54 protein-coding genes, 3 tRNA genes and 2 pseudogenes (2 of these 59 only partly in view) are annotated in these 55,932 nt (G+C 56.9%); 21 read left to right on the top strand and 38 right to left on the bottom strand.

What is annotated here, in order from left to right; genetic code table 11:
- The 5 genes from hisP to argT all read right to left on the bottom strand — a co-directional run.
- A protein-coding gene (gene hisP, locus LPQ25_RS07370; protein ID WP_002913206.1) for a histidine ABC transporter ATP-binding protein HisP crosses the window boundary here: on the bottom strand, nt 1-766 show its 5' portion. Its footprint begins 8 nt before the window's first position; 766 of the gene's 774 nt are visible here — the first part of the coding sequence; it begins with the start codon at nt 764-766; its stop codon lies beyond the left edge, outside the window.
- Nucleotides 767-773: 7 nt separating this feature from the next.
- Complete coding sequence (gene hisM, locus LPQ25_RS07365) at nt 774-1,490, bottom strand: histidine ABC transporter permease HisM (RefSeq protein WP_002913207.1); 717 nt, start codon at nt 1,488-1,490, stop codon at nt 774-776.
- Entirely contained in the window at nt 1,487-2,173 is a 687-nt protein-coding gene (locus LPQ25_RS07360; RefSeq protein ID WP_002913208.1) for a histidine ABC transporter permease HisQ, read from the bottom strand. Before LPQ25_RS07360 ends, hisM begins: the two co-directional genes overlap by 4 nt.
- A gap of 64 nt (nt 2,174-2,237) precedes the next feature.
- Complete coding sequence (hisJ, locus tag LPQ25_RS07355; protein ID WP_002913209.1) at nt 2,238-3,020, bottom strand: histidine ABC transporter substrate-binding protein HisJ; 783 nt, start codon at nt 3,018-3,020, stop codon at nt 2,238-2,240.
- Nucleotides 3,021-3,285: 265 nt separating this feature from the next.
- Nucleotides 3,286-4,068 (bottom strand): lysine/arginine/ornithine ABC transporter substrate-binding protein ArgT, encoded by a 783-nt coding sequence (gene argT, locus LPQ25_RS07350; protein ID WP_002913210.1) that lies wholly within the window; start codon nt 4,066-4,068, stop codon nt 3,286-3,288.
- 40 nt (nt 4,069-4,108) lie between these two features.
- Between argT and LPQ25_RS07345 the strand changes: the two genes are divergently transcribed.
- Nucleotides 4,109-4,270 (top strand): hypothetical protein, encoded by a 162-nt coding sequence (locus LPQ25_RS07345; RefSeq protein ID WP_004140952.1) that lies wholly within the window; start codon nt 4,109-4,111, stop codon nt 4,268-4,270.
- A gap of 80 nt (nt 4,271-4,350) precedes the next feature.
- Here LPQ25_RS07345 and LPQ25_RS07340 read toward each other — a convergent pair whose 3' ends face one another.
- The 10 genes and pseudogenes from LPQ25_RS07340 to pdxB all read right to left on the bottom strand — a co-directional run bounded on the left by LPQ25_RS07340 (nt 4,351) and on the right by pdxB (nt 14,150).
- Entirely contained in the window at nt 4,351-4,920 is a 570-nt protein-coding gene (locus LPQ25_RS07340) for a UbiX family flavin prenyltransferase (protein ID WP_014907154.1), read from the bottom strand.
- A 135-nt stretch (nt 4,921-5,055) separates the two neighbouring features.
- Entirely contained in the window at nt 5,056-6,573 is a 1,518-nt protein-coding gene (gene purF / locus LPQ25_RS07335) for an amidophosphoribosyltransferase (RefSeq protein WP_002913213.1), read from the bottom strand.
- 33 nt (nt 6,574-6,606) lie between these two features.
- The gene (gene cvpA, locus LPQ25_RS07330) at nt 6,607-7,095 is read right to left on the bottom strand and encodes a colicin V production protein (RefSeq protein ID WP_002913214.1); all 489 of its coding nucleotides are present in this window, start codon (nt 7,093-7,095) and stop codon (nt 6,607-6,609) included.
- A gap of 216 nt (nt 7,096-7,311) precedes the next feature.
- A complete protein-coding gene (gene dedD / locus LPQ25_RS07325; protein WP_004140953.1) occupies nt 7,312-8,001 on the bottom strand; it encodes a cell division protein DedD in 690 nt (229 codons plus the stop codon).
- A pseudogene (gene folC / locus LPQ25_RS07320) lies at nt 7,991-9,222 on the bottom strand (bifunctional tetrahydrofolate synthase/dihydrofolate synthase). Before folC ends, dedD begins: the two are co-directional and overlap by 11 nt.
- Before the next feature lie 110 nt (nt 9,223-9,332).
- On the bottom strand, nt 9,333-10,253 hold the full coding sequence (gene accD / locus LPQ25_RS07315) for an acetyl-CoA carboxylase, carboxyltransferase subunit beta (protein WP_002913220.1): 921 nt from the start codon (nt 10,251-10,253) through the stop codon (nt 9,333-9,335).
- Between the two features lie 185 nt (nt 10,254-10,438).
- Nucleotides 10,439-11,098: a DedA family protein gene (locus tag LPQ25_RS07310; RefSeq protein WP_008803926.1), complete on the bottom strand. Its 660-nt coding sequence runs from the start codon at nt 11,096-11,098 to the stop codon at nt 10,439-10,441.
- Between the two features lie 26 nt (nt 11,099-11,124).
- Complete coding sequence (gene truA / locus LPQ25_RS07305; protein WP_002913226.1) at nt 11,125-11,937, bottom strand: tRNA pseudouridine(38-40) synthase TruA; 813 nt, start codon at nt 11,935-11,937, stop codon at nt 11,125-11,127.
- Nucleotides 11,937-12,950, bottom strand: a complete 1,014-nt coding sequence (locus LPQ25_RS07300) for an aspartate-semialdehyde dehydrogenase (protein WP_002913227.1) — start codon at nt 12,948-12,950, stop codon at nt 11,937-11,939. The genes truA and LPQ25_RS07300 overlap by 1 nt, the downstream gene beginning before the upstream one ends.
- Nucleotides 12,951-13,013: 63 nt before the next feature.
- The gene (pdxB, locus tag LPQ25_RS07295) at nt 13,014-14,150 is read right to left on the bottom strand and encodes a 4-phosphoerythronate dehydrogenase PdxB (protein ID WP_002913228.1); all 1,137 of its coding nucleotides are present in this window, start codon (nt 14,148-14,150) and stop codon (nt 13,014-13,016) included.
- 110 nt (nt 14,151-14,260) lie between these two features.
- On the opposite strand from pdxB, the gene flk reads away from it, so the two are divergent.
- Nucleotides 14,261-15,238 carry a flagella biosynthesis regulator Flk gene (gene flk / locus LPQ25_RS07290; RefSeq protein ID WP_015875071.1) on the top strand — a complete coding sequence of 326 codons (978 nt, stop codon included), beginning with the start codon at nt 14,261-14,263 and terminating at the stop codon, nt 15,236-15,238.
- Between the two features lie 86 nt (nt 15,239-15,324).
- On the opposite strand, the gene LPQ25_RS07285 is transcribed toward flk, so the two are convergent.
- Both LPQ25_RS07285 and fabB read right to left on the bottom strand, forming a co-directional pair.
- Nucleotides 15,325-16,500 (bottom strand): MFS transporter, encoded by a 1,176-nt coding sequence (locus LPQ25_RS07285; RefSeq protein WP_004149211.1) that lies wholly within the window; start codon nt 16,498-16,500, stop codon nt 15,325-15,327.
- 209 nt (nt 16,501-16,709) lie between these two features.
- Nucleotides 16,710-17,930, bottom strand: a complete 1,221-nt coding sequence (fabB, locus tag LPQ25_RS07280; protein WP_002913291.1) for a beta-ketoacyl-ACP synthase I — start codon at nt 17,928-17,930, stop codon at nt 16,710-16,712.
- A 158-nt stretch (nt 17,931-18,088) separates the two neighbouring features.
- Between fabB and mnmC the strand changes: the two genes are divergently transcribed.
- Nucleotides 18,089-20,077, top strand: coding sequence for a bifunctional tRNA (5-methylaminomethyl-2-thiouridine)(34)-methyltransferase MnmC2/FAD-dependent 5-carboxymethylaminomethyl-2-thiouridine(34) oxidoreductase MnmC1 (gene mnmC, locus LPQ25_RS07275; protein ID WP_014907150.1), 1,989 nt, complete (start codon nt 18,089-18,091; stop codon nt 20,075-20,077).
- A 61-nt stretch (nt 20,078-20,138) separates the two neighbouring features.
- On the opposite strand, the gene LPQ25_RS07270 is transcribed toward mnmC, so the two are convergent.
- The 6 genes from LPQ25_RS07270 to prmB are packed head-to-tail and all read right to left on the bottom strand — an operon-like array spanning nt 20,139 to nt 24,695.
- A complete protein-coding gene (locus LPQ25_RS07270) occupies nt 20,139-20,420 on the bottom strand; it encodes a YfcL family protein (RefSeq protein WP_002913338.1) in 282 nt (93 codons plus the stop codon).
- 31 nt (nt 20,421-20,451) lie between these two features.
- Nucleotides 20,452-21,000, bottom strand: a complete 549-nt coding sequence (locus tag LPQ25_RS07265; protein WP_002913339.1) for an elongation factor P hydroxylase — start codon at nt 20,998-21,000, stop codon at nt 20,452-20,454.
- On the bottom strand, nt 21,000-21,809 hold the full coding sequence (locus tag LPQ25_RS07260) for a sulfite exporter TauE/SafE family protein (RefSeq protein WP_002913340.1): 810 nt from the start codon (nt 21,807-21,809) through the stop codon (nt 21,000-21,002). The genes LPQ25_RS07265 and LPQ25_RS07260 overlap by 1 nt, the downstream gene beginning before the upstream one ends.
- Nucleotides 21,809-22,633: a penicillin-insensitive murein endopeptidase gene (gene mepA / locus LPQ25_RS07255; protein WP_014907149.1), complete on the bottom strand. Its 825-nt coding sequence runs from the start codon at nt 22,631-22,633 to the stop codon at nt 21,809-21,811. The genes LPQ25_RS07260 and mepA overlap by 1 nt, the downstream gene beginning before the upstream one ends.
- 2 nt (nt 22,634-22,635) lie before the next feature.
- On the bottom strand, nt 22,636-23,721 hold the full coding sequence (gene aroC, locus LPQ25_RS07250; protein WP_002913342.1) for a chorismate synthase: 1,086 nt from the start codon (nt 23,719-23,721) through the stop codon (nt 22,636-22,638).
- Nucleotides 23,722-23,762: 41 nt separating this feature from the next.
- Nucleotides 23,763-24,695 carry a 50S ribosomal protein L3 N(5)-glutamine methyltransferase gene (gene prmB, locus LPQ25_RS07245; RefSeq protein ID WP_002913346.1) on the bottom strand — a complete coding sequence of 311 codons (933 nt, stop codon included), beginning with the start codon at nt 24,693-24,695 and terminating at the stop codon, nt 23,763-23,765.
- 167 nt (nt 24,696-24,862) lie between these two features.
- Here prmB and smrB point away from each other — a divergent pair, with 167 nt between their 5' ends.
- Nucleotides 24,863-25,414, top strand: a complete 552-nt coding sequence (gene smrB / locus LPQ25_RS07240) for an endonuclease SmrB (protein ID WP_002913348.1) — start codon at nt 24,863-24,865, stop codon at nt 25,412-25,414.
- Between the two features lie 20 nt (nt 25,415-25,434).
- Here smrB and sixA read toward each other — a convergent pair whose 3' ends face one another.
- The 4 genes from sixA to LPQ25_RS07220 form a co-directional block, all read right to left on the bottom strand.
- Nucleotides 25,435-25,920, bottom strand: coding sequence for a phosphohistidine phosphatase SixA (sixA, locus tag LPQ25_RS07235; protein ID WP_002913355.1), 486 nt, complete (start codon nt 25,918-25,920; stop codon nt 25,435-25,437).
- A gap of 209 nt (nt 25,921-26,129) precedes the next feature.
- Nucleotides 26,130-28,274 carry a fatty acid oxidation complex subunit alpha FadJ gene (gene fadJ / locus LPQ25_RS07230; protein ID WP_014907148.1) on the bottom strand — a complete coding sequence of 715 codons (2,145 nt, stop codon included), beginning with the start codon at nt 28,272-28,274 and terminating at the stop codon, nt 26,130-26,132.
- Nucleotides 28,274-29,584, bottom strand: a complete 1,311-nt coding sequence (fadI, locus tag LPQ25_RS07225; RefSeq protein ID WP_002913358.1) for an acetyl-CoA C-acyltransferase FadI — start codon at nt 29,582-29,584, stop codon at nt 28,274-28,276. The genes fadJ and fadI overlap by 1 nt, the downstream gene beginning before the upstream one ends.
- A 159-nt stretch (nt 29,585-29,743) precedes the next feature.
- The gene (locus LPQ25_RS07220) at nt 29,744-30,028 is read right to left on the bottom strand and encodes a YfcZ/YiiS family protein (RefSeq protein ID WP_002913359.1); all 285 of its coding nucleotides are present in this window, start codon (nt 30,026-30,028) and stop codon (nt 29,744-29,746) included.
- Between the two features lie 373 nt (nt 30,029-30,401).
- Between LPQ25_RS07220 and fadL the strand changes: the two genes are divergently transcribed.
- Nucleotides 30,402-31,724 carry a long-chain fatty acid transporter FadL gene (gene fadL, locus LPQ25_RS07215; protein ID WP_002913360.1) on the top strand — a complete coding sequence of 441 codons (1,323 nt, stop codon included), beginning with the start codon at nt 30,402-30,404 and terminating at the stop codon, nt 31,722-31,724.
- Nucleotides 31,725-31,785: 61 nt separating this feature from the next.
- On the opposite strand, the gene mlaA is transcribed toward fadL, so the two are convergent.
- On the bottom strand, nt 31,786-32,547 hold the full coding sequence (gene mlaA, locus LPQ25_RS07210) for a phospholipid-binding lipoprotein MlaA (protein ID WP_002913362.1): 762 nt from the start codon (nt 32,545-32,547) through the stop codon (nt 31,786-31,788).
- A 289-nt stretch (nt 32,548-32,836) separates the two neighbouring features.
- Between mlaA and LPQ25_RS07205 the strand changes: the two genes are divergently transcribed.
- The 4 genes from LPQ25_RS07205 to LPQ25_RS07190 all read left to right on the top strand — a co-directional run bounded on the left by LPQ25_RS07205 (nt 32,837) and on the right by LPQ25_RS07190 (nt 35,909).
- Nucleotides 32,837-33,766 (top strand): formate/nitrite transporter family protein, encoded by a 930-nt coding sequence (locus tag LPQ25_RS07205; RefSeq protein ID WP_004149224.1) that lies wholly within the window; start codon nt 32,837-32,839, stop codon nt 33,764-33,766.
- An 88-nt stretch (nt 33,767-33,854) separates the two neighbouring features.
- Nucleotides 33,855-33,929 (top strand) — tRNA-Arg (locus LPQ25_RS07200).
- 248 nt (nt 33,930-34,177) lie between these two features.
- Nucleotides 34,178-34,660 (top strand): WbuC family cupin fold metalloprotein, encoded by a 483-nt coding sequence (locus tag LPQ25_RS07195; RefSeq protein WP_234599507.1) that lies wholly within the window; start codon nt 34,178-34,180, stop codon nt 34,658-34,660.
- Between the two features lie 367 nt (nt 34,661-35,027).
- Complete coding sequence (locus LPQ25_RS07190; RefSeq protein ID WP_004149226.1) at nt 35,028-35,909, top strand: hypothetical protein; 882 nt, start codon at nt 35,028-35,030, stop codon at nt 35,907-35,909.
- Between the two features lie 9 nt (nt 35,910-35,918).
- Here LPQ25_RS07190 and cynR read toward each other — a convergent pair whose 3' ends face one another.
- Nucleotides 35,919-36,827 (bottom strand): transcriptional regulator CynR, encoded by a 909-nt coding sequence (cynR, locus tag LPQ25_RS07185; RefSeq protein ID WP_048336780.1) that lies wholly within the window; start codon nt 36,825-36,827, stop codon nt 35,919-35,921.
- Between the two features lie 132 nt (nt 36,828-36,959).
- Here cynR and LPQ25_RS07180 point away from each other — a divergent pair, with 132 nt between their 5' ends.
- The 3 genes from LPQ25_RS07180 (at nt 36,960) to ypdK (ending at nt 39,021) form a co-directional block, all read left to right on the top strand.
- The gene (locus LPQ25_RS07180) at nt 36,960-37,418 is read left to right on the top strand and encodes a nucleoside deaminase (protein ID WP_009486224.1); all 459 of its coding nucleotides are present in this window, start codon (nt 36,960-36,962) and stop codon (nt 37,416-37,418) included.
- On the top strand, nt 37,415-38,611 hold the full coding sequence (locus LPQ25_RS07175; protein WP_014907146.1) for a CynX/NimT family MFS transporter: 1,197 nt from the start codon (nt 37,415-37,417) through the stop codon (nt 38,609-38,611). The genes LPQ25_RS07180 and LPQ25_RS07175 overlap by 4 nt, the downstream gene beginning before the upstream one ends.
- A gap of 338 nt (nt 38,612-38,949) precedes the next feature.
- Nucleotides 38,950-39,021 (top strand): membrane protein YpdK, encoded by a 72-nt coding sequence (gene ypdK, locus LPQ25_RS07170; RefSeq protein WP_099119320.1) that lies wholly within the window; start codon nt 38,950-38,952, stop codon nt 39,019-39,021.
- A 70-nt stretch (nt 39,022-39,091) separates the two neighbouring features.
- Here ypdK and alaC read toward each other — a convergent pair whose 3' ends face one another.
- On the bottom strand, nt 39,092-40,306 hold the full coding sequence (alaC, locus tag LPQ25_RS07165; RefSeq protein WP_015875075.1) for an alanine transaminase: 1,215 nt from the start codon (nt 40,304-40,306) through the stop codon (nt 39,092-39,094).
- Between the two features lie 88 nt (nt 40,307-40,394).
- On the opposite strand from alaC, the pseudogene LPQ25_RS07160 reads away from it, so the two are divergent.
- Nucleotides 40,395-40,577 (top strand): annotated as a pseudogene (locus LPQ25_RS07160) (hypothetical protein); the annotation flags it as partial.
- Here the strand turns inward: LPQ25_RS07160 and LPQ25_RS07155 are convergent.
- Entirely contained in the window at nt 40,577-40,690 is a 114-nt protein-coding gene (locus LPQ25_RS07155) for a hypothetical protein (protein ID WP_032428038.1), read from the bottom strand. The pseudogene LPQ25_RS07160 and the gene LPQ25_RS07155 overlap by 1 nt on opposite strands.
- Between LPQ25_RS07155 and LPQ25_RS07150 the strand changes: the two genes are divergently transcribed.
- Entirely contained in the window at nt 40,689-42,386 is a 1,698-nt protein-coding gene (locus tag LPQ25_RS07150; RefSeq protein WP_004149230.1) for a sensor histidine kinase, read from the top strand. The two genes, LPQ25_RS07155 and LPQ25_RS07150, sit on opposite strands and share 2 nt — an antisense overlap.
- Nucleotides 42,387-42,397: 11 nt before the next feature.
- Nucleotides 42,398-43,135, top strand: a complete 738-nt coding sequence (locus tag LPQ25_RS07145; protein ID WP_002913374.1) for a LytR/AlgR family response regulator transcription factor — start codon at nt 42,398-42,400, stop codon at nt 43,133-43,135.
- Nucleotides 43,136-43,188: 53 nt separating this feature from the next.
- Here LPQ25_RS07145 and glk read toward each other — a convergent pair whose 3' ends face one another.
- Entirely contained in the window at nt 43,189-44,154 is a 966-nt protein-coding gene (gene glk, locus LPQ25_RS07140) for a glucokinase (RefSeq protein ID WP_002913377.1), read from the bottom strand.
- Between the two features lie 263 nt (nt 44,155-44,417).
- Between glk and LPQ25_RS07135 the strand changes: the two genes are divergently transcribed.
- Nucleotides 44,418-45,653: an ion channel protein gene (locus LPQ25_RS07135; protein ID WP_234599506.1), complete on the top strand. Its 1,236-nt coding sequence runs from the start codon at nt 44,418-44,420 to the stop codon at nt 45,651-45,653.
- On the opposite strand, the gene LPQ25_RS07130 is transcribed toward LPQ25_RS07135, so the two are convergent.
- Nucleotides 45,650-47,311: an alpha-keto acid decarboxylase family protein gene (locus LPQ25_RS07130; protein WP_004159719.1), complete on the bottom strand. Its 1,662-nt coding sequence runs from the start codon at nt 47,309-47,311 to the stop codon at nt 45,650-45,652. The genes LPQ25_RS07135 and LPQ25_RS07130 overlap by 4 nt on opposite strands.
- A gap of 180 nt (nt 47,312-47,491) precedes the next feature.
- Between LPQ25_RS07130 and mgrA the strand changes: the two genes are divergently transcribed.
- Nucleotides 47,492-48,484 carry an L-glyceraldehyde 3-phosphate reductase gene (gene mgrA / locus LPQ25_RS07125; protein ID WP_004174934.1) on the top strand — a complete coding sequence of 331 codons (993 nt, stop codon included), beginning with the start codon at nt 47,492-47,494 and terminating at the stop codon, nt 48,482-48,484.
- Nucleotides 48,485-48,614: 130 nt separating this feature from the next.
- Nucleotides 48,615-48,974 (top strand): DUF2502 domain-containing protein, encoded by a 360-nt coding sequence (locus LPQ25_RS07120; RefSeq protein ID WP_002913419.1) that lies wholly within the window; start codon nt 48,615-48,617, stop codon nt 48,972-48,974.
- Nucleotides 48,975-49,031: 57 nt separating this feature from the next.
- Here LPQ25_RS07120 and LPQ25_RS07115 read toward each other — a convergent pair whose 3' ends face one another.
- Nucleotides 49,032-50,273, bottom strand: a complete 1,242-nt coding sequence (locus tag LPQ25_RS07115; RefSeq protein ID WP_002913421.1) for an Nramp family divalent metal transporter — start codon at nt 50,271-50,273, stop codon at nt 49,032-49,034.
- A gap of 346 nt (nt 50,274-50,619) precedes the next feature.
- Between LPQ25_RS07115 and nupC the strand changes: the two genes are divergently transcribed.
- Nucleotides 50,620-51,822 (top strand): nucleoside permease NupC, encoded by a 1,203-nt coding sequence (nupC, locus tag LPQ25_RS07110; protein WP_002913423.1) that lies wholly within the window; start codon nt 50,620-50,622, stop codon nt 51,820-51,822.
- A 48-nt stretch (nt 51,823-51,870) separates the two neighbouring features.
- Here the strand turns inward: nupC and LPQ25_RS07105 are convergent, their stop codons facing one another.
- The 3 genes from LPQ25_RS07105 to LPQ25_RS07095 all read right to left on the bottom strand — a co-directional run bounded on the left by LPQ25_RS07105 (nt 51,871) and on the right by LPQ25_RS07095 (nt 54,444).
- Complete coding sequence (locus tag LPQ25_RS07105) at nt 51,871-54,042, bottom strand: EAL domain-containing protein (RefSeq protein WP_004174930.1); 2,172 nt, start codon at nt 54,040-54,042, stop codon at nt 51,871-51,873.
- 209 nt (nt 54,043-54,251) lie between these two features.
- Nucleotides 54,252-54,327, bottom strand: a tRNA-Ala gene (locus LPQ25_RS07100).
- Nucleotides 54,328-54,368: 41 nt separating this feature from the next.
- Nucleotides 54,369-54,444: transfer RNA gene (locus LPQ25_RS07095), tRNA-Ala, on the bottom strand.
- A gap of 219 nt (nt 54,445-54,663) precedes the next feature.
- Here LPQ25_RS07095 and LPQ25_RS07090 point away from each other — a divergent pair.
- On the top strand, nt 54,664-55,017 hold the full coding sequence (locus LPQ25_RS07090; protein WP_002913434.1) for a MerR family transcriptional regulator: 354 nt from the start codon (nt 54,664-54,666) through the stop codon (nt 55,015-55,017).
- A gap of 3 nt (nt 55,018-55,020) precedes the next feature.
- Nucleotides 55,021-55,413 (top strand): MerR family transcriptional regulator, encoded by a 393-nt coding sequence (locus tag LPQ25_RS07085; protein ID WP_002913435.1) that lies wholly within the window; start codon nt 55,021-55,023, stop codon nt 55,411-55,413.
- A gap of 51 nt (nt 55,414-55,464) precedes the next feature.
- On the opposite strand, the gene gltX is transcribed toward LPQ25_RS07085, so the two are convergent.
- A protein-coding gene (gene gltX, locus LPQ25_RS07080; protein ID WP_004145598.1) for a glutamate--tRNA ligase crosses the window boundary here: on the bottom strand, nt 55,465-55,932 show its 3' end. The gene runs 951 nt beyond the window's last position; only the last 468 of its 1,419 coding nucleotides appear in the window; its start codon lies beyond the right edge, outside the window; it ends in the stop codon at nt 55,465-55,467.

The raw sequence follows: 55,932 nt of genomic DNA, 5'->3' as shown, positions 1-55,932 counted from the left end.
GCGAACCTTTCAGAAACTGCTGCAGGCGCGGGCTTTTCGGCGCGCCAAACAGCGCATCCGGATGCCCTTCTTCTTCAATTTTACCCTGATGCAGAAAAATGACATGTGAAGAGACGTGGCGGGCAAAGCCCATTTCATGGGTCACCACCACCATGGTTTTTCCCTCTTCCGCCAGCTGCTGCATAATGCGTAACACTTCGCCCACCAGTTCCGGATCCAGCGCGGAGGTCGGCTCATCAAACAGCAGCACTTCCGGTTCCATCGCCAGCGCGCGGGCAATAGAGACACGCTGCTGCTGGCCACCGGAAAGATGCACCGGATATTTCGCCTGCTGACGTTCGTCTATCCCGACCTTGGCCAGGTATTTCACCGCCCGTTCGCGCGCTTCCTGTTTGCTTAAGCCCAGCACCTGAATCGGCGCCTCCATGACGTTCTCCAGCACCGTCATGTGGCTCCACAGATTGAAATGCTGAAACACCATGGTCAACCGGGTGCGCAGCAGGCGCAACTGGTTCTTGTCGGCCACCTTCAGCTGGCCGTCTTTATCCCGTACCAGACCAATATTTTGGCCGCTGACGACGATCGTGCCTTCGCTCGGTTTTTCAAGGAAGTTAATACAGCGCAAAAAGGTACTTTTTCCGGAACCCGATGAACCGATGATGCTGATAACGTCCCCGGCTTTCGCCTGCAGCGAGACGCCCTTCAGCACCTCGTGTTCCCCATAGCGTTTATGCAGATCGATAACGTTTAATTTATTGTCGGACATGGCGTTCTCAATGCGTCGAAGAAGGTTTGATATGCTGCAACCAGCGCTTTTCCGCTTTACGGAACAAGCTAATCAGCACATACGAGATAATTAAATAGAGCACCGCGGCGATGCCAAACGCGGTGAACGGCTGATAGGTGGCCGAGTTGATATCGCGGGCGATTTTCAGCAGATCCGGTACCGTAGCGGTAAACGCCAGCGCGGTAGAGTGCAGCATGAGGATCACTTCGTTACTGTAGGCCGGCAGTGCAATCCGCAGCGCGGAAGGCAGAATAATGCAGCGATACAGTTTGACTGACGAGAAGCCGTAGGCCCGCGCTGCTTCAATTTCTCCGGCGGGTACTGAACGGATCGCGCCGGCGAAAATTTCAGTGGTATAGGCGCAAGTATTCAGGGTTAACGCCAGAACCGTGCAGTTTAGCCCGCTGCGGAAAAAAGCGTTCAACAGCTCCGTGCCTTTGACGATTTCCAGGGTATACATGCCGGAGTAAAAAACCAGCAGTTGCACATACAGCGGCGTACCGCGAAATATGTAAGTGAACAGCCAGATGGGGAACTGGATAAACTTATTGCTCGAGACGCGGCCGATGGCCAGAAACACCGCCAGGATGCCCCCCATTACCACTGAAGAGATCAGCAACCATAAGGTAATTGCCACACCGGTAAAGCGATAGCCGTCGGTCCACAGTAGTGATTTCCAGTACTCCTGAATAATTTCAATCACAGGTCAGCCCTCTTCACGCCAACGGTATAGCGGCGTTCGAGCAGCAGCAGTACGCCATTAGAAACGGTGGTAAACACCAGATAAATCAGGCCGCAGACGATGGCGAAGTAGAACGGCTGCCAGGTGCTTTTCCCGGCCAGCTGCGTGGCTTTGACCACATCCTCCAGCCCCAGCAACGAGACCAGCGCCGTCGCCTTGAGGATAACCTGCCAGTTGTTGCCTATCCCCGGCAGCGCGTAGCGCATCATCGCCGGGAAGAGAATACGCCGGAACGTCTGCCCGCCGCTAAAGCCAAAGGCGGTAGCCGCTTCGATATGCCCCTTCGGCACCGCCAGGTAGGCGCCGCGGAAGGTTTCCGTAAAATAGGCGCCATAGATAAAGCCAAGGGTAATAATCCCGGCGATCATCGGATCGATATCAAACTGGGCCATACCCAGCGCGTCGGTAACGCTGTTTAGCGCAATCTGCAGGCCGTAGAAAATCAGCAGCATCAGCACCAGATCGGGCACGCCGCGGATAAGAGTGGTATAGCCTTCAAACACCAGCGCCAGTGGACGGTTGCTCGATAACTTTGCGCCAGCGCCCGCCAGCCCAATCAGGACGGCGAGAACGACCGAGCTGAGCGCAAGCTCCAGGGTGACGAGCGCACCCTGCAAAATAACCTGTGAAAACCCATACAGCATGCTGCCTACCCTGTCTGTCATTCACCATTGCGCGCGAAACGCACGCAATGGCGAGGCGTGAGAATTATTCGCCGTATACGTTAAAATCGAAATATTTTTTCGCCAGCTTGTCGTAGGTGCCGTCCTTACGCATCTCTGCAAACGCCTTATTCAGCGCTTCACGCAGTTCGTTGTCTTCCTTACGCAGCCCCATACCGGTGCCAACACCAAACAGTTTCTCGTCTTTGATTGACGGGCCACCAAACTGGTAATCTTTACCAATAGGCTGTTTCAGGAACCCTTCGCTGGCCGCGACCTCATCCTGGAACGCGGCGTCGATCCGGCCAGCGGTCAGGTCGGAATAGATATTGTCCTGCCCCTGATAGGAGACAATTTCGATACCTTTCGGCGCCCAGTGCTCATTGCCATAGGTTTCCTGAGTCGTCCCCTGCAGCACGCCCACGCGCTTACCCTTGAGGGTGGCGAGATCCGGCGTTACCGGGCTGCCCTTTTTCACCACCAGACGCGAATCTGCCGCATACAGCTTGTCAGTGAAGGCAATTTCCTGCTGGCGCTTTTCAGTAATCGACAGCGAAGACATAATCGCGTCGATTTTCTTCGCTTTTAAGGAGGGGATCAGCGCATCCAGCGGGTTTTCAACAAAGGTACATTGCGTATTAATACGCTTACACAGCTCTTTTGCCAGATCGATATCAAAACCGACCAATTCTCCCTGCGCATTCTTCGATTCGAAGGGAGCATAAGTCGGATCGGTACCGATACGAATTTTTTGCGGGATGGCGGCAAAGACCGTGGAAACGCTGGAAAGGGCCAGCGCTAAAGAGAGAGACAACGCCAGTTTTTTCATAACTATCCTCGACAGACTGTCATTCTAACGGGTTTATTAGAACTATTTACGCCAGTTATCGTGCCATTATTCGCCCTTAAGGGCAAAGATTTATGCACCAGAAAGGCCGATTTTTTGCATCAGAAACGCTTAACTATGCATTTTTTAGCCAAAAAACTGGCTGCTTTTGCACTGAAATGATCCACAGCGCGTTTAGATGCACCCTTTTGGGCATGGATACGAACCTGGCGGCAGGCCCACCCCATTGTGCGGGCCTGCAGCAGTCTTAGTCGCCGTACACGTTAAAATCGAAGTATTTCTTCGCCATTTTGTCGTAGGTGCCGTCTTTACGCATTTCGCCCAGCGCTTTATCAAACGCGGCTTTCAGCTCGGCGTCGTCCTTACGCAGGCCGATACCGGTGCCGTCGCCAAAGTACTTTTTGTCTTTAACGGACGGGCCGGCGAAGGCGAAATCTTTCCCGGCAGGCTGTTTCAGGAAGCCTTCGCTGGCGGCGACTTCATCCTGCAGCGCCGCATCCAGACGGCCAGCTGCGAGGTCTGAATAGATCAGATCCTGGTTCTGGTAAGCCACCACGTCAACGCCCTGGCTGCGCCAGCGGTCGTTAGCATAGGCTTCCTGAGTAGAACCCTGCAGCACGCCGACGTGCTTGCCTTTCAGCGCCTCCAGCGTCGGCTGGATCGGCGACCCTTTGGCGGCGATCAGACGCGAGTCAGCGGCATATAGCTTGTCAGAGAAGGCGATCTCTTGCTGGCGCTTCTCGGTAATAGAGAGGGAAGAGATGATGGCGTCAATCTTCTTCGCCTTCAGGGAGGGGATCAGGGAGTCAAAATCGCTGCCGACCCAGGTACATTTCACCTTAATTCGGGAGCACAACTCATTGCCTAAATCGATATCAAAGCCAACAAAGTCCCCTTTCGCGTCTTTCGACGAAAATGGCGCATAGGTCGCGTCAGTGCCAATGCGAATGCTCTGCGGCAGAGCAGCAAACACGCTGGCCGTGCTGCTCATTCCCACGAGTAAAGAGAGAGCCAGAATCGTCTTCTTCATACAGTACCCTTAAGTGTCGTGATGTGGTGCGTTGCTTGTTATGGTGATTGCCGATCAATCCTGCAGTTTTTGTGCCATCTTCCCGGTGCGTGCCGGGAACAGGGTTAAATTTGTTAAAATAAAGTTGCAGGATTGTCTTAAAAGGGAAGATACCAGCATTACTGGCGAAACCGCAGCGCCTGAGCGCAAAAAGACGAAATAAATGTCGAGGATTTGATCGCGGCAACAAATTTGCACCACCGCAGCGCAAGCGTACATTTCATGCACCACTATAGTGCGACACTAGGCCCCCTGCCAGCGGGTAAACAAGTCGTGCTCCAGACTAATATCAAATTGATCGAGTACCCGATTGACGGTCTGGTTGATGACATCGTCCAGGCTCTGTGGCCGGTGGTAAAAAGCCGGTACCGGCGGCATTATCACCGCCCCCAGATCTGCGGCCTGAACCAGCAGACGCAGATGGCCCAAATGGAACGGCGTTTCCCGCACGCAGAGCACCAGCGGACGACGCTCTTTCAGCACGACATCCGCCGCCCGGGTCAGCAGGCCATCCGTATAGCTATGGACAATGCCCGAGAGCGTCTTCATTGAGCAGGGTAAAATCACCATCCCGGCGGTTTTAAACGAACCGGAAGAGATACTGGCGGCGATATCGCGGGCGTCATGCACCACATCGGCTAGCGCCTGCACCTCACGTACGGAGTAGTCGGTCTCCATGGCCAACGTCTGGCGCGCCGCCTGGCTGAGGATGAGATGAGTTTCAATATCCGGCACATCTCTTAGCACCTGCAGCATCCGCACGCCGTAAATGGCGCCGCTGGCGCCGGAAATGCCAATAATCAGTCGTTTCACGTTCTGTTACCCCTTGCGCGTGTGCCGCAGACTTTGCCGGATTATAGCCTCTGGCGCAACTATTGACGCACAGTTGAGGGGCGAAAAAAAGCCCGCCGTCCTTTCGGTACGGCAGGCCCGCGACGCGTGAACGGCTTAACCCTCGTTGTGCATCTCGAGGTTTTCGACTTCGTTCTGCAGCTGGACCGCTTTGGCATCATCGTTACGCAGGGAGTCAAGATAGTCGAGGTACTGCTGGTCGACATCCCGGGTCACATATACGCCGTTGAACACCGAGCATTCAAACTGCTGAATATCCGGGTTCTCCGCGCGCACCGCGTCGATCAGATCGTTGAGATCCTGGAAAATCAGGCCGTCGGCGCCAATGATCTGGCGGATCTCATCCACTTCGCGGCCATGGGCGATCAGTTCGTTGGCGGTCGGCATATCGATACCGTACACGTTCGGGAAACGAATTTCCGGCGCAGCGGAGGCGAGATACACTTTTTTCGCCCCTGCTTCACGCGCCATCTCAATGATCTGCTCCGAGGTGGTGCCGCGTACAATGGAATCATCGACCAGCAGCACGTTCTTATCGCGGAATTCCGCACGGTTGGCGTTGAGCTTACGGCGAACAGATTTACGACGCAGCTGCTGACCGGGCATGATAAACGTCCGGCCGACGTAGCGGTTCTTCACGAAGCCCTGACGATAAGGTTTGTCGAGAATGCGGGCGATTTCCAGCGCGATGTCGCAGGAGGTCTCCGGGATCGGAATAACGACGTCAATATCCAGATCTTCCCACTCGCGGGCAATCTTTTCGCCCAGCTTAGTCCCCATGTTGACGCGGGCGCTGTAGACGGAAATTTTGTCAATAAACGAGTCCGGACGGGCAAAATAGACATACTCGAACAGGCACGGGTTGCTGACCGGATTATCGGCACACTGACGGGTATAGAGCTGGCCCTTCTCGGTAATATAGACCGCTTCGCCCGGCGCGACATCGCGCAGGAATTCAAAACCAAGCGTATCAAGGGCCACGCTCTCCGAGGCCACCATATACTCGGTGCGACCGTCGCCAACGTCACGTTTACCCAGCACCAGCGGACGAATGCCGTTAGGGTCGCGGAAGGCCACCATGCCATGCCCGATGATCATCGCCACGCACGCGTACGCGCCGCGGATCAGGCGGTTGGTCGCCGCAATCGCCGCGAAGATGTTGTCCGCTTCCAGCGGGTAGTGACGGAAGTTATCCAGCTCACTGGCGAAAATATTGAGGAGGATTTCGGAATCAGAGGTGGTATTGATATGGCGGCGTTTTTCTTCAAACAGCTTTTTACGCAGCTCGTGCGCATTGGTCAGGTTGCCGTTATGCGCCAATGTGATGCCATACGGCGAGTTAACGTAAAACGGCTGCGCCTCGGAGGCGCTGGAGCTGCCCGCCGTAGGATAACGCACGTGGCCAATACCCATATTGCCCTGCATACGCTGCATGTGGCGGGCCTCGAATACGTCGCTTACCAGCCCGTTAGCCTTACGCAACCGGAAGCAGTTGTTGGCATCAATGGTGATGATGCCAGCGGCATCCTGTCCACGGTGCTGGAGCACCGTTAGCGCATCATAAATCGACTGGTTAACCGGCATAACACCGGCGATACCGACAATACCGCACATACGTCTTTTCCTCGTTCAGCAACGACCCAAAGTCTATACTTTAGGCAAGAAACTTGACGAGCTTTGCAGGTATTCAAAAAACCATCTGATGACGGGGGTAAAATAGGGAATAAACTGCGACTGATGCCAGTCATCGCTCTTCGCCATCCCGGTAAAGGTGTCCAGGAAGAACAGGATAGCGGCGATGATCAGCACCCCACGTAGCGCGCCGAAGCAGATCCCCAATACCCTGTCGGTTCCTGACAAACCGGTCTTCTCCACCAGCTGGCCTATCACATAGTTCACGATAGCGCCAACGATGAGCGTCACGATAAACAGCGCCGCAATAGCAATCCCATTTCGAACCCGTTCATCCTCAAAGCCCGTAAACCAGACAGACAGGTCAGCGTAGTAATGGCTGGCGACATAAAACGCGCAACCCCACGTGACTAACGATAAAGCTTCGCGAACAAAGCCGCGGATCAGGCTGACCAGGCAAGAAAGACCCAGCACCGCCATAATGGCGTAATCAATCCAGACCATATACGTCCCACGATTTACGCCCTGTCGTCCAGTTCGGGGCGCATTCTAACAGAAAAAGAAAACGTTTGCGTAGGGATTTCCATGCCCTACAGAAATAAAAATGGCGCTGAAAAAACATTCAACGCCAGACTGCCTTTCGCCTCTTCAGGGCGGCTGAGACAGGGTTTGCGGGGCGTTTCTCCCCGCCACGTTCTCTCCGCATGGCGGAAAAAACAATCAGTTCGGGGTGAAGCCCATCACCACCCCGCTAAGCCCGGAGATCTGCTGCAGATCGCCCAGCTGGCCTTTCAGCTTGTCTTTTGACGCATCCGGGCCGACGAGGATGCGGGTAATTTTACCCTGTACCGGCGTCGAAGGCGACGTATAGACTTTGAAACCCGAGGCCCGCAGTTTACCGACAATCTCATTCACCTTATCGGCGTTCTTCAACGCGCCCAGCTGAACCACATAGGCTTTGCCGGTCGGCGCCGGCAGGGCCGCCTGCTGCTGCGGTGGCTGTTGCTGCTGTGGCTTAGCCGGCGGCGGCGTTGGCGTCGAGGCCTGCTGTTGCGGCTGCGGTTTCGGCTGCGGCTTGGGCTGCGGTTTCGCGGCCACCACCGGCTCCTGAACGTCATCGAAGCTGTTGCTGTTCACCGGAATACGCGATGGATCTAACGATGGCGCGGCGGCATCGCCCGCCCGCACCTCTTCCGCCGCCCCTTCCGGCGGTTGCGAAGGCAACGCCTGGGTTGCCGCCGGCAACATATCCGGTTCATCGCGATCGCCTGGTTTCGGTACCAGCGGGATCGCGGCAAACTCATCCTGGTAATGCTTTTTCTGCCCGTCCAGCAGCCCTGGCAGGATAATCACCCCCAGCGCCACCAGCACGATTGTCCCGACTAAACGGTTCTGAAACTTACTCGCCACCGATTCTCCCCGCGTCTATCTCTTCCATAACCTGCGCTACGGTGTGAAACGAACCACACACCAGCACGGTATCTTCCACTTTAGCGTCAGCCATGGCCGCACGCCACGCCTGCGCCACGCTGCTATAGACTGTACCGCAGCGCAAATGTTCCACCAGCTGCTCTGCCGTCGCGCCGCGCGGGCCTTCCAGCGGCGCGCAGTACCAGGCATCGACTTCCGGGGCCAGATTGGCCAACGTGCCGGCGATATCCTTATCATGCAGCATACCAATAACCGCCAGCACGCGTCCCGTTTTCGCTAACGTTTTGAGACGCCCGGCGAGATAGGCCGCCGCGTGCGGGTTGTGCGCCACATCGAGGATCACTCGCGGGGCGTCGCTGATTATCTGAAAGCGTCCCGGGAGCATCGCATCGCGGATCCCTGCGCGCAGGATAGCGTCATCCACGGCAAGCCCGCTGGCGCGCAGCGCCGCCACGGCCGTCGCCGCATTCGGCAACGGCACCTGAGGCAGAGGCAGGCGGCTTAACGCCCCTGCCGTATCGCGGAAGGACCATGTTTCGCCTTCCACCTCATAGCGCCAGTCGACGCCGCGGCGCTGGAGCAGCGCGCCCTTCTCGCTAGCCACTTCCGCGATGGTGAGCGGCATATCCGGCTCCCCCACCACCGCCGGTTTACCGGCGCGAAAGATACCCGCTTTTTCCCGGCCGATACTTTCGCGATCCGGCCCCAGCCAGTCGGTATGATCGAGGGCGATGCTGGTGACCACCGCGACGTCGGCATCCACGATGTTGGTGGCGTCGAGACGCCCGCCGAGCCCGACCTCAAGGATCACCACATCCAGCTGCGCCTGCTTAAACAGCCACAGCGCCGAGAGCGTGCCGTATTCAAAATAGGTCAGCGAGATGTCACCCCGCGCCGCTTCGATTTCAGCAAACGAAGCCGTATGCGCCGCCTCCGGCAGTTCAGCCCCCTGAATGCGCACGCGTTCGGTGTAGCGCACCAGATGCGGAGAACTGTAGACCCCCACTTTATAACCGGCCGCCATCAGGATGGTTTCCAGCGTGCGGCAGGTGGTGCCTTTGCCATTGGTGCCCGCGACGGTAAAAACGAACGGCGCCGGTTTAACGATATCCATCTGCCGGCGACCTCGCTGACGCGCGCCAGCCCAAGGTCGATGGTTTTACTGTGCAGATGTTCCAGATAAGAAAGCCACGTAGCCAGGGCGACGTGGCCTGAGGAATAGGATCTTTTTCCATGATGCCCGTAAGAATTGACGGTTAACGCGTATGAATAAAAAAGGGCAGCGCCGCCAGGCCCTGCCCTCTGCTTTATCAGGCCTCAGGTTCCTGATCCGGTGCCGGCGGCACCACCACGCCTTCATGAGGCGCTTCCGAAACGGCAACCGGCGCCGGCAGGTTCATCAGCTTCGCCAGAATGCTGGCCAGCTTGAGACGCATTTCCGGACGGCGAACGATCATATCGATCGCCCCTTTTTCAATCAGAAACTCACTGCGCTGGAATCCCGGCGGCAGCTTCTCGCGTACGGTCTGCTCGATAACGCGAGGACCGGCAAAGCCGATCAGCGCTTTCGGCTCGGCAATGTTCAGATCGCCCAGCATCGCAAAGCTCGCCGATACGCCGCCCATGGTCGGGTCGGTCAGCACGGAGATGTACGGCAGTCCGCGCTCCTGCATTTTCGCCAGCGCCGCGGAGGTTTTCGCCATCTGCATCAGCGACATCAGCGCTTCCTGCATACGGGCGCCACCGGAGGCGGAGAAGCAGATCAGCGGGCAGTTATCTTCCAGCGCCTGCTCCACCGCGCGTACAAAGCGTGCGCCGACGACGGAACCCATCGATCCCCCCATAAAGGAGAATTCAAAGGCGGCGGCAACCACCGGCATCGCGTAGAGCGTACCTTTCATCACCACCAGCGCGTCTTTCTCGCCCGTCTCTTTCTGAGCGGACGCCAGGCGGTCTTTGTATTTTTTTGAATCGCGGAACTTCAGCACATCTTTTGGCTCAAGTTCGCTACCCAGTTCTACCAGAGAACCTTCATCCAACAGGCTATGCAGGCGATTACGCGCCGACATGCGCATATGGTGATCGCACTTAGGACAAACCTCCAGGTTGCGCTCCAGCTCGGCGCGGTAGAGTACCTGACCGCAGCTGTCGCACTTGGTCCATACACCCTCAGGAATGCTCGCCTTGCGGGTGGGAGTGATGTTGCTTTTAATTCGTTCAATCCAGCTCATTGATAACCTTTCTGCCTGAACCTGGTCGATGCCAGTTTTGTCGTAAGGGGCGCATAATGCCATTTTTGCCTCTTACAGACCATGAATGTTGCACATTAAATCATATCATCCCGGAACATGGGATAAAAAAGTGGTCAAACCGCTGCGCGTGACGCTCTGCACCGTCACGCGCAACACAGGCTAAACTACTTCGCCTGCTTTGACGCAGCCCGCTTATGGCGGATGATCTCAATCACACCCGGCAGGACGGAGAGGACGATGATCGCCACGATCAGCAGCTTCAGATTCTCCTGCACCACCGGCAAATCGCCAAACAGATAGCCGGCATAGGTGAACAGCAGCACCCACAGCAGCGCCCCAACCACGTTATAGGCTGCAAAATGACGATAGGACATATGCCCCATTCCCGCCACAAACGGCGCGAAGGTTCGGACTATCGGCACAAAGCGCGCCAGGATAATGGTTTTCCCGCCGTGACGTTCGTAAAAGCTGTGGGTTTTATCCAGATAGCTGCGACGGAATATCTTTGAGTTCGGATTGCTGAACAGCTTTTCGCCGAACAGCCGGCCAATGGTGTAGTTGACCGCATCGCCGACGATGGCCGCGATGACCATCAGCAGTACCATCAGGTGGACATTGAGATCGTTGGTTGGCAAGGCCGAGAGCGCGCCCGCGACGAACAGCAGGGAATCGCCCGGCAGGAATGGCGTCACCACCAGCCCGGTTTCGCAGAACAGAATCAAAAACAGAATGGCATAAACCCAGACGCCATACTGGGCAACCAGTTCGGCAAGGTGCACATCAATATGCAGGATGAAATCAATTAAAAAGTGAATCAAGTCCATGTTTGTCTTTACCCTTAATGACCCTATTAGTCCGCCAGAAACAGCGGGCCCATTGGCAGCACCGGTAAATCATAGTGGGCCGGGTAATCCACCGACACCAGATACAACCCTTCCGCTTTTGCCGTTGCCGCAGCGAGCGTCCTGTCTTTTGCTGCCAGCAGTTCTGCCATCCAGCTCTCCGGCTGGTTTCCGGCCCCGACCTCCATCAGGCTGCCTACAATATTCCTGACCATATGATGTACAAAGGCATTCGCTTTGATATCCACCACCACATACGCGCCGTAGCGGGTAACGTTAATATGCATCACGTTGCGCCACGGGGTACGCGACTGGCACTGTACCGCGCGAAACGAGGTAAAGTCATTCTCTCCCAGCAGACACTGCGCGGCGCGCTGCATACGCTCGGCGTCGAGCGGCTGGTGAAAATGCGTCACGCCATGACTTAATACCGCCGGGCGCAGGCGATGATTATAGATGACGTAGCGATAGCGGCGCGCCGTGGCGCTGAACCGGGCGTGAAAATCCGCCGGTACATGTTTGACCCAACGCACCGCGATGTCACCAGGTAAATTCGCATTTACCCCCAGCGTCCAGGCGGCATCTTTCCGCTGCGCCCGGGTTTCGAAATGCACCACCTGGCCGGTGCCATGGACGCCGGCGTCGGTGCGGCCGGCGCAAAAGACGGTAATCGGTTCGTTCGCCACCTGCGAGAGCGCCTTTTCCAGCTTCTCCTGCACGCTGCGCACTTCGTTTTGCCGCTGCCAGCCGTAATATTTGCTGCCGTCGTACTCGATGCCCAGCGCGATTTTACAGATCGGCTGTTGCTCCATCTCAGACATCAGTACAGGTACTCCTCAATCAGCTTCTCGGCGATCTTCACCGCCATCAGCGCGCCGCCGAAGCGCACGTTATCCGCTACCGACCAGAACTGGATCTGCTCCGGCATACCGTAATCGTTATGCACGCAGCCGATGGAGAGGCGGGCATTGCCTGAGGCATCACCAACCTGAGTCGGGAATTCGCCCTCTTCAGAAAGTTCGATATCCTCGCCGCGGGTAAAAGCGTCGCGCGCCTCCTCCGCCGCCAGCGGGCGCATCGCTTCGAAGCTCACCATCTGCGCATGGCCGTAGAAGACCGGCGACTGAACGACGCTGGCGGAGATCATCAGCCCGTCATCCTGAAGAATTTTGCGCGCTTCATCGACGATCCGGCGCTCTTCGCGCACGCTACCTTCACGATCCGGCAGCAGCGGCAGCATGTTGAACGCCAGCTGGCGACCAAAGAAATCGTCTTCATCGATAGGGATGCCGTTCAGCAGCTTAGCGCTCTGCCCCGCCAGCGCATCCACCGCTTTTTTCCCCTGCCCCGAGGCGGAGAGCAGGTTAGTGACGCTAATGCGCGACAACCCGCCCTGATCGATCAGCGGTTTGAGCGCCGTCAACAGCTGACTGGTCAGGCTATTAGGCACCGCAATCAGGTTGCGGTTGCGGTAATCGCCTAATACGAACGGGTTCACGTCCGGCACCACCAGCGGTACGTCCGGCTCCAGCGCAAACAGGCCGCTGAGATCGATAACCAGACACCCGGCGTTGGTCGCTTCTTCGACATACGCTGCACTGGCTTCGACGCCGGCGGCGAAGAAAGCCAGCTGGGCCTGGGTCCAGTCAAATTCGGCGGCGTCTTTGACGATCACCGACTTGCCACCAAAACGCAGATGTTCGCCCGCGCTGTCGTTGCGCGCCAGAGCAAAAATCTCTCCTACCGGGAACTGGCGTTCAGCAAGAGTTTCGAGCAGGGCTTCGCCTACGGCGCCCGTTGCGCCCAGTACGGCAATATTCCAGCCTTCAGACATGGTGGTTAACTCCAGAAATAAAGCGGCCCCGCCGGAGTATCCGGCAGGGGCATTAAGAAGACATTAACGAACAGGATGATGCACGGCGTTAAAACCGAGCTGGCGCAACAGCGTCGCCGCCTGCTCATCGCTGCACTGCACATACAGCGAAGACCATTCGCGACGTTCCTGATAATTTTTACGCAGCTTGTCGAATTCACCGGCGACGCCGGCCACCTTCCGCAGCGGCGCATCATCGCGGCGCACATCATACACCAAGTGGACCAGTCTTTTCAGCGTCGGCTGATCGAGCGGTCCATGCAGGGTAATGCGGCCAAATTCCGGCGCCGGCAGCAGAGTGTCCAGCGCTACCTGCTGCGGATGGCCGATAAAGGCGCTGTAGGCTTCAAAAACCTGCGTCGTCCCGCGCGCTTTCCCTTCGAGAGTGTAGCCGGCGATATGCGCGGTACCGATATCCACTCGCTTGAGAAGTTCAACGTTTAGATCCGGCTCCGGCTCCCAGACGTCCAATACCACACTCAGCGGCTGACCAGCTTCCAGCCGCTTTAGCAGTGCGGCGTTATCGACCACCGGCCCGCGGCAGGCGTTGATCAAAATCGTTCCAGGCTTCAGGCGGCTTATCAGCGCTTCATCCGCCAGATGCAGGGTTTTATATTGCCCTTCTTTATACAGCGGCGTATGGAAGGTGATGACATCGGCTTCCTGGACCAGCGCCTCGAGGGAGCGGAAGTCACCTTCGTCGCCGCGATCGGCGCGCGGTGGGTCGCAGAGCAGAGTTTTGATCCCCAACGCTTCCAGGCGCTTTTGCAGTCGCCCGCCAACGTTACCGACGCCGACGATCCCGACGGTGCGATCGCGCAGTGCAAAGCCGTCGCGTTCGGCCAGCATCAGCAGCGATGAAAAGACGTACTCTACCACCGCAATGGCGTTACAGCCGGGCGCCGCAGAGAAACCAATCCCCGCCTGCTGCAGCCACGCCTGATCGACGTGATCGGTGCCGGCGGTAGCGGTGCCGACGAACTTAATGGCCTTGCCGGCGAGCAATGCTTCATTGACCCGGGTGACCGAGCGCACCATTAGGGCATCCGCATCGGTCAGGGCATCGGCCGGGACCGGACGGCCTGGGATCGCCTGCACGTCGCCTAAACGGCTAAAAAGCTCACGGGCATAGGGCATATTTTCATCAACGAGGATTTTCACAGTTCAGTACCTGTCTGAGAACGAGAGTTAACTGGGGAAGTGTGCCATAATCTGGCCGCCAGGCATACTCATCACCTGGTTCCAGCACCGCGATATCGAAAGGATGAATCATGACGCACCCCCTTGCTGATATGCCAGACCGTCCTCCAGGGCGAGGCCCATCAGGCACTGCCGCCACCGGCGAACCTTCGCTTTCCATGCAGCAACGCACCGTTCTGGAGCGACTGATCACGCGCCTGGTGGCGCTGACCTCGCAGCAGAACGCGGAAGTGTGGGCCTGCGTCAAACATGACCTCGGACTGAAAGGCGACTCGCCCCTGCTGGCCTGCCATTTCAACGCCGCGGAGGCCAGTCTCAACCAGCGCTTAGCCGCCGCTCAGGATAATCATCATCATCGCCAGACCTTAGCGCAGCTCAGCGATCTGCTCGGTCAGGGCAATAACCGCCAGGCGGTGAGCGATTATATTCGTCAGCATTATGGGCAAACGGCGCTGCATGCCCTTAGCCAGACGCAGCTGGAGACCATTCTGCATCTGCTGCAGCATGGCCAGCTGTCGATCCCGCAGCCGCAGCAGCGCCCGCCGACCCTGCGCCCGCTGTTGCCAGCCGAGCATAATACGCTCAATCAGCTGGTGACTAAGCTGGCGGCCGCCACCGGCGAACCAAGCAAGCTGATTTGGCAATCCATGCTGGAGCTTTGCGGCGTCAAGTCCGGGGAGCTGATCCCGGCGACGCACTTCCTGCCGCTTTCGTACTGGCTGCAGGCGCGGCAAACGCTGAGTGCGCAAAGCGCGCCGACGCTCACCTCGCTGCAGGGAGCGCTCAAGCAGCCGCTGGAGGCCGCGGAGTGGCAGAAAATTGTCGACTTTGCCCGTCGCAGCTGGCAGGTCACGCCGCAGACCACGCTGAGCCCGGCGCAGATCCTGGCGCTGCTGAACAAGGTGTTTGTGCTGCGGGTGGCCCGCGCCCAGGAGACGCTGGCCATCCCGCAGGAGGAGCCAGTCGCCAGGCGGACGTGGAGCGCTAAGCCGTGGCAGCTGGCGCTGGGCGCGGTTGTCCTGCTCCTTGTGCTGTGGCTCCTGCTGTAGCCCAGCAGCCACCAGCGGCGTTTACGGCTCCCTTTCATGCCAAACGCCGCGGTGTTTCCTACAGCGATTTCAGACCGGACAATAACCTAGCGGCGAAATGAGATAAGGGTGACGAGGATCCCCAGCGCCGCGCAGAGGGCGCCGGCAAGGAACACCGACGAGTAGCCCAGCGAGGTCGCCAGCAGGCCGGTCAGCGGCCCGGTCAGGCCATAGGAGATGTCCTGAAAGGCCGCATAGCCGCCGAGCGCGGTGCCGCGCACCTGCGCCGGGACGCGCTTCACTACTTCCACGCCAAGTGAGGGGAAAATAAGCGAACAGCCGCACCCGGTCAGCGCTGCACCGGCCAGCGCCAGCCAGGCATTCGGCGCCAGTCCCAGCAGCGTCAGACCAACCGCCTCTATCAGCAGCGAGACCATCGCCACCTTAACGCCGCCAAACCGATCCGGCATCCAGCCGAACAGCACTCGCATCAGCACAAAGGCGCCACCAAACGCCGTCAGGGTAAAGCCGGCCATTGGCCAGCTATGGCTGGCGAAATAGAGGGAGACGAAGGTGCCGATCACCGCAAAGCCGACACCCTGCAGGCCCAGGCCAATACCCGGCCGCCAGATCATGCCGATGACGCTCCAGAGTGAAGGCCGCTCGCCTCCGTGGGCCGCCACTTTGCGCACGGTACCGTTAATAAGCCAGGCGACGAGCGGTAGTCCCATGGTGACACAGGCCAGCACCGCCACGCCAAAATGGCTATAGATCAATAATCCCAGCGGGGCGCCCACCGCCAGCGAGCCGTACATCGCCATGCCGTTCCATGACATCACTTTGCCGGAACGGGCCGGTCCCACCAGGCCCATCCCCCAGCTCAGGTTTCCGGTCAGCAGCTGGCTTTCGCCAAACCCGAGGATCAAGCGGCCCAGCAGCAGCAGGCCGAGCCTGGCGAGCACCGGCAGCGGCAGCAGCGCAGCGGCCAGCCATGCCGCGCCCGCCAGGGCGCAGGCCAGCATCCCCTGCAGGACGGAACGTTTAGCGCCGTACTGGTCTGCCAGACGTCCGGCGTACCCCCGGGTCAGAACGGTGGCGAGGAACTGGATCCCTACCGCCACGCCAACCACGGTGTTGCCAAACCCCAGCTCCTGATGGACAAAGAGCGGGATCACCGGCAGCGGCAAACCAACGGTCATATAGGTCAAAAAGACGGCAAACGTAATACGGAAAAGCGAAAAATTCGCCGAAGAATTGGATGTTGTTTCAGTAACTGCGGACATGCATTACTCCAGATTCGCAGAGTAAGGCGAGCAAAACGACACGCCCCCTCCACCTGATTATCAGGGTTAAGGCGCGTTGGTTGACGTTAAACGCTTACGCATTAGTGGAGAGACTAATGGATCCGCGAGCAGTGTGCCTGCGGGCTCTTACCCTGTCAAGATGACAAAAAAGGGGAGCCGGTGGCTCCCCTTTGCGCATCACATGGTGATTAGGCGTTGTATTTACGCATCACCAGCGTGGCGTTGGTGCCGCCGAAGCCGAAGCTGTTGGACATTACGGTGGTCAGCTTAGCGTCCGTCGGTTTGGTGACGATGTTCAGGCCGGCAGCCTGCTCGTCGAGCTCTTCAACGTTGATGCTCGGCGCGATAAAGCCGTGCTCCAGCATCAGCAGGGAGTAAATGGCTTCCTGTACGCCCGCCGCGCCCAGCGAGTGGCCGGTCATCGCTTTAGTTGCCGAAATAGCCGGGCTGTTGTCGCCGAATACTTCGCGGATGGCGCCCAGCTCTTTCACGTCGCCGACCGGAGTGGAGGTACCGTGGGAGTTCAGATAGTCGATCGGCGTATCAACGCCATGCATCGCCATCTGCATGCAGCGCACTGCGCCTTCACCAGACGGGGCGACCATGTCCGCGCCATCGGAGGTCGCGCCATAGCCGACGATTTCGGCATAGATGTGCGCGCCACGCGCCAGGGCGTGTTCCAGCTCTTCCACCACGACCATACCGCCGCCGCCGGCGATAACGAAGCCGTCACGGTTAGCATCATAGGTACGGGACGCTTTTTCCGGGGTGTCATTGTATTTAGTGGACAGCGCGCCCATGGCGTCGAATTCGCAGGCCATTTCCCAGCACAGCTCTTCGCCGCCGCCGGCAAAGACGATGTCCTGTTTGCCCAGCTGGATCTGCTCTACCGCGTTACCAATACAGTGGGCGGAAGTGGCGCAGGCCGAGCTGATGGAGTAGTTAACGCCGTGAATTTTGAACGGCGTAGCGAGGCAGGCGGAAACGCCGGAAGCCATCGCTTTGGTGACCACATACGGGCCCACGGCTTTCAGACCACGCGGGCTACGCATGGCATCGGCGCCGAAGACCTGGAATTTCGGGGAACCGCCGCCGGAGCCTGCGATCAGGCCGACACGCGGGTTATTCTGATATGCTTCAGGCGCCAGACCTGCGTCGGCAACAGCCTGTTCCATGGACAGGTAAGCATAGATGGAGGCGTCGCTCATAAAGCGCACTACTTTGCGGTCAATGAGGCCAGTGGTATCCAGTTTGACGTTGCCCCATACGTGGCTGCGCATCCCTGAATCTTTAAGCTCCTGAGAGAAAGTGATCCCTGAACGTCCTTCACGCAGAGATGCCAGGACTTCCTGCTGGTTATTACCGATGCTGGAAACGATGCCCAAGCCAGTAATCACTGCACGTTTCATTAAATACCTCTGTAAGTCGCACTATTTTAAGTTTCGTGTCGCACAATAGCGTACACTTGTACGCCGAACAAGTCCGATCAGACATTTTGTGTATAAATTTGCGCCCTCAGGCACACATCGTTAAGATCGTGCTACGCCTTGTGATTCGAGTAACTTACGTGAAACAAAACGCCATACAACCCGCCAACCTGGAATTCAACGCTGAGGGTACACCTGTTTCCCGAGATTTCGACGATGTTTACTTTTCCAATGACAACGGTCTGGAAGAGACTCGCTACGTTTTTCTCGGCGGAAATCGCCTGCCGGAGCGCTTCCCCAGCCACCCTCGCCCGCTGATGATCATCGCGGAGAGCGGCTTCGGCACCGGGCTCAATTTCCTCACCCTCTGGCAGGCGTTTGACGTTTTTGTTCGTGATAACCCGGACGTTACCTTGCAAAGGTTACATTTCATCAGTTTTGAAAAATATCCGCTGAAGGCTGAGGATCTCCGCCTGGCGCACCAGCGCTGGCCAGAGCTGGCTCCGTGGGCGCAGCAGCTGCAGGCGCAATGGCCGTCGGCCTTCGGCGGGTGCCATCGTCTGCTGCTCGACGGCGGGCGGGTGACGCTCGATCTGTGGTTTGGCGATATCAATGAGCTGACCAGGGAGCTGGATGATTCGCTGAACCAGCAGGTGGACGCCTGGTTTCTTGACGGCTTTGCCCCGGCGAAAAATCCCGACATGTGGACTCAGGATCTGTTCAGCGCTATGGCGCGCCTGGCGCGACCCGGCGGGACGCTGGCCACCTTTACCTCCGCCGGTTTTGTCCGCCGTGGCCTGCAGGAGGCCGGCTTTACCATGCGTAAAAGCAAAGGCTTCGGCCGCAAGCGGGAGATGCTGACCGGCGAGATGGCGCAAACGCTGAGCTTTCCTGCGCGCGCCCCCTGGTTCGCTCGCAGTAGCAGCGATGCCCGCGAGGCGGCCATCATCGGCGGCGGGATCGCCAGCGCCCTGCTCTCCCTGGCGCTGCTGCGCCGCGGCTGGCAGGTGACCCTTTACTGCGCCGATGAGGCTCCAGCGCAGGGCGCCTCCGGCAATCGCCAGGGCGCGCTGTATCCGCTGTTAAGTCAGCACGATCCGGCGCTGGCGCGCTTTTTTCCGGCCGCCTTTACCTTCGCCCGCCGAATGTATGACGCGCTGCCGGTGATGTTCGATCACCAATGGTGCGGTGTTACCCAGCTCGGCTGGGATGAGAAAAGCACGCATAAAATCGCCCAGATGCTGGCGCTGAATTTACCCCCGGACATCGCCTGCGCGGTGACGGCGGAACAGGTTGCCGGGCTGACCGGCGTCGATACCGGCTGCGGCGGCATCACCTATCCGGCCGGCGGCTGGCTGTGCCCGCAGCAGCTCACCGCCGAGCTGCTGGCGCTGGCGGCCACGCGCGGACTGCACGTGCACTATGGTTATCCCGTCGAAACGCTCAGCGCGGAGGGCGATGGCTGGCTGCTCAATCAGCAGCGCTATCATCAGGCGGTGGTTCTGGCGAACGGCCACCGCATCACTGGTTTTGCGCAAACCGCCCAACTGCCGGTCTACCCGGTTGGCGGCCAGGTCAGCCATATTCCCACCACCCCGCGGCTTGCCGCCCTGCGCCAGGTGCTGTGCTACGACGGCTACCTGACGCCACAGAATCCGCAAAATCAGCAGCACTGCATTGGCGCCAGCTACCACCGCGGGAAAACCGACACCACCTTCAGCGAAGAAGATCAGCAGCACAACCGGCAACGGCTGATCGACTGCTTCCCGGGCGCGGAGTGGCCACAGGACGTGGATATCAGCGCCAACGACGCTCGCTGCGGCGTGCGCTGCGCCACCCGCGATCATCTACCGATGGTCGGCAACGTGCCGGACTACGCGGCAACATTGACGCAATACGCCAGCCTCCACGAACAACCGGATATCGCCGATAGCGCGCCGGTCTGTCGTAACCTGTTTATGCTTGGCGCGCTCGGGTCGCGCGGACTTTGCACCGCGCCGTTAAGCGCTGAGCTGCTGGCGGCGCAAATGAGCGCGGAACCGCTGCCGCTGGATAGCGACACCCTGGCGGCGCTGAATCCGAATCGGCTGTGGGTGAGAAAACTGCTGAAGGGAAAAGCGGTGAAATAAAACCATGAGGGCAGGCAATTTCCCGGGTACGGCTGACGCCTGACCCGGGCTACAACATGGCTCAGGCCTGATTTTTCGCCTGTTGATACAGGTTATGCCACATCCCCTGCACCAGAATTTGGTCCGGCGGCGACAGTTCGCCAGCGCTGATGGCTTTCTCCAGGCTCTGGCTAACTCTGCTGTGTACCGCGTCAGCAGAATGCTCGCCCTCACCTTCCAGCTCAGCCACCGCCAGCGTCAGGTGGCCGCGCAGATAACCGCCGGCAAACAGTTCATCATCACTGGCGTGGTCTACCATGTTGTCAATCAGCGCCAGAATGCGTGATTCAAACTCCGCGATCATCATCTTACCTCTTGTCATGTAATGTGCGGCCTTAGTGCAGGTCTTCCGGCCACGGAAAGTGTTTCGCCGTCAATGGCGGCGTTTGATAATAGTGTTGTAACGCGCGAATAAAGCGCGCCGGACGTTCGGGGATCCCTTGTTCAAGTAAAGTCATCACCCGAGCATGCACCCGGCGCTGGAAGGCGATGCGATCGGGCTCAACGTCCCCTTCCAGATTGTCACAGCTGACGTTAAACGGAAATCCCGCCGCCACGCAGAACAGCCACTCAAAGGCCTGCGGTTTCACCTCGACATCCTCAAACTGGCTTTGGGTCATCGCATCGCGGCCGTCCGGGCAGTACCAGTAGCCAAAATCTACTTGTTCGCGACGCGCCTTGCCGGCGACACACCAGTGAGAGATCTCGTGCAGGGCGCTGGCAAAAAATCCGTGCGCAAACACGATACGGTGATAGGGCGTTTCATCGTCAGCCGGAAGGTAGATCGGCTCATCGTCGCCTTTAATCAGGCGGGTATTAAATTCTTCGGCAAAGCAGCTGTCGAAAAGGTCTATCAGCTGCTGATAATGGTGTTGCTGTTGCATTAATGAATTCCCAACCACTGCAAAATCTCAGCCCCGTGGCTGTCATAAAGAAGTTTCGCGCTCATCACCGCCGAGACGATAACGATCATCGGCCGGATCAGCGACTGCCCTTTACTCAGCACCAGCCGGGACCCGGCGCGGGCGCCAATAAACTGGCCGGCCATCATCACAAAGCCGGTGGCCCAGATAACCTTTCCACCGATGATAAACAGCAGCAGGCCGCCGACGTTTGAGGTGGCGTTCAGCAGCTTGGCATGGGCCGTCGACTTGGCAAGGTTAAACCCGGCCAGAGTGACAAAAGCCAGGGCGTAAAACGAACCGGCGCCAGGGCCGAAAAAGCCATCGTAAAACCCTACGCTACCGCCGGCGACCAGCGCAAACGGCAGACCGTAAAGCCGACGCTGCCGGTCGGCTTCGCCCAGTTTCGGCATCAGCAGGAAATAAAGACCGATGCCAATCACCAGCAACGGCAGGATCTGCTTCAGAATATCGGATTGCACGTGCTGCACCAGCAGCGCTCCGGCGGTTGAGCCGATAAAGGTCATCAGAATATTCAGCTTCTGATCGGCCAGATTAACCACCTTGCGGCGGACAAAATAGAGGGTCGCCGATAGCGACCCGCCGCAGGCCTGCAGCTTATTGGTCGCCAGCGCCTGGGCTGGCGGCATGCCGGCCGCCATCAGCGCAGGGACAGTCAATAAGCCCCCGCCTCCCGCCAGTGAGTCAATAAAACCGGCCAGGATGGCGACAAAGAAGAGTACCACCAGCACCAGCGGCGATACGGCAAACAACTCGATAAAACTATCCATTACAGCACATGCTCATCCAGTAGCGCCTGGCAGGAAGGCGGCAGCGGCGGCGGCGTCTTCTTCACAGGGGGGGTAGACCCGGGTTTAGGTGGTTCGAACCAGCTCTGCAGCTCCGCTCCGCAGCCATCGCCGGGCGGCGGCGGCGCCTGATCCTCGCACTCCAGACTTCCCGCCGGGCAACGCAGTCGGACGTGCATATGAGCGCGATGCTGGAACCAGGGACGGACTTTACGCAGCCACTGGCGGTCGCTGCCCGCGTCCAGGCACAGCTGCTGTTTAATCGCCGGGTTGACGAAGATGCGGGTAACTTCGCTATCTTCCGCCGCCAGCTTGATAAGCTGGCTGATTTGCGGGCTCCATAGCGACGGCACCACATGCTTGCCATCGCTGGCGACCAGGTCCAGCGCCTGCGGCTTCAACAGCTGGGACGATGTCCAGCGCGTTTGCGGCAGCTGAAGGAAGATATCGACATCGAGGCCCGTCTGGTGGCTGGCGTGCCCGCCGTTAAAGCGCCCGCCCGCCGGCATCCCCATGTCGCCAATCAGCACGGTTCCCATACCTTTATTGTGCACCTGATTACTCAGGCGCTGAATAAACTGAACCAGATCCGGATGACCGAAGTAGCGACGCTGATCGGTACGCATCACCTGATAGCCGGGGGCACTCAGGGGGAGCGCCTCGGCGCCAACGATACAGCCATTGGAAAACGCGCCGATTGACTGGGCGCTGCCGTCGATCGGTTGGGTTATTTTCTGCCATGGCGTGGCGGCCAGGCTACCGGCGCTAGCCAACAGCGCAAGCAGTGCGATAACGGTGTTTTTCATGGTTACCAGCGTGGAATTGTCGTCGTCACGTCGCCATTCTGCGCGCGCTGACGCATAAAGTGATCCATCAGAACGATCGCCAGCATCGCCTCAGCGATCGGTACGGCGCGGATGCCGACGCACGGATCGTGACGCCCTTTGGTGATCATCTCCACTTCTTCGCCAAAGCGGTTAATCGTATGACCGGGAACGGTAATACTGGAGGTAGGCTTCAGCGCGATGTTGGCAACGATCTGCTGGCCGCTGCTGATGCCGCCAAGAATGCCGCCGGCGTGGTTGCTCTGGAACCCGGCTTTGGTGATCTCATCGCGGTTTTCGCTGCCGCGCAGCTTCACCACCTCGAAGCCGTCGCCAATTTCCACCCCTTTCACGGCGTTGATGCTCATCAGCGCGTGGGCGATATCGGCATCCAGGCGGTCGAAGACCGGCTCGCCGAGGCCTGGCGGTACGCCGTCAGCCACTACCGTCACTTTCGCGCCAATGGAGTCGCCCTCTTTTTTCAGGCCGCGCATCAGTTCATCCAGGGCGTCGATTTTATCCGGGTCCGGACAGAAGAAGGGGTTCTGCTCAACCTGATCCCAATCTTTGATGGCCAGCGGAATATCGCCCATCTGCGTCAGGCAGCCGCGAATGACGATGCCGAACTTCGCGGCAAGGTATTTTTTGGCAATCGCCCCGGCCGCTACGCGCATCGCGGTTTCGCGCGCAGAAGAACGACCGCCGCCGCGATAGTCGCGCAGACCATACTTTTGCTCGTAGGTGTAATCGGCGTGGCCCGGACGGAACAGATCTTTGATCGCGCCGTAATCCTGCGAACGCTGATCGGTGTTCTCAATCAGCAGACCGATACTGGTCCCGGTGGTAACGCCTTCGAAGACGCCGGAGAGGATTTTGACCTGATCCGGCTCGCGACGCTGCGTGGTGTAACGCGAGGTACCCGGGCGACGACGATCGAGGTCGTGCTGCAGGTCGGCTTCGGTCAGCGGAATGCCCGGCGGCACGCCGTCAACGATGCAGCCCAGCGCCAGACCGTGCGATTCGCCGAAGGTAGTGACGCGAAAGAGTTGTCCAATTGTATTTCCTGCCATCACGGCTCCAATCTTTTTCGTTATGTTGGCGTGTTGTTTTTTTAGTCTTTATAAATACCGAAGTGCGCACGGGCGTCAATCAGCTGCTGTTTGGTCAGCATAAAGACCCCGTCGCCGCCGTTATCAAACTCAAGCCAGGTAAACGGCACATCCGGATACTGCTCCATCAGATGTACCATGCTGTTACCGACTTCACAAATCAGAATCCCGTCGTCGCTGAGATAATCCGGCGCGTTGCCGAGGATACGGCGCGTTAGCTTCAGGCCGTCGCTTCCGGAGGCCAGCCCCAGCACCGGCTCATGCTCATACTCTTCCGGCAGATCGGCCATGTCCTCTTCATCGACATACGGCGGATTGGTGACGATCAGATCGTACTGCAGCTTCGGCAGATCGCGGAACAGGTCGGAACGGATCGGCGTAACGTGATGGATCAGGCCATGGGACTCAACGTTGTGCTCGGCGACGGCCAGCGCGTCCGGGGAGATATCTACCGCATCGACTTCCGCCTCCGGGAAGGCATAGGCGCAGGCGATGGCGATGCAGCCGCTACCGGTGCACATATCAAGGATGTGCTGCGGCTTATGGTTAATCAGTCCGGCAAACTGGTTATTGATCAGTTCGCCAATCGGGGAGCGCGGCACCAGCACCCGCTCATCAACGTAAAACTCATGGCCGCAGAACCACGCTTTGTTGGTCAGATAGGCGACGGGAATACGCTCGTTCACGCGGCGAATCACCCGCTCTACAATGCGGTGTTTCTCGCTGGAGGTCAGGCGCGCAGTGCGCATGTCTTCCGGGATATCCAGCGGCAGATACAGTGAAGGCAGCACCAGCTGTACCGCCTCGTCCCACGGGTTATCAGTCCCGTGACCGTACCAGATATTAGCAGCGCTGAAACGGCTTACCGCCCAGCGCAGCATGTCCTGAATGGTATGCAGCTCATTGACTGCCTCATCAACAAAAATTTTATCCACGACATCCTCCAGGGCACACTCTGCTATAAATTCGGCGGCTAGTGTGCCATGAAGACGGCGATAAATCAGCATTCTTGCGATAAGGGGCGGGGGAAAAAACAGGTTTTCCTTGCCCGAAGGGATATTGAGTCGGGTAAACTAGCGCAAAGTATGAATGAGAGCGGACAATGAAAAAGAAGACATCGCTTAGCGAGGAGGATCAGGCGCTGTTCCGTCAGCTGATGACCGGCACGCGGAAGATCAAACAGGACACTATTGTTCACCGCCCGCAGCGCAAGAAAATTACCGAGGTTGCTCCTAAGCGTTTGCTGCAGGAACAGGTCGATAACAGCCACTATTTTTCCGATGAGTTTCAACCGCTACTGAATACCGAAGGCTCGACGAAATATGTCCGCCCCGACGTCAGCCATTTCGAGCTGAAAAAGCTGCGCCGTGGAGATTATTCGCCGGAGCTGTTCCTCGATCTGCATGGGCTTACCCAGCAGCAGGCCAAACAGGAGCTGGGCGCGCTAATTGCCGCCTGCCGCCGCGAGCATGTGTTTTGCGCCTGCGTGATGCACGGGCACGGGAAACACATCCTCAAACAGCAAACCCCGCTGTGGCTGGCGCAACATCCGCATATTATGGCGTTTCACCAGGCACCAAAAGAGTACGGCGGTGACGCCGCACTGCTGATATTGATTGAGGTCGAGGAGTGGCAACCGCCGGAGCTGCCGTAACGGCGGGCTCCGGGGGGCCGTCAGATGGCGTTGGCCATCTTGAGGTTGCAGGGGCTTTTCTGCCAGAGGAACTCACCTTTGCCGTCGGCATCCAGCGTCACGCAGGCGATAGCCGAGGTGGTGAACATCGGGGGCGTTTCCCCCGGACACAGCTCTGAGACCAGATACCCCACCAGCGGCAGGTGGGAGACAACCAGCGCCGTCGCCACGCCTTCATTCGCCAGCGCCTGCAGATAGGCGCTCACCATTCCCACATCACCGCACGGCGTGAGCTCCGGCATCACGTCGACATGTTTCGGCAGGTTCATGCACTCCCCAACAATATCCAGCGTCTGTTCCGCACGCAGATAGGGACTGACAAGAACGCGCTCAATATCCACTTTTTGACCTTTCAGCCAGGTTGCCATCTGACGAGACTCATCACAACCGCATACGGTTAATGGACGAACCGAGTCACTGGCTGCATCGAGGGCAGCGTCGCCGTGACGCATAATAAAAACTTGCATATTGCACCGCTTTTGTTAACCAGAAGCACCGTAGTTTGGCCTGCGAAGACAATACGCAGGTGACCCGGTGGCCGGGCATTGTGCCTGATCCATTCCACGAATGAAACGCTGTTTTTTACCTCAATGGCGTAAGTATAGTCAATCATTGTTTACAAAACAGCCAATCAACAGCGTCGTCCGCAGCCGGATTTACCTTCTTTGACCACAACTTAGGTCAGCCGTTCATCCGCTGGCCAAAAGGTGGTCCCCTGTTCGGCCATGCGTAATAAAGTGTCACAGGGTGTAAAACGTGGGCCGAACTGGGCGGCCAGGCGCTGCAGGATCGCGGCAACTTCACCCGCGCCGATAGTATCCATATACCGGAACGGGCCGCCAAGAAATGGCGGAAACCCTATACCAAAGACGGCGCCGATATCGCCATCGCGCGCGCTCCGGATAATCTGCTCATCAAAGCAGCGCGCCGCTTCGTTAAGCATCATCATCACACAGCGCTCCGCCACCTGCTGCGCGGAGAGCCGCGACTGCGGGCGGCCGATGCCGAGCAGCGGATAGACTGCCGGGTCGGGCCGTTTTTTGCTTTTACGCCCTTTTGTCTCGTAAAGATAGAAACCACGATTATTTTTTCTGCCTTTGCGATCGTCCTTCAAAATCGCGTCAATGATGTTTGCAGGCGGGCTAAAACGTTCTCCAAACGCGCTCTCCAGCACAGGGATAATTTTGGTGCCGGTATCGATACCCACCTCATCCAGCAGTTGAATCGGCCCCACCGGGAAACCGAATTTAACCAACGCGTTATCAATGACTTCAATCGGTTCGCCTTCCACCAGCAGGCGCATCGCTTCATTGATATACGGCGCGAGGATACGGTTCACATAGAACCCCGCTTTATCTGCGACAACAATCGGCGTTTTCCCCTGCCGTTTAGCCAGCTGCACCACGGTGGCGATAGTCTGCGGGTCGGTTCCCTTGTGCGGGATCACCTCAACCAGCGGCATTTTTTCCACCGGACTGAAAAAATGCAGGCCGATTACCTGCCCCGGGCGGCTGGCGTGAACGGCAATATCGCCGATTGGCAACGATGAGGTATTCGACGCAAAGATGGTCTGCGGCCCGCCGTATTGTTCCACTTCGCTGACCATCCGCTGTTTGAGAGCCAGGTCTTCAAATACCGCCTCGATCACCACATCGCGATGAGCAAAGCCCTGATAGTCGGTAGTGCCGGAGATCAGCGCCATCTGACGATCGCGCTCCACTGGGCGCAGTCGACGCTGACGAACCTGTTTATTCAGCAGATCCCAGCTGTACTTTAAGGCGTGGTTGATGCCACGCGGCTGGATATCTTTAATCCGCACCGGCAGCCCACCCTTACAGGCGGTCACATAGGCGATCCCCCCGCCCATCAAGCCACCGCCCAGTACTGCAACGCTTCTCAGCGGAGCGGGTTCCGCCTCGGCGCCACGGTCTTTTTTCAGATCGGTACTGGCAAAGAAGATCGATCGCAGCGCCTGCGACTGCGGGCTCATCGCCAGTTCGCCAAATGCGCGCGCCTCTTCAGCGTATCCGCTGCTGCAGCCATGGGCCAGACCATTCTCGACGACCTGCAAGATTCGCTTCACCGCCGGGTAATTTCCCTGCGTTTTGCGCTGCGTTTGTTTACCGACAAACTGGAATAACAGATGGCGCCCCAGGGGCCCTGCCAGTACGCGTTCACGAACAGGCACCTCCCGGCTGGTCGGTCGTCCCTTCAGCGCCAACTCCACCGCCGCCTGCAGTAAAATCGCCTGCGGCACCACCTCGTCCACCAGACCGGCCTTCAGCGCCTGCCGCGGCCGCAGCTGCTTGCCGGTGAGCATCATATCCAGCGCGGTGCTGACCCCGATCAGCCGCGGTAAACGCTGCGTCCCGCCGGAACCCGGCAGCAGGCCAAGCTGTACCTCCGGCAAGCCGAGTCGGGTTTTTTCGTCATCGCTACAGATACGGCCATGACAGGCCAGCGCCAGCTCCAGACCGCCGCCAAGGCAGGCGCCGTGGATAGCGGCAATCACCGGGATCGACAGGCCATGGATCTCAGCCATAATCTGCTGTCCCTGGCGCGCCAGCGCTTCCGCCTCCTGCGCGCTGCGGCAGCGGGCAATCATGTTGATATCAGCGCCGGCGATAAAGTTATCCGCTTTGGCGGAGATAAATACTACGCCGCGCACTGACTTATCGTCACGTAACTGGCGTATCAATCCCCGTACCTGACTGCCAAATTCGGCTTTCAGGGTATTCATTTTTTCACCCGGGGCATCAATGGTGATCACCGCGATTTTGTCCGCACGGACCTCAAGCTTAAAAGCGGAAACAGTATCCATTATTCAGCCTCCACGATCATCGCCGCACCCAGACCACCTGCCGCGCAGGCCGTCACCAAACCAAATCCCCCGCCCCGTCGCCGCAGCTCATGCAGCGTCTGGGTGATCATCCGCGCGCCGGTGGCGGCGAAGGGGTGACCGTAGGCGATAGAGCCGCCGAGGACGTTAAACTTGCTTTCATCTACCTCACCGGTGGCCTGCGAGCGGCCCAGCACCTCGCGGGCAAAGCGGTCGCTTGCCAGACACTGGAGATTGGCCAGCGTCTGCGCGGCGAAAGCTTCGTGCATATCGATAAGCGTGAGATCCGCCAGCGTCAGGCCAGCGCGCTCCAGCGCCAGCGGCGTGGACCACGCGGGCCCCAGCAGCATATCCTGCCAGACGTCGATGGCGGTAAAGGCGTAGCTGCGCAGATAGCCCAGCGGCCTCAGCCCCAGCTCTTTAGCCCGCGACTCGGTCATCAGGATCACCGCTGCCGCGCCGTCCGTCAGCGGCGTACTGTTGGCAGCGGTGACGGTGCCATGTTTGCGGTCAAAGGCCGGGCGTAACTTCTGATAATCTGCGAGCGTTGAATTTTTACGAATATTGTTGTCCTGCTCGAGCGGTTCGCGGAAAGGGGGAGCATAGGCGGTCATCACCTCTGCGGACAGTTTACCCTCTTCCCAGGCTTTCGCTGCCAGCTGGTGCGAACGATGCGCCAGGGCATCCTGTTGCTCGCGGGAGATCCCCCAGCTTTTCGCCATCTGCTCGGCGGTATCGCCCATCCGCAATCCGGTTGAATATTCAGCCACCGCCGGGGGGACCGGCAGCAGGTCGCGTGGCCGCAGACGGGAAAACAGCTTCAGCTTTTGGCTCAGCGTGCGTGCCTTATTGGCATCCACTAGCGTGCGGGCCAGCGTTTTACTGACCCCAATGGGCAGGACAGAGGAGGAGTCGGCGCCGCCGGCAATACCGGCGCGGATGGTGCCGGCCATCAGGCTTTCAGCGACGTTCGCCACGGCCTGGAAACTGGTGGCGCAGGCGCGGCTGACGCTATAGGCGTCGGTATGTACGCTCATGCCGGTACCCAGCACAATTTCCCGGGCGATGTTCGGCGCTTCCGGCATCTGCACCACCTGGCCAAAGACCAGTTGCTCGATGACTTCGGCAGGAATGTCGCTGCGCGCCAGCATCTCGCCAACCACCATTTTTCCTAAATCAATGGCCGGAACGCCATGAAAAGCCGTAGCCTGACGAGCAAATGGCGTGCGTAGCCCCGTGACAATGGCAATGCGATCGCCCTGACGGGTGATAAGCGGTAATGCCTGACTCATAACACTCCCCTGTTAACCAAGACAACCAAGTGGTCTGACCTGATAACATTCTTAACTAATTTTTTACATTAAGCCAATCGGAGAAGCGCAAAATTGCGAGCCAAAACACAGTGAAAAGAAAAGGAAACGCCCCTAATCAGGGGCGTCGAGGGGGAAGGATTAACGTAAGCCCAGCTGGAAGATCAGGGATTCTGCTTCGCAGCTGAAAACAAAATCGATATCCAGCTGCACACCGCCGTCAACGTCAGTGAAGGTTGGGTTAATTTGGCACGGCTCAGATTCGACATTGCGGGCTTTTTCGCTTAACGCGGCGAGCGTTTGCTCGGCTTCAGCGCGGTTGGCGAATACGCGGCTGTAGGAGGCGGTGCAGTCGGTGTTGTCAACAATCGTGCCAACATCCATACAGCAGCAAACCGGGGTTTCATCAGCGCTACATTTACTCATCGTAGATTTCCTCTGGAGATGCACCTTCGGTGCCAGAAAAATTATGTGCCTATTTTACGCCCTGTCCCCGGTGAGCCTCCAGCCGAGAATCGCTCTGCCGGCGTTAAGTGACAGAAATCACACTTAAAAATGATCTAAAACAAAAATCCCCTTCTGTCCCCCTTGCTCTCTCCGAGATTTTTGCCAGCTGGATCGCGTTTCTGTTATCACAATTGAAAAACTTCATAAACATACTTGCAACAAATCATCTGGTCAGACCTATACTCAGCGCACTGGTCTGATTTCTTGGTTGTACCGCAGACCCTACACTCCCGCGCTTCTGTTACGGCATGTAACATAGTTTAAAAAAAAATAACTCAATGAGGTTATGGGCATGAGCCAGAAAACCCGCTTTACCCAATCTGCCCTTGCAGTGGCTGTCGCACTTGTTTCCACCCAGGCCTGGTCAGCAGGCTTCCAGCTCAACGAATTCTCTGCATCGGGGCTGGGTCGTGCCTATTCCGGTGAAGGGGCGATCGCTGACGATGCTGGTAATGCCAGTCGTAACCCGGCATTAATTATGATGTTTGACCGCCCGACCATGTCGGCGGGCGCCGTGTTTGTCGACCCGGGCGTTAATGTTTCGGGCACCTCTCCCACCGGCAAGAGCCTGAAAGCAGACAATATCGCCCCGACGGCGTGGGTGCCCAACTTCCACTTTGTCGCGCCGATTAACGACCAATTTGGTTGGGGGGCGTCTATCACCTCTAACTATGGTCTGGCAACAGAGTATAACGATGATTATGCGGCCGGCAGCATGGGCGGTAAAACCGACCTGACCACCGCGAACTTCAACCTGAGCGGCGCCTACCGCCTCGACAGCAACTGGAGCTTCGGCTTAGGCTTTGACGCGGTCTACGCCAAGGCGAAGATCGAGCGCTATGCAGGCGATCTGGGGCAGATTGTCGCAGGCTCTGGCGCGCTGCCGCCGGCGCTGGCGGGCCAGGTAGCGAAGATCCCGGCCGACACGCAGATCGCCCATCTTAATGGCAACGCGTGGGGCTTCGGCTGGAACGCCGGGATCCTCTATGAGCTGGATAAGAATAACCGCTACGGTTTAACCTACCGTTCTGAGGTCAAGATCGACTTCGACGGTAACTACCGCAGCAGCCTGCCGGCGGCCTATAACCAGATCCTCGGCAACTTCGGCCTGCCGGCGGGCACCAGCGGCCAGACGACAAATGGTTCGCTAACCCTTAACCTGCCGGAAATGTGGGAGCTGTCCGGCTATAACCGCGTGGCGCCGCAGTGGGCGGTCCACTATAGCCTGACCTACACCAGCTGGAGTCAGTTCCAGGAGCTGAAAGCCACCGGCAGCAACGGCCAGACGCTGTTCTATAAAGAGGAAGGCTTCAAGGACGCCTATCGTCTTGCGCTGGGGACCACCTATTATTATGACGATAACTGGACCTTCCGTACCGGTATCGCCTTCGATGACAGCCCGGTGCCGGCTAATAACCGCTCTATCTCTATTCCGGACCAGGATCGCCTGTGGCTGAGCGCGGGTACCACCTACGCGTTCAATAAAGATGCCTCGGTTGACGTCGGCGTTTCATACATGCACGGGCAGCATGTTGAAATTAAGGAAGGCCCGTATACCTTCCGTTCCGAAGGAACCGCCTGGCTGTACGGCGCTAACTTCAACTACCGCTTCTGATAAGCAGCGCGCCACAAAAAAGGGTGAACATTATGTTCACCCTTTTTTTATCATTCGCCGATCACTGTGAATCGATATCCTTCAGCTCATCCTGAATAGCCTGAGCATTCGGGTTGTCCGCCGGGGTCAGCTTACCGCCGTTGGCGATAAAGTCATGACGCTGGAAGTAGGCTTCACGCATCAGAATGTAAGGGTCGGAAGACTGGCGCAGCAGGCCGTCGGAATCCAGCAGCTGAGCACGTGTCTCAATCCCTTCCACCGCCCATTTACCGATCGACATCGGCCAGGTCAGCCAGGAGAGCACCGGATACAAGCCATCGGCCATATCGCCGCCTTCGTCGCGCAGGGTAAAGCTTCCATAGAACGGCAACTGAACATACGGGCCATAGCCAACGCCATAATGCCCAAGCGTACTGCCGAAACGATGTGGCTCAACCCGCTGTAGCTGCGGATTCGCCATCCCGGCCACATCGATAAGCCCACCCATACCGAGAATGGTGTTCAGGAAGAAGCGGGTAAAATGCACCATACCTTTATAGGGGTCGCCCTGCAGGAAGTAGTTCACCATCACTGCCGGCTCTTCCAGGTTACTGGTAAAATTGCTTAACCCGTTGCGCGCCGGCTGTGGGACGTAGTCGCGCCATGCCACCGCGACGGGGCGAAGCACGTAAGGATCAACCACGTTAAAGTTGAAGTTAAACATCGTGCGGTTAAACCCTTCTAACGGGTCTGAGCGCCCCTGCGGCCGATCGCCAGAGCTGGAACTGGCACATCCCACCAGCAATGTGGCGCCAAGCGCAAGCGCCGACAGGCGATAATTCATAGATGTCTCCCTGGTTTTTATGGCTATCGCGAGTTGCCATCCATGACGGAAAGACAACGCTTCCGCCCGTAAAGATGTGAGCGATTGTAACAGCACGTTGAACGATGTCTATATCACCCAAGTTGTTGATTTGATCTTAGCCTGGGAATAACGAAATCGCGGGGCTCCTATTCTACCGGAGCGACAAAAATCTGACGTTACCATTTTTGCGATTTCAGAGTATGCCCAGCCAGACGGCAGGGAAAGCCGCTACGCTATAACTATACAGATTGATAGCGAGGGCCACGAAATGGATGAACTAGACAATAACAAATTAAAGGCAGAGGATGACGAAAGAGAAGTGGAAAGTGAGGAAAATCAGCGTGGTGAAGAGATCGAAGTAAATGAAGATCGCCTTCCCTCGCGGGCGATGGCGATCCATGAACATATTCGCCAGGAAGGGGAAAAAGAGATGGAGCGCGATGCGCTGGCCCTGCTATGGTCAGCGATTGCGGCCGGCCTGTCGATGGGGGCCTCCCTGCTGGCGAAGGGAATTTTTCACGTCAAACTGGAGGGGATCCCGGGCGGTTTTTTGCTGGAAAACCTCGGCTACACCTTCGGCTTTATTATCGTAATTATGGCCCGCCAGCAGCTGTTCACTGAAAATACGGTCACCGCCGTTCTGCCAGTGATGCATAATCCCACCCTCGGTAACGTCGGTTTGCTGATGCGGCTATGGTCGGTGGTGCTGGCGGGCAATCTCATCGGTACCGCGGTGGCCGCATGGGCCTTCAATTATATGCCTATTTTTGATGAGCCAACCCGTCAGGCCTTTGTCAGCATCGCCGAAGACGTAATGAAAAACAGTCCGACAGAGATGTTCGCCAATGCGATTATTTCCGGCTGGCTGGTCGCCACCATGGTCTGGATGTTTCCTGTCGCCGGCGCCGCCAAAATCGTGGTGATTATTCTCATGACCTGGCTTATCGCCCTGGCGGATACCACCCATATTGTGGTGGGCTCGGTCGAGATCCTTTATCTGGTGTTTAATGGAAATCTGCCCTGGAGCGACTTTATCTGGCCGTTCGCCCTGCCGACCCTGGCGGGAAATATCTGTGGCGGGACCTTCATCTTCGCACTGCTGAGCCATGCGCAGATCCGTAACGATATGAGCAGCAAGCGAAAAGCGGAAGCCCGCGCCCAGGCGGCGGAGAAAGGGAAAAAGGCCGACCGGGCATAAAAAAGCGCCCTGAGTGGCGAGGGTTTAAGCAGTCAGACGGTATGGCTCTTACTCAGGCGGGCAAAAAACGCTATACTCGTGCCGCCTTGTCCCCTTAGTTAAATGGATATAACGAGCCCCTCCTAAGGGCTAGTTGCAGGTTCGATTCCTGCAGGGGACACCATATAAACGTTGCCCGCCATTCACCACGATGACCTAAACGCCAGCCAGAACGTATTCTTCTCGTAATCATAATTAGCCAACGATTTCAGTATGGTTAGTCCTGCCAGAAAGGAACGTGTCTTTGTCGATCACGCACACAATAAACCGACAGCAACGCGCATTTCTGCGTACAATACCTTCTGAATTTTTCAGTCACTAGCCGCGACCTTTTACAACCTTCTCTGGACGATACAGGATCCAGGCGTTGATATGAAACAGATCACCCTCAGCGATATGCAGCAGCAGAGCGAAGCGGCAGCCAGTGCTCCGCGCCTGCGTGCCCATCGCATTTTTCATCCTGAACTGAGCGACCCGATACAGCGTCTGGCCATCGCCATGGAACCCGGCACCTATATCCGCCCGCACCGGCACAGACATACCTTCGAACTTTTACTGCCGCTGAAAGGCCGATTTGTAGTGCTGAATTTTGATGACCACGGCGTGGTCACCAACCGGGTGGTGCTGGGTGAAACCTGTACGGCGCTGGAAATGGAGGCTGGCACCTGGCATACGGTGCTCTCGCTCGACGCAGGCGGCATGGTATTTGAAGTCAAACAAGGCGCTTATCAACCGCTTGCCGAAATGGACACTATGGCCTGGGCGCCTGCTGAAGGCCAGCCAGGCACTGCCGAAATGATGGCCTGGTATGCCATCGCGCAACCGGGTGACCGCTTCCTGTCTATGCCGCAATAACTACAGGTAGGTTCGACAGGCGCCGCAGGCGTCTGTTTGATACTTCCTGCCGACCACAAAGTTTGCCAAATTGACCGTCCCTTTTTTCGTGCTCTGCTCATACTCACCTTAAATATTGCTGCTAAACAGGAAGAAACGCTTATATTCAGCAAACTATTTTTCTCTACGAATAAGAGATGATAAGATAACGGGAAAGAGTAAATATGCGGCAGCAAAACAATAAAAACAGCCAATTTATCGATATATTATTCTCAATGTGAATGGATTTTGTTAATCAGGTAAAGGAAGTCAGCAGAAAAAATAAATCATTGTCATTGATACTTTTGCTCACCATGGCGATTTATTTTTTCATCGACATACAATTCTTATGAATATTACAGAACGGAATATCTGGAAGCTAAATAATTTACCGCCAATGGAGTATTGCTCTCTGGCGCGGGCGCAAAAATTATTAAACTGCGAACTGGAAGACATTCTTCACTGGCATGATATTGGCGCAATCAATCTATGTCTTAAGCTTAACCCAACGCCGGGAATATTAAAAATCGCCGTCCTCTCCCATCAGGAAAAAGAGGTAACCAGCGCGTTTAATCCATTTACCTCAGTCGAGGCAGGAGAAACAGTCTGGTCGCATCACTCCCATATCCGCAGCATTCTGCGGCTTGAAGGCGATATTCCGACGATGGAAACCCTGCGCGGAAATACGGTAACCCAGTTCAACGTAAAGGTATTTGCTTCAGGGCTCTGGCATCCACACTGTCGGAACCTAATGGCGCTGCTGGAGGCGCCAGATGATATTCTTTTCGAAAACCGCCTCAGCATGATGCTGCCGGATAAACCATTTGTTTATTGTCATTTCATTCCAGAGGAAGACGAACGCCCCTCGATATCATTGAACCGCATCTATATCACCAGCCAGGCCATTGAGAAAATATATGCCCACAGTATTAGCGCCCGGCCTATGGACGTGACGAAAAATCCGCTACTGGATCAAACCCGTTACATCCAGCAGGAATTAACCGTCCTGCCGCAAAGTGAGGTATTGCTGGAATTTATCCATTATCTTGTTCAGTCCCATACTGTATTTAATGAGAAGTTGCAGAATATGGCTGAGCCAGACAAGACTCAGCTCTTTCATCACGTGCTGGAAAGGCTTAAGGAAGAAGGCATGCTTATAGAGAATGCCCAGCCCGATGAAGGCGATATCGGCAGCGAAGCCAGCCGTGAGTCGCAGTTCGCCGGCGAGTAACGCAGTCCTTCAGTCAAGGGACTGGCGGTTTTCCTGCTCAATCGTTATCGCGTTCTCTCGGGCCAGGGTGATGAATTCGCGCGCTGCGGCGCTCTGCCAGGCGCCCTGCCGCTGCAATAAACAGGCCGTGCGCTGCAGCAGCGCAGGTCTTAGCTCAATCGCCACCACATCATCAAACTGTCCGGCGATCGCCGCCGGCAGCAGCGTTGCTAACGTTGTGCTTCGAATAACCGACAGAACGGCCCCGATGGAGTTGGCCTCCATCCGCACGTCTGGTTCGAGCCGATGAAGGCGGCAATAACGATCAATCTGCTCGCGGGTAGCAAACTCGCTGCTCAGTATAATTAGCGGCTGGGCGTCGAGAGCCTGCAGTTGCAAGTCGCGCTCTCCTGCCAGCGGATGCGCACGGCTCACCACCAGCGCAAGCGTTTCCGTCAGCAGCGGCTGAACCACAATTTCCTGTGACCGGCTGTCGTCAAAGGCAATCCCCACATCCAGTTCATCCTCCAGCAGCATCGCCTCCATCCGCTCCTGGTTCATCTCCTGGATAAGCACTTTTACTCCAGGATAGCGTCGGTAGTACGCCTCCATCAGCGGGCCCAGCATATAGGTAGTGAAAGTTGGCGTCATAGCAATGCGGAGTTTACCGTGCTGGAGATCTTCTGCGTCATGCAAGGCGCGCCGACCTTCCTCAAGCTCGCGTAACGCGCGACGGGCATACTCCAGCCAGATCTCTCCAGCATCGGTCAGGCGAATACGTCGGCCAGAGCGGTCGAAAAGCTGAACCTCCAGCATCGCTTCCAGCTGGCGTATCTGCTGTGACAGCGCAGGCTGGGAGACATGCAGCGCCGCGGCGGCGCGGGAAAAGCCACAATGTTCAGCCACAGCGATAAAGTAGGAAAGTTGGCGCAGAAGCATCGGCCCACCTATAAGAAATTCCAATAGGCATTATCATAAATAAGTCTTTTAACTTATGAAACAAGAGACGTACCCTCTTCGCACGACCCTCAACATATTTCACCTTTAACATCGTTTTATGCAGGAGTGACTATGTCCGCTCACGATCGTTATCTTCAGCGCGCATTAGTGCTGGCAAAACAAAACATTGCTGACGGTGGGCGCCCCTTCGGCGCCGTGCTGGTGCGGAATGATGAGATTGTCGCTGAAAGCGTCAATACCTTTCATCTGAGCGGTGACCCAACGGCGCATGCCGAACTGAACGCCGTTCGCGATCTTGCCGCCAGACTGGGAAGCGCGGTGTTGCGTGAATGCGTCATCTATGCCAGCGGACAACCTTGCCCTATGTGCCTGAGCGCGCTCTATTTAACCGGCGTGCGGGAAGTGTTTTTCGCCAATAGCAATCAGGACGGGGAGCCTTTTCAGCTCTCGACCGCCGCGATTTATCAGCAGCTGCAGCAGCCGCTGGCCCAGCAAACGCTGCCGATCCATCATCGCCCGCAGCCGGAGGGAACTGAACTTTATCAGCGCTGGGCGGAACGGCAGTCATGACACCAGCGCTGCGACAGAACCTGACGCTGGCAGTCCTGGTACTGACTGGGATCAATATGCGGCCGCTGCTTACCTCCATTGGTCCTTTGCTGCCGGACATCCGCGCAGCCAGCGGCATGAGCTATACCCTGGCCGCACTCCTGACCGCGCTGCCGGTGATCGCGATGGGGGTGCTGGCGCTGGCCGCTGGCTGGGTCGATCGCTATATCGGTCAAAAGCGCAGTATTGCGCTGAGCCTGCTGATTATCGCGGCAGGCGCCCTGCTGCGGGAAATCGCCCCGAATAGTGGCTTACTGCTCACCAGCGCTCTGGCCGGAGGAATTGGCATCGGCATTATTCAGGCCGCCATCCCGGCGGTAATTAAGCACCTCTTTCCCCGACGGACGCCGCTGGTGATGGGACTATGGTCAGCGGCGCTGATGGGCGGCGGCGGGTTAGGCGCCGCGTTCACCCCATGGCTGGCGTCACATAGCGCGGCCTGGCATGATGCGCTAGCCTGGTGGGCGCTCCCTGCGCTCCTGGCTCTGTTCAGCTGGCTGGCGATTTGTCGGCAATTGCCTCGCGCACCGCATCAGGCCAGCGCTTCCCCCCGGGTCGCGATTATTGGCCAGCGCCGCGCCTGGACGCTGGGACTCTATTTCGGACTGATCAATGCCGGTTACGCCAGCCTGATCGCCTGGCTGCCTCCTTACTACATCCAGCTAGGCGACAGCGCCCAGTACAGTGGTTCGCTGCTGGCGCTGCTGACCGTCGGGCAAACCGCCGGCGCGCTGCTGCTCCCGGCGCTGGCTCGCCAGGAGGATCGGCGCCAGCTTCTTCTGCTAGCGCTGGCGCTACAGCTGATTGGCTTCTGCGGCTTTATCTGGCTGCCAGAGCATTTCTCTGCGCTCTGGGCCATTGCCTGCGGCGTGGGGTTGGGCGGCGCGTTTCCTCTGTGCCTGGTGCTGGCGCTGGATCACGCCGGACAACCGGCGGTGGCCGGCAGGCTGGTAGCCTTTATGCAGGGGATCGGATTTATCATCGCCGGTCTGTCGCCCTGGCTTTCCGGCCTGCTGCGTAGCCTGAGCGGGAACTACACGCTTGACTGGTCCTGGCATGCGATCTGCGTCCTGCTACTCATGGCGCTGACGCTGCGCTTTATCCCGGCACACTACCCGGCCGAGTGGCGACAGCGCGCCTCAGACCTGCCCTGAACCGACGGCGGCGCGTGGCAAAGATAATGCCGCGCGCTCTCGTTGGCCTTCCCCGCCCGCCCCATCGCTAAAACCCGTTTCCTTCGCGTCGCTGGCGTTAAATTTATTACCCTGTGAAATTAATGTGTCGCCGAATCACGACACTCGTAAGTAACTAAAAATTAATAAAAAAATGCCTCTTGTTTCCCTGATTTTTTAGGCGTACATTAGCGCCATCTGGAGCACTAAACGCACAGAATTACGGGCTGCTGCAGGGTGAAGTTACACTGGCGACAGCCCTTGAAAAACAGAACAATTAATTCATTTGAACGTCGCACAAGCGCGTGGAGTGATGAGTCGTGAAATACTTCTTTATGGGCCTCTCTTTTATGGTCATCGTTTGGGCCGGTACTTTTGCCCTGATGATCTAGACTGCAGCGGTGTCAAAAAAAACGGGAGCCTTCATGCTCCCGTTTTTATTTTGCCGTGCTGCCCGCAGCGCTAGCTCGCGGAGGCCAGCAGACCATCCGCGCGGAACATCGCCTTGATACCGCGGATCGCCTGGCGCGTACGGTCCCGGTTCTCGATCAGGGCGAAGCGGACGTGGGTATCACCATAGTCGCCAAAGCCAATCCCCGGCGAGACGCAAACCTTCGCTTCATTAAGCAGCTTTTTCGCAAACTCCAGCGACCCCATGGCGGCGTAAGGTTCCGGTATTTTCGCCCACACGTACATAGACGCTTTCGGACACTCCACCATCCAGCCGGCCTCATGAAGCCCTTTGACCAGCACATCGCGACGGCGCTTATACTGTTCGGCAATATCGCGCACGCACTGCTGATCGCCCTCCAGCGCAGCTATCGCCGCCACCTGCAGCGGAGTAAAAGTCCCGTAGTCATGATAGCTTTTGATACGAGCGAGGGCATTCACCAAAGTCTTATTACCCACCATAAAGCCAATGCGCCAGCCGGCCATGTTATAGCTTTTCGACAGGGTAAAGAACTCGACGGCGACATCCCGCGCGCCGGGCACCTGCATGATGGAGGGCGCTTTCCAGCCGTCATACACGATATCGGCATAGGCCAGATCGTGGACGACCAGAATGTCATACTGCTTCGCCAGAGCGACAACCTTTTCAAAGAAATCCAGTTCGACGCACTGCGCGGTCGGATTTGAGGGAAAGCCAAGGATCATCATCTTCGGCTTCGGATAGCTCTCGCGGATGGCGCGTTCCAGCTCGTTAAAGAAATCCACCCCTTCCACCAGCGGCACTGAGCGCACCTGCGCCCCGGCAATCACCGCGCCATAGATATGAATCGGATAGCTGGGGTTCGGCACCAGTACGGTGTCGCCATGATCCAGCGTCGCCAGCATCAGGTGCGCCAGCCCCTCTTTCGAACCAATGGTGACGATCGCTTCCGATTCCGGATCGATATTGACGTTATAGCGTTCTTCATACCAGCGTGAAATGGCGCGACGCAGGCGCGGGATCCCCCGCGAGGTAGAGTAACCATGGGTGTCAGGCCGTTGAGCAACGGTGCAGAGTTTTTCCACGATATGCGGCGGCGTCGCGCCATCGGGATTACCCATACTGAAATCGATAATATCTTCGCCGCGCCGACGCGCAGCCATTTTCAGTTCAGCAGTAATGTTAAAAACGTACGGAGGGAGACGATCGATACGCGTAAAACGGCGTTCAGGACTGGATTCAGCCATAGGTTCCTCTAATTAACGTTAGCGCCCGGACCGTCCGAGCGACGCTGCCGCTGTTGCGGCTCGTTTAGAAAATAACCTGAAAAAATTCATGTTGTCGAGAGGCCCGTTAAAAAATATTCCCTGGCATATAAAACGGGTATCGACTGCGCTAAATGCGGCAGTTCATTGGCGGAATAATCCCGGGGTGTATAAAGGTGGTAACACACTGATATCTTTCTTAACACAGAATATTATCGTTAATGGCGAAGACCGCCGATATCGCGATGATTTTCAATTAATCCCCTTTAAAAAGTGCGTCTTTTCCGCTTTATGGTTCCACGGCTGGTCTTCTGCCGTCAGGTTTTTTATCATGTCCCTTTCTGGCCACTGACGCGGCGCACCCATGCACGAAATCTTTACTATGATGCTGGCGGTCTATGATCGTGCGGCCCTGATGCTTATTTGCCTCTTTTTCCTTATTCGCCTGCGCCTGTTCCGCGAACTGTTGCATAAGTCGGCCCATACTCCGAAAGAGCTGCTGGCGGTGACAGCCATTTTCTCGCTGTTCGCGCTATTTAGTACCTGGTCCGGCGTCCCGGTTGAGGGGTCCCTGGTGAACGTCCGCATTATCGCCGTGATGTCCGGTGGGATCCTGTTTGGTCCCTGGGTGGGCGCGATTGTCGGGGCGATTGCCGGCGTGCACCGCTATTTGATTGATATCGACGGCGTGACCGCGGTGCCCTGCTTTATCACCAGCATTGTCGCCGGCCTGCTGTCGGGGTTGATTAATCGTAAAGTGGCCCGCGAACAACGGTGGAAAATCGGCATTCTGGCGGGGATGATGTGTGAAACTCTGACCATGATCCTGGTGGTGGTCTGGGCGCCTTCCCTGAGTCTCGGCGTAGATATTGTTTCGAAAATTGGTATCCCGATGATCCTCGGCAGCGTCTGCATCGGCTTTATCGTGCTGCTGGTGCAGAGCGTTGAAGGGGAAAAGGAGGCCAGCGCGGCGCGGCAGGCGAAACTGGCGCTCGATATCGCCAACAAAACCCTGCCGCTGTTTCGACACGTTAACAGCGATTCTCTGCGCCAGGTTTGCGAGATTATCCGCCGCGACATTACCGCCGACGCGGTGGCGATCACCAATACCGAGCACGTGCTGGCCTACGTGGGCGTCGGTGAAGCCAACTATCAACGCCACGACGATATGATTAGCCCCACCACCCGGCAGGCGATTCGTTATGGGAAAATCATCATAAAAAACAATGACGAAGCCCACCGTACCCCGGAGATCCACTCCTTGATGGTGATCCCGCTGTGGGAAAAAGGGGTGGTGACCGGCACGCTAAAAATCTATTACTGCCACGCCCATCGCATCACTTCGACGCTGCAGGAGATGGCGATTGGCCTGTCGCAAATAATCTCCACCCAGCTGGAAGTCTCCCGCGCCGAACAGCTGCGGGAGATGGCCAACAAAGCGGAGCTGCGCGCCCTGCAAAGCAAAATTAACCCGCATTTTTTATTTAATGCGCTGAACGCGATCTCCTCCTCGATTCGCCTTAATCCGGACACCGCGCGCCAGCTCATTTTTAATCTGTCGCGCTACCTGCGCTATAACATCGAATTAAAAGACGATGAGCAGATTGATATCAAACGAGAGCTGTATCAGATCAAAGATTATATCGCTATTGAACAGGCGCGATTCGGCGACAAGCTGACGGTCATCTACGATATTGACGACGACGTCAGCTGCGTGATCCCGAGCCTGCTTATCCAGCCGCTGGTGGAAAATGCCATCGTTCACGGTATTCAACCCTGTAAAGGCAAAGGCGTGGTGACGATCGGCATTAACGAGTGCGGAAATCGGGTACGCATCAGCGTTCGCGATACGGGCAACGGTATCGATCCCGCCGTGGTCGCCCGCGTGGAAGCCGATGAGATGCCGGGTAACAAAATCGGCCTGCTCAATGTGCATCATCGGGTGAAACTTCTCTACGGCGAGGGTTTGCATATCCGCAATCTGACGCCGGGAACCGAAATCGCCTTTTATGTCCCCAATAACTCTACGCCGCAGGCGCTGACGGAGTCGCTGTTGTCATGAGCGGAGAAAAGATGAAAGTTATCATTGTGGAGGATGAGTTTCTGGCCCAGCAGGAGCTCTCCTGGCTTATTAACACCCATAGCCAGATGGAGATCGTCGGCAGCTTTGACGACGGCCTGGACGTGCTGAAATTTCTCCAGCACAACAAGGTCGACGCCATCTTTCTCGATATCAATATTCCGTCGCTCGACGGGGTTCTGCTGGCGCAAAACATCAGCCAGTTTGCCCATAAACCTTTTATCGTCTTTATCACCGCGTGGAAAGAACATGCGGTGGAAGCCTTTGAGCTGGAAGCCTTTGACTACATCCTGAAACCCTACCAGGAGTCGCGCATCATCAATATGCTGCAAAAGCTGACCACCGCCTGGCAGCAGCAAAATAACGCTGCTTCAGGATTAGCCAGCGCAGCGCCACGGGAAAACGACACCATCAATCTGATCAAAGATGAGCGGATCATCGTCACCAGTATTCATGATATTTATTATGCCGAGGCGCATGAAAAGATGACATTCGTCTATACCCGCCGGGAGTCATTCGTCATGCCGATGAACATTACTGAATTCTGCAGCAAACTGCCCACCGCGCATTTCTTCCGCTGCCACCGCTCGTATTGCGTAAATCTCAGCAAAATTCGGGAAATTGAGCCGTGGTTCAACAACACCTATGTGCTGCGCCTGCGTGACCTGGAGTTTCAGGTTCCGGTCAGTCGCAGTAAAGTGAAAGAGTTTCGCCAGCTGATGAATCTGTAGAGAGCGGAAAGCACCGCCATCCGGGCTACGACGGTAGCCCGGGAGAAGAATGCTTAAAGCACCTGGCCCAGCGTCTGACGCAGATGCGCGCCGGAGCCCAGCAGGCCTGGGTTATCATGCACAATCAGGTAAACCGGGATATCCTGAACATAAGCTTTAAAACGGCCTTTGTCTTCAAAACCGCCGCGGAAACCAGAGGCTTTAAAGAACTCCAGGAAGCGCGGCACGATGCCGCCGGCGATATACACCCCGCCAAACGTCCCGAGGGTCAGCGCCAGGTTACCGCCGAAGCGTCCCATAATGACGCAGAACAGCGACAGCGCCCGACGACAGTCGGTGCAGCTGTCCGCCAGCGCTCGCTCGGTCACCTCACGCGGCTGCAGGTTCTCCGGCAGTCGGCCGTCCGATTTGACAATCGCGCGATACAGGTTGACCAGCCCGGGACCTGAGAGCACGCGTTCTGCGGAAACATGCCCCAGCTCGGCGCGTAGCTCTTCCAGAATGATCCCTTCTTCTTCGCTGTTCGGGGCAAAATCAACATGACCGCCTTCGCCCGGCAGGCTGACCCAACGCTTATCAACGTGGACCAGATGCGCCACGCCGAGCCCGGTCCCGGCGCCATAAACGGCGATCGGTTTGCCCGCTACCGGCGCACTGCCGCCAAACTGAATAAGGTGCTCAGCTTTCAGCATCGGAATGGCCATTGAAACAGCGGTAAAATCGTTAATTATCTCCAGATGGGCAAAGCCGAGGTTACGCTTCATTTCGGCGATAGAGAAAGCCCAGGTATGGTTGGTCATCGCCACCCAGTCGCCGGTAATCGGGCATGCGATGGCGATACAACCTTCGTTGACCGTTACCTGGTGCTCCTCGAGGTAGACGCGCACCACTGCCTCCAGACTGGGGTAATCGAGCCCGGAATAGGTCTTTGCGCGAGAGATCTCTCCACTCGCCAGATCACATAGCGCCAGGCGGGCGTTGGTCCCCCCGACATCTCCTACTAAAGCAAATTTTGTCATTCCGTTACGGCTCCGCTAAAGTCAAAATAAATCTTTTGGCACACTGTAAATTCATGGCGGCTTAACAACAACGTCCAACGCGCAGACGCCCATTGTTTAGCGACACAGGTCACATTTAGTTTGTAATCTATGCAAGGTAGCCTGTAAAGGACGCGCCGGATATCAGATGTCACCTTAACTTTATCGTTTCAGCACCATTTGCATCGACGGTCTCCGCTGACGAAGGCAAAGTAGTGCTCCAGCACTTTTACAAGGACATTTCCATGCTCCATCCTCGCGCCAGAACAATGCTGATCCTGTCGGTGCCGGCCATCCTGATAGGTATCGCCTGCAGCCTGATCCTGATCGTGGCGATGAAGGTTGCCGCGCTGCTGCAGCGCGTGCTGTGGAGCAATCTGCCCGCGCAGTTGGGGGTGAGCGCCGACAGCCCGCTGTGGATCATCGCCATGCTGACGGCGACAGGGATCGCGGTGGGTCTGGTCATTCGTTACAGCCCCGGGCACGCCGGGCCGGATCCAGCGACCGAGTCGTTAATCGGCGCTCCCATTGCCACCGGCGCGCTGCCCGGACTCCTGGCCGCGCTGATCCTCGGCCTCGCCGGCGGCGTCAGCCTCGGCCCGGAGCATCCGATTATGGTGGTGAATATCGCGCTGGCTGTCGCCGTCGGCTCCCGACTGTTTCCGCGCGTCAGCTCGCTGGACTGGACCATCCTCGCGGCCTCAGGCACCATCGGCGCCCTCTTCGGTACCCCGGTTGCCGCCGCGCTGATTTTTTCGCAAACCCTCAATAGCAGCAACGATACGCCACTGTGGGATCGCCTCTTTGCTCCCCTCCTCGCCGCCGCCGCCGGCGCGTTGACGACGGGTCTGTTTTTCCATCCCCATTTTTCGCTGCCGATCCCGCACTATGGTCAGATGCGCTTCGTTGATATTCTCAGCGGCATTATCGTCGCCCTGATCGCTATCGCCGTCGGCATGGTGGCCGTCTGGTGTCTGCCGCGACTGCATGCCCTGATGCATCGGTTGAAAAATCCAATCCTGACCCTCGGTATCGGCGGGCTGCTGCTGGGGATCGTGGGGACGATAGGCGGGCCCCTAACGCTATTTAAAGGGCTGGATGAGATGCAGCAGCTGGCCTTCAGCCAGACGCTAACCGCCGCGGATTTTCTGCTTATCGCGCTGGTCAAACTGGCGGCCCTGGTTCTTGCCTCAGCCAGCGGCTTTCGCGGCGGGCGAATTATCCCGGCGGTGTTCGTCGGGGTAGCGCTGGGGCTGATGCTGCATGCTCATGTTGACGCGGTGCCGGCGGCAATCACCGTTTCCTGCGCGATCCTCGGCATGGTGCTGGTCGTCACTCGCGACGGCTGGTTGAGCCTGTTTATGGCCGCCGTGGTGGTCCCGGATACGACTCTGCTGCCGCTGTTGTGTATGGTGATGCTCCCGGCCTGGCTGCTGCTGGCCGGGAGACCGTTGATGATTGCCAAACGGCATAACGATTAAACGCGGCTGTTTCGCTCCTCAAGGGCCTGCGTCACCGCGCGCAGGAAATCGGGGATATCCATTTTCGGCAGCATCACTTCTACCAGGGTGAGGGTATCGGAGGTGATGCTCTCCGTCATCGCCTCCCGCAGTTCAGACGTCTGAGTGACCCGCCGGCAGCGCGAAGCAACGTCAGGGGCGAAGGCTTCCGGCAGCCGCTGCCAGTCCCACAGAGCGATGTCATTGTAGCGCTGCTCTGGACCATGAATCGCCCGTTCCACGGTATACCCTTCGTTATTCAGCAGCAGAATAAGCGGCTTTTGCTTATCACGCAGCATGGAGCCCATCTCCTGAATGGTCAGTTGGGCCGCGCCATCGCCGACAATTAGCACCACCCGCCGCTCCGCCGCCGCGGTTTGTGCGCCATAGGCGGCCGGGAGAGTAAAACCAATCGAGCCCCACAGCGGCTGGACGATCAGCGATGCTTCAGAGGGCAGCTTCAGCGCCGCAATACCAAAGGCGGCCGTCCCCTGATCGGCGAGAATAATATCCCCCGGACGCAGGGCGCCCTGCACCGTCGCCCAGAAATTTTTCTGGGTCAACTCGCCTTCAGCGCCCTCCTCAGCCTCCGGCGCCACGACCTGAGGCGTAGCCCACTCCGCCGCCAGCGGGGCGGAAAGCGTCATCAGCGCGGCCAGGGCCTTATCCATCGGCACCCCGCTGAACCAGTGATCGCCCACCCTGACGGCGAAGGGCTGGATCTCAATAGTCTTTTCCCGCGCCAGATGTTGGGTAAATCCTGCGGTGATGGTGTCGGTGAAGCGCGTGCCAATGCAGATGATGGTGTCGGCGTTTTCAATCGCCTCCCGGGTCTGCGGCGCGCTGGCAATCCCGCTGTAGGTGCCGACAAACCCGCTCTGCTGCTCATCAAACAATCCCTTGCCCATGAGCATCGTCGCATGGGCGACAGGCGTTTTCGCCACCCACTCCCGGAGCGTCTTCTGCAGGCCATAACGTTGCGCCAGGAAGTCCGCCAGCAGGGAAATGCGTCGGCTGCCCCGCAGCAGGCGGCTGGCATGTTCGCAGAACCCGGCAAGCTGGTTTTCATCCGCCGGAGCGGGCTCCACCAGCAAGCGCTGGGCTGGGGCAATCGCTGCCGCTCTGGCGACATCGGCTGGCAGCATCAAATAGCCGGGGCGATGATGCGTCAACATATCGCGCAGCACACGGTCGATTTCATGGCAGGCGTTGCCGGCGGTCAGCAGCGCCTGGCTACAGGTGATCTGCTCGCTCATGCGGGCGAAATGGCGAAAATCGCCATCGCCGAGGGTATGGTGCAGCAGTTCGCCGCGCTGCTGGGCGCCGGTAGAGGGCGCACCGACGATATGCAATACCGGAATATGTTCCGCATAGCTACCCGCAATGCCGTTCAGCGCGCTCAATTCGCCGACGCCGTAAGTGGTCAGCAGCGCACCGGCTCCTTTGATGCGCGCATAGCCGTCAGCGGCATATGCCGCATTCAGCTCGTTGGCGCAGCCGACCCACCCCAAGGCGCTGTGCGCGATGACGCGATCGAGAAACTGTAAGTTGTAATCTCCCGGCACGCCGAACAAGCGGTCAATACCGCAGTCGACAAGGCGATCCAGCAGATAATCCCCAATAGTGTAGGTCGGTTGCATATCCATTATCCTCATTTTGGTGCAGGTGTAATTTGAGTATTGAATAAGCGATCCGCCTGTCCAGATGGGAGGTGATAATGGCAGTGTAAAGCAATAATTACGCAGAAAAAGCAGTGTACTCCACGCAGAACATTGTTTAGTGTAAACGTATACACACCCTGTTTTGTCGGCGGAGGAAGAATGGTTTACCAGGCAAGCACCACGCGATATCAAACGATGGAGTACCGTCGCTGCGGCCGCAGCGGTCTGCAGCTACCGGCCATTTCCCTTGGCCTGTGGCATAACTTTGGCGATGAAACGCGAGTGGAAACCAGCCGGCAGATGCTCCTGCACGCTTTTGACCTCGGTATAACCCATTTCGATTTGGCCAACAACTATGGGCCGCCGCCGGGCTCGGCGGAAAGCAACTTTGGCCGCATTCTGAAAGAGTCGCTCCTGCCTTATCGCGATGAGTTAATCATCTCCACTAAAGCAGGTTACACGATGTGGGACGGCCCTTACGGCGACTGGGGATCGCGAAAATATCTGGTAGCCAGTCTTAACCAGAGCCTTAAACGCATGGGGCTGGAATACGTCGATATTTTTTACCATCACCGGCCTGATCCACAGACGCCGCTGATGGAAACGATGCGTGCGCTCGATCATCTGGTTCGTCAGGGTAAAGCGCTATATGTCGGGATCTCCAACTATCCTCTGGCCCAGGCGCGGGAGGCGGTGAAGATCCTTAACGACCTCGGCACCCCCTGCATCATCCACCAGCCTCGCTACTCGATGTTCGAACGCGGCGTGGAAGAAGGACTGCTGGATTTTCTGCAGACGGAAGGGATTGGAAGCATAGCGTTTTCACCGCTGGCCGGCGGGCAACTTACCGACCGCTATCTCAACGGCATTCCGGCCGACTCGCGCGCCGCCAGCAGCAGTCGTTTTCTGCAGCCGGAGCAACTGACTCCTGCCCGATTAGAAAAAATTCGTCAGCTTAACAGGCAGGCGGAAGCGCGTGGGCAGAAGCTGTCGCAGATGGCGCTGGCCTGGGTGTTGCGCGAAGAGAAAGTCACCTCGGTGCTGATCGGCGCCAGCAAAACCGCGCAACTGGATGATGCCGTCGGCATGCTGCAGAATCGCCATTTCACCACCGAAGAGTGCGCGGCCATCGACGCCATCCTTGCGCTGTAAAGCAAATGTTACTTTAGCAAAAAGTGCTCTTTCCTGCGCTTTCGGAGTTCGTCCGATGCGGCGGGTCTTTACCGGCCCGTAATATCAGGTTAACAGGCCGCTTACGGCCCCGATCGTGAAGGAGAAGAGTATGTTCAGGTCACTGATTCTGGCAGCAGTACTGCTGGCCGCAGGGCCACTGGTCGCTAACGCTGGTGAAATCACCCTGCTGCCATCGGTAAAATTACAAATAGGCGATCGTGACAATTACGGTAACTACTGGGACGGTGGCAGCTGGCGCGACCGTGATTACTGGCGTCGTCACTATGAATGGCGTGATAACCGTTGGCATCGTCATGACAACGGCTGGCACAAAGGCTGGTACAAAGGCAGAGATAAAGCCTGGGAGCGCGGCTATCGTGCTGGCTGGAACGACCGCGATGACCACCGCGGCGGCTGGGGTCGCGGCCCGGGCGGGCGCGGTCACGGTCATGGACATGGCCATCACTAACAAACGAAAAGGGGAGCCCATCGGCTCCCCTTTACTTTATTCAGCATCAGGAATCAATTAATCCACCCCGAGCAGCGACCCCACTATTAACCAGCCGTTCAGGCTCACCACAATAGCGACTATCGCCCAGCCGATGCCTCTCACCCAACGGGTATTCACCAGGTCCCCCATCAGCTTCGCATTGCTGGTAAATATCAGCAGCGGCACCAGGGCAAGCGCAATGCCAAAGCTGAGCAACACCTGACTCATTACCAGGATGCGCGTAGGATCCAGCCCCAGCAGAATGACGACAAACGACGGCAGCATGGTGATCGCCCGGCGAAACCACAGCGGAATATGAAAGCGGATAAACCCCTGCATAACGACCTGACCTGCCAGAGTGCCCACCACGGTCGACGATAAACCGGCGGCAATCAGGCTGAGGCCAAAGATGGTCGCCGCCGCGTGGCTCAGCAGCGGCTCCAGCGTCATGTAGGCCTGATCAAGATCGGCGACGCCGGTATGGCCATTAAAGTGGAATGCCGCCGCAGCGGTCGCCATCATCGCCAGATTGACGAACCCGGCAATGGTCATGGCGATCGCCACATCCCAGCGGGTCGCGTTATAGCGTTCTTTTCGCGTTCCGCCATGCAGATGCTGGGTAAGCGAGGAATGTAAGTAGATAACGTGCGGCATGATTGTCGCCCCCAGTACCCCGGCGGCTAAGAATACCGCCTCCCCGTTGGGCAGCGTGGGGATCACCAGTCCTTTCGTCAGAGGAGCCAGCGCGGGCTGGGAAAAGATCAACTCCACGACATAGGCCACGGCGACAAACAGCAACAATCCACCGATCACCTTCTCCAGTGGTTTTTGCCCGCGCCGCTGCAGCATCAGGATCAGAAAAGTCGCCACCCCGGTCAGCACCGCCCCCTGCAGAAGCGATACGCCGAGTACCAGCTTAAAACCAATTGCGGCGCCGATAAATTCAGCCAGATCGGTGGCCATAGCGATAATTTCCGCCTGTACCCAGTAAAACCAGACAACAGGACGCGGGTAATGGTCGCGGATCTGCTCGGCCAGGTTTTTGCCGGTGGCAATGCCCAGTTTGGCAGAAAGCACCTGGATCAGCATCGCCATCAGGTTAGCCCACACCACGACCCACAGCAGCTGGTAGCCAAAGCTGGCGCCGGCCTGAATGTTAGTGGCGAAATTACCCGGATCGATATAGCCAATGGCAGCGACGAAAGCCGGGCCCATTAAGGCGAGCTTCACCTTGCGCGCGGCGCGACTACTGCTATTCTCAACGCGACTGCTAGTCATCTTCTGCCTCTGGAAATATAGCCTTTGCTATGTTTCATGCTATCAAAATGCGAATGATTATCAAGTTCATTTAGAATGGAGATAATGATTGCTGTGATAGAAGGGAACAATAGCTGGCCGGAAATGAAATACGGGCGTCAGAAAACGAGATCCAGCCCGCTATTAAGAGTAGTACAAGAATGCAACTTTTAAAACCTTTACGTAACATAACAAAAGTGGATGTTGGATCACTATTTTTGCCATTGGTCACAGTTCCTTGCAATAGTGTGCAATTGATCTCGTTTTCTTTAAAGCCGTTGCATAGAATGTGCACGGAAATTTAACCTGCCTCATATTTGGAGCAACTATGGACCGCGTCTTGCATTTTGTCCTCGCGATCGTTGTGGTGGCTATACTGGCCCTGTTGGTCAGCCATGACCGCCAAAAGATCCGTATTCGTTATGTTGTTCAACTGCTTGTCATTGAAGTCCTGCTGGCCTGGTTCTTCCTCAACTCCGATATTGGTCTGGGTTTTGTGAAAGGATTTTCCGAGATGTTTGAAAAACTCCTCGGGTTTGCCAACGAAGGGACAAACTTCGTGTTCGGCGGCATGAACGATAAAGGCCTGGCCTTCTTCTTCCTCAAAGTTTTGTGCCCTATCGTCTTCATTTCGGCTTTGATCGGCATTTTGCAGCATATTCGTATCCTGCCGATTGTCATTCGCGCGATCGGTACCGTCCTGTCGAAAGTTAACGGCATGGGCAAGCTGGAGTCCTTCAACGCCGTGAGCTCGTTGATCCTCGGCCAGTCGGAAAACTTTATCGCGTATAAAGATATTCTCGGCAAAATGTCGCGCAACCGCATGTACACCATGGCGGCGACGGCGATGTCCACCGTGTCCATGTCCATCGTAGGCGCTTACATGACCATGCTGCAGCCAAAGTATGTCGTTGCGGCGCTGGTGCTCAACATGTTCAGCACCTTTATCGTTCTGTCATTAATTAACCCTTACCGCGTGGAAGAGAGCGAAGAAAATCTGCAGATGTCGAATCTGCACGAAGGTCAGAGCTTCTTCGAGATGCTGGGCGAGTATATTCTGGCAGGTTTTAAAGTCGCGATTATCGTGGCGGCGATGTTGATCGGCTTCATCGCGCTGATCTCGGCGCTGAATGCCCTGTTCGCCACCGTGACCGGTTGGTTCGGCTATAGCATTTCCTTCCAGGGTATCCTCGGCTATATCTTCTACCCGGTCGCCTGGGTGATGGGTGTGCCGGCAAGCGAAGCGCTGCAGGTGGGCAGTATTATGGCTACCAAACTGGTCTCCAATGAATTCGTCGCCATGATGGATCTGCAGAAAATTGCCTCGACGCTCTCCCCGCGCGCGGAAGGCATTATCTCTATCTTCCTGGTCTCCTTCGCCAACTTCTCATCTATCGGTATTATTGCCGGGGCGATCAAAGGTCTGAACGAAGAACAGGGCAACGTAGTTTCTCGCTTCGGTCTGAAGCTGGTGTACGGCTCCACGCTGGTTAGCGTGCTGTCCGCCTCGATTGCGGCGCTGGTTCTGTAACAGACGTCAGTCATCTGAGCCGGGCAATGCCCGGCTTTTTTTTGCCCGTCATTCACCCAGCGGCTGTGGTTTACCGATCAGATAACCCTGCAGATAATTCACGCCCAGCTCCAGCAAGCGCGCTTTTTGCGGTTCGCTTTCGACATATTCCGCCACCACGCTCATCTGTTTCGCCCGCGCCATCTCGACAATCGATTTCACCATGATGGCGTCCAGCGGGTCCGTGAGGATGTCGCGGACGAAGCAGCCGTCAATCTTAATGATATCGGCCTGTAAATGTTTCAGACGTTCATAGTTCGCATAGCCGGTGCCAAAGTCATCAATAGCGATGGCGCAGCCAAACGCGCGCAACGCTTCAAGATTTTGCCGACTGGTGTCCGCATTAGAGAAGGCCTGCTCTTCGGTCACCTCAATAGTTATAAGTTCTGGCGAGACGCTATAGCGTTGAAACAGCGCGATAATCTGCCCTGCGCTGTTCTTTTGCATCAGAGTTGCAGGCAGCAGGTTGACCGAGAAGCGCTGGCCGGGATGCTTATGGAGCATACTGAACAAGGTCTCCAGCACCAGCATGTCAAAACGTTGGCTGAGGTTAAACTGCACAATCAGCGGAATGAATCGGTCGGGCATAATGACGCTATCGCCACAGCGCATGCGCGTGAGGATCTCATGATAACCCTCCCCCTCCGGATTCTGAATCGGTTGCGCATAGAGCATCAGCGCGCGATCTTTGAGCACTTGCTTGACGCGCATTAGGAGGCGCACCTGCTCGGTAGTTTGATCCACCACCAGATCCTGCTCCTCGTCCAGCGCCAGCACCCGACGTTCACTGCCCGCCTGTTCGGAAAGCCAGCTTAGCTGGCCCAGCATCTGGTAAAGTCCCTCACCCTGGCCGTCATCGCGGCCCCAGGCCGCGCCAAACTCCAAATCCAGCGGCTGATTGTGCCAGCTGAACTTTTTGTGGTTGAGGACCGCGACCATATGGTTCAAGCGGGACGACGGCTCCGGTCCATCAAGCACGAGGATCAGTTCGCTGCCCGGTACCTGGAAGACTTTATCCGCCGCTCCCAGCAGCGGTTGCAGCGCCCGAATAATCTGCCGTTTACAGTCCACCCCCATCATCAGACCATAATGCCGACTGAGAAAGTCGAGATTATCAATACGCAGGCTGCAGATAGCCTGCTGAGGACAGCTCTGTAAATGGCTCTCCAGCGCGCGCAGGTTAGGCAAGCCGGTCAGCGGATCCTCTTCCGCCTGGCTACGCCAGCGGCGTTTGTTGCGGTCGCTGCGGGCATAGATGTCGGCCATATAAAACAAACAGATAGTAAAGGAGATCAGAACCGACAGCACAAAGGAGAGTGAATACTCGCTTTGCACCCCCTGGAGAAAGTTTTTGTTATATACCACCAGCAAAAAGGCCGAGACAGACCATGAAATACGCAATAGCGCATGGCCTATTCGACTGATACCGATAAAGTAAACAATAAAAATAACCGGAACTAAATAACCGGCAATAAATTCAGACTGATACGGCGCACACAATAGCGTTAATATCACCGCCAACGCGATAAACCAATATAGGGTAAAGGAGCGATATTGTGGTGCCAGCCACGGTAAACATTCCTGCTGCCAGAAACGTCGGGCGTAGCGCGGACTGATAATCATCCGCATTGGATAATAAAGAAACGTCGTAAAAATTAATGCCGCACTGATTAAACTTTGGATATCTATTACAGTATAAATCAACGGCATACTACCAAAGTAACTGGTAATAGCTAATGGAAACGCAAAATATTGTCCGGCGAGATACATGGTGATTTTCAGGAGCACCGGCGCGAAGAAGCCGCCCCAGAAGATCCGCGCCCCCATATGTTTTGCCGTTGGACCGCAGCGCCAGCGCTTCCCCACCATCAGTCGCAGAATAGCGCAGGAGACAAACACGGCGAACAGTTGACAAAAAAGTAAGATAAACGCCTGCGGCAGCGTTAATTTAATGAGAAAACTATTGGTGATGGCAAACGCGAGAATTAATGGCGCAATCGCATAGCGGCCAAAGATAAAAATAACAGAAAACATCACGCTGATTGGCAGCCAGGCAATATAAATAAGGTTGCCGTCAATTATCGTTTGCGGTGAAATAAAACGGGCCAGCGGAATAGCGACTAAACAAATGATAAAGGCCAATAGAGTTTTTTTGATATTAATGTTAATTTTATCAAGCATTATTGTTAATTAAAACTCCAGAAACCTCATCACGTTTAATGGGGGAAATGTTATGTTGCTTATTTAGGGCAGGCAAGGCGAATTATCAGGAAAAAGTCTGAAATTACTTTCGATTTTAATTGCTGGAGATTAACTGACGTAACCAGAAAGTGCTTTACATGAAACCCGCTAAAAACAAAAACCCCCGCCGAAGCGAGGGTTCTGAATTTTGGTGGAGCTAAGCGGGATCGAACCGCTGACCTCTTGCATGCCATGCAAGCGCTCTCCCAGCTGAGCTATAGCCCCACAGGACTTCTTTACGAACCAAATCCGCTGGGTGCAGAATTTGGTGGAGCTAAGCGGGATCGAACCGCTGACCTCTTGCATGCCATGCAAGCGCTCTCCCAGCTGAGCTATAGCCCCGTAACGTAAAGCGTGTCGTGTTGACGGGCGGCATAATATGAATTCCTCGCTCAGGTGTCAACGGCAAAATTATCCTTCCCGATTCAATCGCTGAAAAAGCAGGCAACTTGCTGACATTGCGAGCCTTATCGCAGTCAGAAGTTAAACAGGTCACCTTTTCACGTAAAAGGATGCTATAACATGGGCAGCTAATTCCCATACATTTACTCAGGAAATAGTATGCTCAAGGAACGAATGACACCTGAAGAAATTGCCCATCTAACCGGCTACAGTCGGCAAACTATCAATAAGTGGGTGCGGAAAGAAGGCTGGCAAACCTCTCCGCGACCTGGCGTCCAGGGCGGCAAAGCGCGCCTGGTCCATGTCAATGAGCAAGTCAGGGAGTTTATCCGCAGCGCCCAGCGCGTGGCGGAGACGCCCGGCATCTATTCTCCCCATGATAGCGATCTGGAATCGCTGCTGCTGACCCTCAGTAAAGAACTCACCCCCAGCGAGCAGAAGCAGCTTATGTCATTGTTGCTGCGCGAGGGGATCACCGGGTTACTGCTTCGGTTAGGGATCCGCGATCGGTAAACCATGATGAAACTGAAAGATAAAATGACGCCCGCAGAGCTTGCCGACTGCCTGGGGCTGGCCAGACAAACGATCAATCGCTGGGTTCGCGAGAAACAATGGCGCACCGAAGCAATACCCGGCGTTAAAGGGGGGCGAGCGCGACTGGTGGTTATCGACCAACCGGTACGCGAGTTTCTGACCAACATCCCTGCCAGACGCCATCTGCTTACCGACAATCATCTCGCGGAATCGCCAGGTGCATACCTGGTCAATGAGGCAGACGCGATCTGGCGGCAAATCACGGAAACCCTACAGCTGATGACTCCGGCAGAACAGCTGCAGCTCCGCGATCTGCTGGCCCGGGAAGGGATTAGTGGTTTTCTTGCCCGCCTCGGCATCGCCAGTCCGGAATAACAGACAAAAAAAACGGCAGGGTAACCTGCCGTTGTTTCAGCTGCGACGCCGTCAGGACGCCTGGCCTTCGCGTTCAGCGATAAAAGCCAGCGCTTTATTGATACGATCTACGCTACGGGATTTACCGATAGCATGGACAGTAACGTCTAGCGCAGGAGATTGCCCTGCCCCGGTAACCGCCACGCGCAGCGGCATACCGACTTTACCCATCCCCACCTCCAGCTCATCAGCAGTTGCCTGAATCGCGTGATGGACGTTTTCCGCCGTCCAGTCGCTAATCGCCGCCAGCTTATCGCGAACCACTTCCAGCGGCTGACGCGCCACTGGACGCAGATGTTTTTTCGCGGCGTCGGCATCGAATTCAGCGAACTCTTCATAGAAGTAGCGGCAGCTCTGGGCCATCTCTTTCAGCGTCTTGCAACGCTCGCCCAGCAGTTTCACCAGCTCAGCCAGCTGCGGGCCGTTGCGAGTGTCGATATTTTCCTGCTCGATATGCCACTGCAGATGCGTTGCCACATA

Origin of the sequence: Klebsiella sp. KPN54798 (genome assembly GCF_021184225.1) — a bacterium.
Taxonomy (GTDB): Bacteria; Pseudomonadota; Gammaproteobacteria; order Enterobacterales; family Enterobacteriaceae; genus Klebsiella; species Klebsiella pneumoniae.
The sequence above is the reverse complement of the archived record's forward strand: the minus strand, read 5'-3'. Positions and strand labels throughout refer to the sequence as shown.

Bases quoted from the DNA above. Each gene is read 5' to 3' on its own strand.
- LPQ25_RS07360 (WP_002913208.1), bottom strand. From the start codon at position 2,173: ATGCTGTATGGGTTTTCACAGGTTATTTTGCAGGGTGCGCTCGTCACC.
- hisJ (WP_002913209.1), bottom strand. From the start codon at position 3,020: ATGAAAAAACTGGCGTTGTCTCTCTCTTTAGCGCTGGCCCTTTCCAGC.
- argT (WP_002913210.1), bottom strand. From the start codon at position 4,068: ATGAAGAAGACGATTCTGGCTCTCTCTTTACTCGTGGGAATGAGCAGC.
- LPQ25_RS07345 (WP_004140952.1), top strand. From the start codon at position 4,109: ATGGTGATTGCCGATCAATCCTGCAGTTTTTGTGCCATCTTCCCGGTG.
- purF (WP_002913213.1), bottom strand. From the start codon at position 6,573: ATGTGCGGTATTGTCGGTATCGCCGGTGTTATGCCGGTTAACCAGTCG.
- cvpA (WP_002913214.1), bottom strand. From the start codon at position 7,095: ATGGTCTGGATTGATTACGCCATTATGGCGGTGCTGGGTCTTTCTTGC.
- accD (WP_002913220.1), bottom strand. From the start codon at position 10,253: ATGAGCTGGATTGAACGAATTAAAAGCAACATCACTCCCACCCGCAAG.
- LPQ25_RS07310 (WP_008803926.1), bottom strand. From the start codon at position 11,098: ATGGACTTGATTCACTTTTTAATTGATTTCATCCTGCATATTGATGTG.
- truA (WP_002913226.1), bottom strand. From the start codon at position 11,937: ATGTCTGAGATGGAGCAACAGCCGATCTGTAAAATCGCGCTGGGCATC.
- LPQ25_RS07300 (WP_002913227.1), bottom strand. From the start codon at position 12,950: ATGTCTGAAGGCTGGAATATTGCCGTACTGGGCGCAACGGGCGCCGTA.
- flk (WP_015875071.1), top strand. From the start codon at position 14,261: ATGACGCACCCCCTTGCTGATATGCCAGACCGTCCTCCAGGGCGAGGC.
- LPQ25_RS07285 (WP_004149211.1), bottom strand. From the start codon at position 16,500: ATGTCCGCAGTTACTGAAACAACATCCAATTCTTCGGCGAATTTTTCG.
- fabB (WP_002913291.1), bottom strand. From the start codon at position 17,930: ATGAAACGTGCAGTGATTACTGGCTTGGGCATCGTTTCCAGCATCGGT.
- LPQ25_RS07270 (WP_002913338.1), bottom strand. From the start codon at position 20,420: ATGATCGCGGAGTTTGAATCACGCATTCTGGCGCTGATTGACAACATG.
- LPQ25_RS07265 (WP_002913339.1), bottom strand. From the start codon at position 21,000: ATGCAACAGCAACACCATTATCAGCAGCTGATAGACCTTTTCGACAGC.
- LPQ25_RS07260 (WP_002913340.1), bottom strand. From the start codon at position 21,809: ATGGATAGTTTTATCGAGTTGTTTGCCGTATCGCCGCTGGTGCTGGTG.
- mepA (WP_014907149.1), bottom strand. From the start codon at position 22,633: ATGAAAAACACCGTTATCGCACTGCTTGCGCTGTTGGCTAGCGCCGGT.
- aroC (WP_002913342.1), bottom strand. From the start codon at position 23,721: ATGGCAGGAAATACAATTGGACAACTCTTTCGCGTCACTACCTTCGGC.
- smrB (WP_002913348.1), top strand. From the start codon at position 24,863: ATGAAAAAGAAGACATCGCTTAGCGAGGAGGATCAGGCGCTGTTCCGT.
- sixA (WP_002913355.1), bottom strand. From the start codon at position 25,920: ATGCAAGTTTTTATTATGCGTCACGGCGACGCTGCCCTCGATGCAGCC.
- fadJ (WP_014907148.1), bottom strand. From the start codon at position 28,274: ATGGATACTGTTTCCGCTTTTAAGCTTGAGGTCCGTGCGGACAAAATC.
- fadI (WP_002913358.1), bottom strand. From the start codon at position 29,584: ATGAGTCAGGCATTACCGCTTATCACCCGTCAGGGCGATCGCATTGCC.
- LPQ25_RS07220 (WP_002913359.1), bottom strand. From the start codon at position 30,028: ATGAGTAAATGTAGCGCTGATGAAACCCCGGTTTGCTGCTGTATGGAT.
- fadL (WP_002913360.1), top strand. From the start codon at position 30,402: ATGAGCCAGAAAACCCGCTTTACCCAATCTGCCCTTGCAGTGGCTGTC.
- mlaA (WP_002913362.1), bottom strand. From the start codon at position 32,547: ATGAATTATCGCCTGTCGGCGCTTGCGCTTGGCGCCACATTGCTGGTG.
- LPQ25_RS07205 (WP_004149224.1), top strand. From the start codon at position 32,837: ATGGATGAACTAGACAATAACAAATTAAAGGCAGAGGATGACGAAAGA.
- LPQ25_RS07195 (WP_234599507.1), top strand. From the start codon at position 34,178: ATGAAACAGATCACCCTCAGCGATATGCAGCAGCAGAGCGAAGCGGCA.
- LPQ25_RS07190 (WP_004149226.1), top strand. From the start codon at position 35,028: ATGAATATTACAGAACGGAATATCTGGAAGCTAAATAATTTACCGCCA.
- cynR (WP_048336780.1), bottom strand. From the start codon at position 36,827: ATGCTTCTGCGCCAACTTTCCTACTTTATCGCTGTGGCTGAACATTGT.
- LPQ25_RS07180 (WP_009486224.1), top strand. From the start codon at position 36,960: ATGTCCGCTCACGATCGTTATCTTCAGCGCGCATTAGTGCTGGCAAAA.
- LPQ25_RS07175 (WP_014907146.1), top strand. From the start codon at position 37,415: ATGACACCAGCGCTGCGACAGAACCTGACGCTGGCAGTCCTGGTACTG.
- alaC (WP_015875075.1), bottom strand. From the start codon at position 40,306: ATGGCTGAATCCAGTCCTGAACGCCGTTTTACGCGTATCGATCGTCTC.
- LPQ25_RS07150 (WP_004149230.1), top strand. From the start codon at position 40,689: ATGCACGAAATCTTTACTATGATGCTGGCGGTCTATGATCGTGCGGCC.
- LPQ25_RS07155 (WP_032428038.1), bottom strand. From the start codon at position 40,690: ATGGGTGCGCCGCGTCAGTGGCCAGAAAGGGACATGATAAAAAACCTG.
- LPQ25_RS07145 (WP_002913374.1), top strand. From the start codon at position 42,398: ATGAAAGTTATCATTGTGGAGGATGAGTTTCTGGCCCAGCAGGAGCTC.
- glk (WP_002913377.1), bottom strand. From the start codon at position 44,154: ATGACAAAATTTGCTTTAGTAGGAGATGTCGGGGGGACCAACGCCCGC.
- LPQ25_RS07135 (WP_234599506.1), top strand. From the start codon at position 44,418: ATGCTCCATCCTCGCGCCAGAACAATGCTGATCCTGTCGGTGCCGGCC.
- LPQ25_RS07130 (WP_004159719.1), bottom strand. From the start codon at position 47,311: ATGCAACCGACCTACACTATTGGGGATTATCTGCTGGATCGCCTTGTC.
- mgrA (WP_004174934.1), top strand. From the start codon at position 47,492: ATGGTTTACCAGGCAAGCACCACGCGATATCAAACGATGGAGTACCGT.
- LPQ25_RS07120 (WP_002913419.1), top strand. From the start codon at position 48,615: ATGTTCAGGTCACTGATTCTGGCAGCAGTACTGCTGGCCGCAGGGCCA.
- LPQ25_RS07115 (WP_002913421.1), bottom strand. From the start codon at position 50,273: ATGACTAGCAGTCGCGTTGAGAATAGCAGTAGTCGCGCCGCGCGCAAG.
- nupC (WP_002913423.1), top strand. From the start codon at position 50,620: ATGGACCGCGTCTTGCATTTTGTCCTCGCGATCGTTGTGGTGGCTATA.
- LPQ25_RS07105 (WP_004174930.1), bottom strand. From the start codon at position 54,042: ATGCTTGATAAAATTAACATTAATATCAAAAAAACTCTATTGGCCTTT.
- LPQ25_RS07090 (WP_002913434.1), top strand. From the start codon at position 54,664: ATGCTCAAGGAACGAATGACACCTGAAGAAATTGCCCATCTAACCGGC.
- LPQ25_RS07085 (WP_002913435.1), top strand. From the start codon at position 55,021: ATGATGAAACTGAAAGATAAAATGACGCCCGCAGAGCTTGCCGACTGC.